This is a genomic window from Thermus igniterrae ATCC 700962 (assembly GCF_000376265.1).
GTDB classification, from domain to species: domain Bacteria; phylum Deinococcota; class Deinococci; order Deinococcales; family Thermaceae; genus Thermus; species Thermus igniterrae.
The window spans coordinates 1-53979 of sequence record NZ_AQWU01000066.1; the positions used below are offsets into that span (position 1 = coordinate 1).

Consider the following 53979-nt stretch of genomic DNA (forward strand, 5'->3'; position numbering starts at 1 on the left):
GGCGGAGGTCGGCCATGGGCTTGCCTTGGTTGTAGCGGTGGAGGGTGTCCCGGACCCAGCGGGTGGAGTAGCCCAGGGTTTGGGCGACTTTTGGGATGGGGTGGCCGGTGGCGAGGAGCCAGAGGGCGTGCCAGCGGGAGCGTTCTATGGGGTCTTGGCTTTCCCGGTACAGGGCGTGAAGGTTATCCGGGTGATGCTGCAGCTTGAGTTGCAGCCGGGGGCGGCGTTGGTGTTTGGCGAGGTCCATGGCCCCATTCTACGGGAGAGGACTAGGGGGATTTCTTATGAGTCCACCCCGGGCGATGCCCAGGAGGAGGTCAAACTCCTCCTCCCGGACCTGGTCCGCCAGCCTCCGGGTGAGGCGGAGGAGGTCCTCCCAGGAAAGCCAGAGCCTCTCCATCAGGGCCTGTCCAGCTCAAAGGCCTGGTGCACGGCCCGCAAGGCGGCCTCAGCGTACTGGGCGGGGATGATGACCGAGATGCGCACCTCGCTGGTGGCGATCATCTCAATGTTGGCCCCCACGCCGGCCACCGCCTGGAACATCCTGGCGGGGATTTCCGGGGCCGAGGCCAGGCCCACGCCCACGATGGAGACCTTGGCGATGTCCGGGCGCAGGATGGCCTCACCGCCGATTTCCGCCAGGACGGGCTCTAAGGCCTCGAGGGCCTCCTGGGCGAAGTCCTTCTTCACGGTGAAGGCCATCTGCTGCCGCGAGGGGTCGTGGCCGGGCACTCCCTGGATGATCATGTCCACGGCGATGCCCCGCTCCGCCAGGGCCTGGAAGACCTTGGCGGCAATCCCCGGCTGATCGGGAATGCCGATGAGCCCGATCTGGGCGTGGTCCAGGTCCAGGGCCGCCCCCGTCACCGTCTTGCCCATTTCCATGTTGACCTCCTTTACCAGGGTACCGGGATTGTAGGAAAAACTGGAGCGCACGTGGAGCACCACCCCGTAGCGCTTGGCGTAGTAGACCGCCCGGGGGTGGAGGACCCGCGCCCCCAGGGCCGCCATCTCCAGCATCTGGTCGTAGCCGATGACCTCTAGCTTGCGGGCCTCGGGAATCAGGTGGGGGTCGGTGGTGTAGACCCCCTCGGTATCCGTGTAGATCTCGCACTCCCTGGCCCCCAGGGCGGCGGCGATGGCCACCGCGGTGGTGTCCGAGCCGCCGCGGCCCAAGGTGGTGATCTCCCCCTCCCGGGTGGTGCCCATGAAGCCGGCAATCACCGCCACATACCCCTCTTCCAGGGCCTTGAGGATGCGCGAGGGGTCCACGGACAGGATGCGGGCATCCCCGAAGCGCCCGTCGGTGAGGATGCCGATCTGGTGCTGCACGAACCCCCGGGCAGGGATGCCCATGGCCCAAAGCTGCATGGAAAGCAGGGCCACCGAGACCTGCTCCCCCGTGGTGGTGAGGAGGTCCAGCTCCCGGAAAGGGGGTCTCGGGTTCACCCGCTTGGCCAGGGCGATGAGCTCGTCGGTGGTGTGGCCCATGGCCGAGACCACCACCGCAAGTTTATGCCCCTTCTCCCGATAGTGGGCGATCCGCTGGGCCACCTTGTGGATGCGCTCCAGGTCGCCCACAGAGGTGCCGCCGTACTTCTGAACCACCAGGGCCACGCTCGCCTCCTTCCCGCCCAGGGGGCGGTTTGAGGAGGAATACTATCACATTTGCCCTCCTCCCCCAAGCCCCGTATTCTGGGGAGACGTGAGCCTTACCTTGGAGGAATACCACCGCCTCACCCCCCTGCCTCGGCCCGGAGGGGTGCTCTACGTGAAGCCCGGGGCCCGGGGCTATCGCGACCCGGTCTACGACCTGCTGCAACGGGTGGTGGCCCCCTTCGGCCAACGGGCCCTGGACCTGAACCCGGGCGTGGGTTGGGGAAGCCTGCCCCTGGAGGGCCGGATGGCGGTGGAACGCCTGGAGACCTCGCGGGCCGCCTTCCGTTGCCTGGAGGCAAGCGGCCTAAAGGCCCGGCTGGCCCCCCCCTGGGAAGCCGAGGAGGGGGTTTTCGACCTGGTGGTCCTGGCCCTGCCCGCGGGCCGGGGCACAGCCTACGTGCAGGCCAGCCTGGTGGCGGCGGCCCGGGCCCTGCGGATGGGAGGGCGGCTTTACCTGGCGGGGGACAAGAACAAGGGGTTTGAACGCTACTTCAAGGAGGCCCGGGCCCTTCTGGGCTACGGGGAGGTGCTGGAGCGAAAGGGCCCCGTCCGCGTGGCCCTGCTGGAAAAGGAACGGGAGGCCCCACCCCTCCCTCCCCTGTGGCAGAGCTTCCGCGCCCCCCTCCTGGGCGAGGCCTACACCTTTTTCCACCTCCCCGGGGTCTTTTCCGCGGGCAAGGTGGACAGGGCCTCGGTCCTCCTCCTCGAGGCCCTACGGGGGGAGGTGGGCCTGGGGGGGCTGAGGGAAAAGGCGGTCCTGGACCTGGGGGCCGGCTACGGGGCCCTCACCCTGCCCCTGGTCCGCCTGGGGGCCCGGGTGGTGGCCGTGGAGGACGACCTGGTCTCGGTGCTCTCCCTGAAGAAGAGCCTGGAGGCCAACCACCTCAGCGCTAGGGTCCTCCATTCTGACGTGGACGAGGCCTTGACGGAGGAGGAGCGGTTTGACATCATAGTAACGAACCCCCCCTTTCACGTGGGGGGTGCGGTCATCCTGGATGTGGCCCAGGCTTTTGTGGAAGCGGCGGCGGCCCGGCTGAAGCCGGGCGGTGGGTTTTTCCTGGTGGCCAACCCTTTCCTCAAGTACGAGCCCCTTCTGGAAGAGCGCTTTGGCGCCTTCAGGACCCTTTTGGTAAGGGAGTACAAGGTGCTCTTTGCCCTCAAGGAGGGAGGTCGGCGTTGAAGAAAGCCAAGAGCAAGAAGACCAAGAGCGCGGCCGTGGAGAACAAGGAGTCCCTGACCAATCTGGGCGCGGAAAGCCCCTACAAGGAGGACCTGCCGGGGGAGGAGCCGGACTTTCCCCCGGCCAAGGCCCTGGAGGCGGACCTTTCCGACCTGCCCGAGCCCGACCCCGAGCTTCTGGAGGCCGACCCCGATCTGAGCGTTCTGGACGAGCCCCTGGACCTCGAGGCCGACGAGCTCCTCCCTGAGCCTGAGGGAGAGGAGCTCTTTGAGGAGGAGGAAGAGCTGGCCCTGCCCAAGGTCTCCACCTCCGACCCCGTGCGCCAGTACCTGCACGAGATCGGCCAGGTACCCCTCCTCACCCTGGAGGAGGAGATTGAGCTGGCCCGGAAGGTGGAGGAGGGGATGGAGGCCATCAAGCGCCTCTCCGAGGCCACGGGCCTGGACGCTGACCTCATCCGCGAGGTGGTGCGGGCCCGCATCCTGGGCACCGCCCGCATCAGCCAGATCCCCGGCCTGCGGGAAAAGCTAGACCCCAAGACGGTGGAGGAGGTGGACGCCAAGCTCAAGAGCCTGCCCAGGGAGCTCAAGCGCTACCTGCACATCGCCCGCGAGGGGGAAGCGGCGCGGCAGCACCTCATTGAGGCCAACCTGCGCCTGGTGGTCTCCATCGCCAAGAAGTACACGGGCCGCGGCCTGTCTTTCCTGGATTTAATCCAGGAAGGTAACCAGGGCCTTATCCGGGCGGTGGAGAAGTTTGAGTACAAGCGGCGCTTCAAGTTCTCCACCTACGCCACCTGGTGGATCCGCCAGGCCATCAACCGGGCCATCGCCGACCAGGCCCGCACCATCCGCATCCCGGTACACATGGTGGAGACCATCAACAAGCTCTCCCGCACCGCCCGCCAGCTCCAGCAGGAGCTGGGCCGGGAGCCCACCTACGAGGAGATCGCCGAGGCCATGGGCCCCGGCTGGGACGCCAAGCGGGTGGAGGAGACCTTGAAGATTGCCCAGGAGCCCGTCTCCCTGGAAACCCCCATCGGGGACGAGAAGGACAGCTTCTACGGGGACTTCATCCCCGACGAGAACCTCCCCTCCCCCGTGGACGCCGCCGCCCAGAGCCTGCTTTCCGAGGAGTTGGAAAAGGCCCTTTCCAAGCTCTCCGAGCGCGAGGCCATGGTGCTCAAGCTGCGCAAGGGGCTCATTGACGGGCGGGAGCACACCCTGGAGGAGGTGGGGGCCTACTTCGGGGTGACCCGGGAGCGCATCCGGCAGATTGAGAACAAGGCCCTGCGCAAGCTCAAGTACCACGAGTCCCGCACCCGCAAGCTCCGGGACTTCCTGGACTAGCCCCTTCCCCGCCCCGGGCGGGCTTTTCCCGCCCGGGGCCTTTTCGCCATGGAAACCTCCTCCCTCCTGGCCCTGGGTTTTGGCCTCCTTTCCGCCCTCACCTGGGGGGCAGGGGACTTTGGGGGTGGGATGGCCTCCAGGCGCACCCACCCCCAGGGGGTGGTCCTCTGGGTCTCCCTCCTGGGCTTTCTGCTCTTCCTCCTCCTGGCCCTTCTCCTGCGCGAGCCCCTGCGGGAAGGGGACCTTCCCTTCGCCCTCCTGGGCGGGGCCTCGGGGACCCTGGGGCTTCTTGGCCTGTACCGCGCCCTGGCCCAAGGGGCCATGAGCCTGGCCGCCCCAGTGGCGGGGGTGGTGGGGGCAGCCCTCCCCGTGGCCTTAGGGACCCTCTGGGAGGGCCCGCCCGGCCTCCTTCCCGCCCTGGGCATGGGGGCAGGCCTCCTCGGGGTGTGGCTGGCCTCGAGGCCCGAGGGAAGGGCCAAGCCCGCCGGCCTCCCCTGGGCCTTCTTGGCGGGGGTAGGCTTCGGGGGTTACTTCGCCCTCATGGACCGGGTGGAGGGCCTCCTCTGGCCCGCCGCCTTGGCCAAGCTCACCGCCTTCCTCCTGGTCCTGGCCCACGGCCTCCTGGCCTGGCCCAGGCCCTGGCCTCCCCTGCGGGGCAGGCCCTGGGTCCTCCTGGCGGGGTTAGGGGACGCCGGGGGGAACCTCTTCTTCCTCCTGGCGGCGCAAAGCGGCCGTCTGGACGTGGCTGCGGTGACCTCCTCCTTCTACCCGGCCTTCACCGTGCTCCTGGCCTGGGCCCTCTTGGGGGAGCGGCTGGGGCGAAGCCGGCTTCTGGGCCTGGGGTTCAGCCTCCTGGCCCTGGGCCTCATCGCCCTGGGCTAGGGCCCAGGGGGAAGCGGGCCACCTCCACCAGGTGAGCCTCCCCCTGGTCTCTCACCAGCACCGCCTCCTTCACCAAAAAGGAACCCCGGGGCGGGGGAGGAAGGCTTGCGGCAAGCGCCTTCGCCGCCTCCTCCGAAAGCCCCAGGGCCAGGGTGAGGTGGGGGAGGTAGCTGGGCCCCTCAATCTCCTTGAGGGGGGGGGCCAGGGGCTCCAGGGCGTGGTAGAGGCGGCGGAAGGGGGTGCCCCCGTAGGCCCGGAGGTAGACCACCCCCTGGGGAAAGTACCCCCAGCCGCCGAGGCGCAGGCGAAAGGGGGCATGGCCGCGCAGGATGCCTGCTAAGGCGATCTTCAGGGCCTCCTCCTCGTAGGGCCAGTCAAAGGGCTGGCGCAGGTTGAGGTGGGGAGGGCCGAAACCCCGCACCCCGTGGAGGGTCTGGAGGCTTTCCATAAATTGCCCCAGGTCCCCCGGCGGCCATACCAGCACCCCGTACACGGCGCCAGTATACCGGGCTAAAAAAGCTCCAGCCTGCCCCGGTAGACCCGGCCCACCGGCCTCCCCCCCTCCCACAGGGTGAGGTCCGCCCGCAGGCCCGGGGCCAGGCGGCCGTAGTCCCCCCAGCCCGCCGCCCGGGCGGCCCCTTCCGTGTGGGCCCAGAGCACCGCCTCGGGGGGAAGGCTCTCCTCGGGGCAGAGGGGATGCTGGGTGGCCGCCAGGAGGTTCTCGGCGTACTCAGGCTTAGCCACCGGGGCGTCGGAGCCGAAGGCCAGGGGAAGCCCGGTGGCCCAAAGGCTACGGAAGCGGAAGGCCTCCTCCGGGGGAAACCCGTAGGCCCGCACCAGGTGCTGGTCCAAAAGGAGGTGGAGGGGCTGGAGGGAAAGGGCCAGGGGAAGGCCCTGGAAGCGGGGAAGCTCCTCCTTTCGCACGTGTTGCACGTGCTCCAGGCGCAGGGTGAGCCCCTTGGCCCGGGCCAGGGGGGCAAGCTCCTGGAAGACCCCCAAGACCCCGGCCACCGCCCGGGTGCCGATGGCGTGCACCGCCAGGGTGAACCCGGCCTTCAGGGCCTCTTTGCCCTCCTCCTTTAGGACCTCGAGGCCGTCCAAGGGCATGCCCAGGGAGCCGTCGGGGTAGGGGGTGTGCATCCAGGCGGTGCGGCTTCCCAAAGCGCCGTCGGCGAAGAACTTGACCCCCGCCAGGTGCAGGTCCCCGTACCACCCCGGCCTCCGGCCCCGCCAGGCCCCCCTGGGCAGGGCCCACCAGAGCCGCACCGGCAACTCCAGGGCCAAGGCCCAGTCCAGGGCCTCCGGGGGCTCGTAGCCCAGGGCGTGCACCGCGGTGTACCCCCTTTGGGCAAAGTCCTGCAGTCCCCGGCGGAGGTCCTCCGGGGAGGGCGGGGGCAGGTGGGGCTCCAAGGCCTCCTGGGCCCTCTCCAAAAGGTAGTAGGGCACCCCCTCGGGGTCCCGCAGGAAGGCCCCGCCCTCAGGAGGCTCGGCCCCCGGGCCCAGCCCGGCCTGCTGGGCGGCCAGGCGGTTGATCCAGGCGGAGTGGTGGTCCCGGCTCCTCAGGCACACTGGGTGCCCCGGGGCTGCCCGGTCCAGAAGCCCAGGAGGCGGTGGCTTGGGGAAGAGAAACCCCCGTCCCTCCACCCAGCTCCCCGGGGGAAGCCCCCGGGCCGCCGCCGCCACCCGCTCGGCCGCTTCCTCCGGCGAGGCCACTCCCGTAAGGTCCAGCCCCCTTAAGGCCATGCCCCAGTAAAGGGGATGGGCGTGGGCGTCCTGGAGGCCAGGGGTGATGGCCTCGAGGCGAAGGCCCCTGGCGCCTTCCTCCACCCGGGCGATCCTCTCCCCCTCCAGCAAAAGGCTTTGTTTACCGTCCGTGAGCCACACCCTGCAGTTTACGGGACATATTACCCTTGACTCAGGCCATAATGGGGGTGTGAGCTAAACCTGGAGGAGGTGGCTATGAAAAAAGCCCTTTTTGCCCTCTTGGCCCTAGGTCTCATGGTGGCCTTTTCCAGCAAAGAGGCCATTCAGAAGGAGTGGGAGGCCAGCGCCCACAACAACGGGGTCATGGGGGCCAAAAGCCTGCCCCAGGCCACGGTGGAGGTACGGGCAGAAAACGCCGCCCACTGCGCCCGCTGCCACAGCGAGCAGGGGTTCTTGGCCTGGCTGAACCAGCTGAAGAAGGGGAACCCCGGCAACCTGGTGGGGCCTGATGGCAAGGCGGCCACGGTGGACTACCTGCGCTCCTTAGGCCTCACCCAGGCCCAGGTGAAGCCCATCACCTGCAAGACCTGCCACGACGACGACGGCGATCTCCGCCTGGTCCACGACACCCCCATGCTGCCCGCGGGCTTCCGGGCGGTGGGCGTGGGGAGCGGGGCGCTGTGCATGGCCTGCCACAACACCCGCAACGGGCGCATCACCTGGAACGCCGCCGATGCCGGCCGCTACACCTCCCCCCACTACTCCGCGGAGGCCGATGTCATCCTGGGCAAGAACGGCTACTTCGTGGACGACACCCGGGAGTGGAATAACCCCCATGCCTTCTTCACCGGGGGCTCCTGCTCCACCTGCCACATGAGCCTATCCGGTAAGGACTACACCGCCCACACCTTCAAGACCCCGGAGAACCTCTGCGCCTCCTGCCACGGGGCCAAGTACACCAAGGAGATGGTCCAGGACAACACCGAGCACCTCATGTCCCTGGTGCGCACCATGGTGAACGCCAAGGTGCTGGCGGTGCGGGACCGCATCAAGACGGTGCGGGCCTACAACCCCGACACCGGCCAGTTCACCCCCAACGTCCAGGTGAAGGCCCCCGTGTACCGGGTGGACATCGTCTCCTTCGGCGGGCAGCTGGGCTTCAAGATGGACCTCACGGACGGCACCACCCTCTGGAGCCAGCTGGGGGACATCCGCGACGAGAAGGGCCAGCCCGTCTTCTCCACCAAGGACCCTGTGGTGCGGGCCGCCTGGAACTACATCCTGGTGAAGTACGACGGCTCCAAGGGCATCCACAACCCCACCTACACCCGGGCCCTCCTCCTGGCCACGGTGGAGGCCCTGAGGTAAGGGACCCTGCCAGGACCCCCCGGGGGCTCCCCCCGGGGGTTTTGCCGTAGCATGGGAGGCGTGGACCGCACCTACCTCTACCGGGGCCGCATCCTGAACCTGGCCCTGGAGGGTCGTTACGAGATCGTGGAGCACAAGCCGGCGGTGGCGGTCATCGCCCTGAGGGAGGGGAAGATGCTCTTCGTGCGCCAGCACCGTCCGGCGGTGGGCCTAGCCCCCCTGGAGATCCCCGCAGGGCTCATGGAACCGGGAGAAGAACCCCTGGAGGCCGCCAAGCGGGAGCTGGCCGAGGAGACCGGCCTCACAGGCCGCCTCACCTACCTCTTCAGCTACTTCGTCTCCCCCGGGTTCACCGACGAGAAGACCTACGTCTTCCTGGCGGAGGACCTGCGGGAAGCCGAGGCCACCCCGGACGAGGACGAGGCCATTGAGGTGGTCTGGCTGGAGCCAGAAAAGGCCCTGGAACTTCACCAAAAAGGGGAGGTGGAGTTCTCCGCCACCGGCATCGTGGGCATCCTCTACCACCATGCTTTTCTCCGAGGTGGCTGACGTCCCCAAGGGGCCCAAGGTGGTGGCCGTGGGCTCCTTTGACGGGGTTCACCTGGGCCACCAGCACCTCCTGCGCCAGGCCCTGGCCGAGGCCAAGGCCCTCCACCAGCCCCTTTTGGTCTACACCTTTGACCCGCCCACCAAGGTCTTCACCCGGGGGGAGGGCTTCCTCATGGACCTCACGGAGAAGGTGGAGGCCCTGAGGGCCCTGGGGGTGGAGCTCATCCTGGCGGTGCCCTTCAACGAAACCTTCGCCCGGCGTCCGGCGGAGGAGTTCCTGGAGGACCTAAGGACCCTGGGGGCCAGCCGCATCTACGTGGGGGAGGACTTCCGCTTTGGCCGGGGCCGGGGCGGGGACCCCGAGGCCCTGGCCCGGGTGGCCCCCACCCGGGTGGTGCCCCTTCTGGCCTTAGGGGGGGAGCCGGTGAAGTCCAGCCGCATCCGCGCCCTTCTCCAAGAGGGCAGGGTGGAGGAGGCCCGCCACCTCCTGGGCCGCCCCTACGGGGCCTATGGGGTGGTGGTGGAGGGGGAGAAGCTGGGAAGGAGGCTCTCCTTCCCCACCGCCAACCTGGCGGTCCACCCCCTGAAGGTCCTTCCCCCCGGGGTCTATGCGGTGGAGGCCATGGGGGACTTCGGGCGGTACAAGGGGGTGGCCAACGTGGGCACGAGGCCCACGCTGGGGGGCGGGGAGAGGCGGCTTGAGGTCCACCTCCTGGGCTTCGCCGGGGAGCTTTACGGGGAGGAGGTGCGCCTCCTTTTCCTCAAGCACCTGCGCCAGGAAAGGCGTTTTGAGAGCCTCGAGGCCCTGAAGGCCCAGATCGCCCAGGACGTGGCCGCGGCCCGGGCCTACTTTGGGCTTTAGGGACACCTCTCCCCCGTCCCTTCCCCTAAGCTGGAACTGTGGACTGCGCCCGCCTGGCCGAGGCCTTGAGCGGGGCCCGGGGGAAGCAGGAGGTGTTCCGCCGGGCCCTTGCCGCCCTCGAGGCCGAGGGCATCATCCGTTGCGGGGAGGCCTACGGGGTGGGGGAAGGGCTCAAACTCTACCAGATGCAGGGGTGTCGCACCACCTGCCCCCTGGTGGCCCACTCCCGGGCCCTAGCGGAGGAGGCCCTGCAACGGGGGGAAAAGGTGGTGGATGGGCCTTTCGTGGCCCTGCCCATCCGCCAGGGGGAGAAGACCCTGGCGGTGCTGGTGCTGAGCCTGGCAGAAGGGCAGGAACTCCCCGAAGCCCTTCCCGCCCTCCTCCTCCTGGCCCTGAAGCGCCCGGGGCTGGAGCTGGCCGGGCGCCTCCTTTGGGCCCAGGAGGAGGAAAGGCGCCGGGTGGGGCGGGAGCTGCACGACGGGGTGGGAAGCCTCCTCACCGCCGCTCTCCTCACCCTCAAGGTGGCCGAACGGCGCCCGGAGAAGCTCCCCGAGGCCCGGGCCCGGGTGGCCGAGGCCCTGGAGGAGGTGCGTAGGCTCTCCCAGGAGCTCCGCATGCCCCTTCTGGACGACCTGGGCCTGGATGAGGCCCTGAGGCGCTACCTGGAGGGGTACCGCCGGCATGGCCTCGAGGTGGAGGCCCGCCTCCAGGTACCCCCTCTGCCCAAGGAGAAGGAGGTAGCCCTCTTCCGGGTGGTGCAGGAAGCCCTCACCAACGTCCTGCGCCACGCCCGGGCGGGGCGGGTCAAGGTGGAGCTCTGGCCCGAAGGGGACCGGCTTTTTGGCCTGGTGGAGGACGATGGGGTGGGCTTTGACCCGGAGTCCACCCCGCCTTCCGTGGGGCTTCTGGGCATGCAGGAACGCATCCAGGGCCTGGGGGGTAGCCTGGTGCTGCGCTCGGCCCCGGGCCAGGGAACCCGGGTGGAGTTCGGGGTGCCCCTATGAGGGTGGTGTTGGTGGAGGACCACCACCTGGTGCGCAAGGGGCTTAGCCTCCTCCTGGAGGAGGGAGGGCACCAGGTGGTGGCGGAGTTCGCCAGCGCCGAGGAGGCCCTGGCCACCCCCTGGGAGGCCGAAGTGGTCCTCCTGGACCTGAACCTGCCGGGGATGGGGGGCCTAGAGGCCCTCCCCCACCTGGCCCAAAGGGCCAAGGTGCTGGTGGTCTCCATGCACAACGAACCCGCCTACGTGGCCCGGGCCTTTGCCCTGGGGGCCCGGGGTTACCTGCCCAAAGACGCCCTGGACCAAGACCTCCTGGAGGCCCTAGCGCGCCTTTCCCAAGGCCTCCGCTACCTCCACCCGAGCCTGACCGAAGCCCTCCTGGAGGGGCAGGCAGAGCCCGGCCCCGAGGTCCTTTCCGAAAGGGAGAGGGCCGTGGTGGCCCTCCTGGCCCAGGGCTACACCCTCTCCCAGGTGGCCGAGCGCCTGGGGCTTTCCGTGAAGACCGCTTCCACCTACAAGCAACGGGCCCTGAACAAGCTGGGCCTCATGGACACCCCCGAGCTGGTGCGCTGGGCCAGGGAGCACGGCCTGGCCTGAGGGCCCTGATTGGGACATTCTTCCCAAGGACATTTGCCTTAGGAGAACTTCCGACAGGGAGAGGGAAAACCCTCTGTCTCGTGAAAGAAGGGGCAAGCCCTAGCCTGAGGCCAGGAGGTGAGGCATGGAACTCCTGGGCTGGGTCACAGCAAGCCTCTTCGCCCCACCGGGGGAGGCCTTCTTCCGGGAGCTCTCCGCGGGCACCCTGGAGGAGGCGCTGGAGGAGCTCACGGGCCACCCCGTGGCCCTGCCCCAGGTGGCTCCCTCCGAGCTCCAGGCCGCCTACACCGCCCTCTTCGTCAGCAACCCGAGCGGGCTCCCCGCCCCCCCCTACGCGGGCTATGCCCTGGACGGGGAGCTCTTCGGCCCCTCCTACCACCGGCTTCTGGAGCTCTACCGGGAGGGGGGCCTCGAGGTCCAGGAAACCTGGCGCGACCTCCCCGACCACCTCTCGGCCCTGGGGGAGGCCATCGCCCTCCTGAACCCCAGACGGCCCGACCTCTCCCGCCGCCTGGTCCAGGAGTTCCTTCACCCCTGGCTGAAACGCTTTGGCCCGGCGGTAAAAGCCCACGACCCCACCGGCTTCTATCGCGAGCTGGTGGAACTTTTAGAGGAGGCCATCCATGCAAAGACGGGAGTTTCTGAAGCTTAGCGCCCTGGGTGTGGGGGCCATGGCCTTGCGGGGAAGCGGCCCCGCCAAAGCCCTCAAGGCCCCCTGGTACGCCCAGGAAGTAAAGAGCGTCTACCAGATCTGCGAGGGATGCTTCTGGCGATGCGGCATCGTGGCCCACGCCGTGGGCAACCGGGTCTACAAGGTGGAGGGGTACGAGGCCAACCCCAAAAGCCGGGGCCGGCTCTGCCCCCGGGGCCAGGGGGCTCCCCAGACCACCTACGACCCCGACCGCCTGAAGCGCCCCCTCATCCGGGTGGAGGGGAGCCAGCGCGGGGAGGGCAAGTACCGGGTAGCCACCTGGGAGGAGGCCTTAGACCACATCGCCAAGAAGATGCTGGAGATCCGCGAAAAGTACGGCCCCGAGGCCATCGCCTTCTTCGGCCACGGCACCGGGGACTACTGGTTCGTGGACTTCCTGCCCGCCGCCTGGGGCAGCCCCAACGCCGCCAAGCCCTCCGTTTCCCTCTGCACCGCTCCCCGGGAGGTGGCCTCCCAGTGGGTCTTCGGCCGTCCCATCGGCGGCCACGAGCCCATTGACTGGGAAAACGCCCGCTACATCGTCCTCATCGGCCACCACATCGGCGAGGACACCCACAACACCCAGCTCCAGGACTTCGCCCTGGCCCTGAAAAACGGGGCCAAGGTGGTGGTGGTGGACCCCCGCTTCTCCACCGCCGCCGCCAAGGCCCACCGATGGCTCCCCATCAAGCCGGGCACCGACACCGCCCTGCTCCTGGCCTGGATCCACGTGCTCATCTACGAGGACCTCTACGACAAGGAATACGTGGCCAAGTACACGGTGGGCTTTGAGGAGCTCAAGGCCCACGTAAAGGACTTCACCCCCGAGTGGGCCGAGAAGCACACGGAAATCCCCGCCCAGGTGATCCGGGAGGTGGCCCGGGAGATGGCCGCCCACAAGCCCAGGGCGGTCCTTCCCCCCACCCGGCACAACGTCTGGTACGGGGACGACACCTACCGGGTCATGGCCCTCCTCTACGTGAACGTCCTCCTGGGCAACTACGGCCGCCCCGGGGGGTTCTACATTGCCCAAAGCCCCTACCTGGAGAAGTACCCCCTGCCCCCCCTGCCCCTGGAGCCGGCGGCAGGCGGGTGCTCGGGGCCCTCGGGGGGCGACCACGAGCCCGAGGGCTTCAAACCCCGGGCGGACAAGGGCAAGTTCTTCGCCCGCTCCACCGCCATCCAGGAGCTCATTGAGCCCATGATCACCGGGGAGCCCTACCCCATCAAGGGGCTCTTCGCCTACGGCATCAACCTCTTCCACTCCATCCCCAATGTGCCCCGCACCAAGGAGGCCCTGAAAAACCTGGACCTCTACGTGGCCATTGACGTCCTGCCCCAGGAGCACGTGATGTGGGCGGATGTCATCTTGCCCGAGGCCACCTACCTGGAGCGCTACGACGATTTTGTCCTGGTGGCCCACAAAACCCCCTTCATCCAGCTAAGGACCCCCGCCCACGAGCCCCTCTTTGACACCAAGCCCGGCTGGTGGATTGCCCGGGAGCTGGGCCTCAGGCTGGGGCTGGAGCAGTACTTCCCCTGGAAGACCATTGAGGAGTACCTGGAGACCCGGCTCCAGAGCCTGGGCCTGGACCTGGAGACCATGAAGGGCATGGGTACCCTGGTGCAACGGGGCAAGCCCTGGCTGGAGGACTGGGAGAAGGAAGGCCGCCTCCCCTTCGGCACGGCCTCGGGGAAGATAGAGCTCTATTGCCAGCGGTTCAAGGAAGCCGGCCACCAGCCCCTGCCCGTCTTCACCCCCCCGGAGGAACCCCCGGAAGGCTTCTACCGGCTCCTCTACGGCCGGAGCCCGGTGCACACCTTCGCCCGCACCCAGAACAACTGGGTCCTGATGGAGATGGACCCCGAGAACGAGGTCTGGATCCACAAGGAGGAGGCCAAGCGGCTGGGCCTGAAGGAGGGGGACTACGTGATGCTGGTGAACCAGGACGGGGTGAAGGAAGGCCCCGTGCGGGTCAAACCCACGGCCAGGATTCGCAAGGACTGCGTGTACATCGTCCACGGCTTCGGCCACAAGGCCCCCCTCATGCGCCTGGCCCACGGGCGCGGCGCCTCCGACAACTACCTGCAGACCCGGTACAAGCTGGACCCCATCTCCGGCGGGGCCGGCCTGCGGGTGAACTTCGTGAGGCTGGAGAAGGCGGAAAGGCCCAGGCTACCCTCCCTTACTGGGCTGGCCAAGCGCCCCTTTGACGAAAGGAGGATGTGATGCCCCGCTACGCCATGGCCATTGACCTAAGCCTCTGCGTGGGCTGCGCCGCCTGCGCCGTGGCCTGCAAGATGGAAAACGAGGTCCCTCCCGGGGTCTTCAACCTCTGGATCCGGGAGCGGGAGGTGGGGGAATACCCCAACCTGGTGGTGGAGTTCCGCCCCGAGCAGTGCCTGCACTGCGAAAACCCCCCTTGCGTGCCCGTCTGCCCCACGGGGGCCAGCTACCAGACCAAAGACGGCCTGGTGCTGGTAGACCCCAAAAAGTGCATCGCCTGCGGGGCCTGCATTGCCGCCTGCCCCTACGATGCCCGCTACCTGCACCCGGCAGGTTACGTGAGCAAGTGCACCTTCTGCGCCCACCGGCTGGAAAAGGGCAAGGTGCCGGCCTGCGTGGAGACCTGCCCCACCTACTGCCGCACCTTTGGCGACCTGGAGGACCCGGAAAGCCCCGTGGCCAAGGCCCTTAAGGCGGCAGAGCGGGTGGACGTGCTAAGGCCCGAGCAGGGTACAAGGCCCAAGCTCTTCTACCTGAACGCCCCTTCCAAGAAGGGGCTCACCCGGGAAAGCGAGGTGCACCATGGCTGAGTTCTACGGCCTCCCCAACGCCCAGGAGTTCTGGCACTGGACCAACGCCCTCCACTTCGTCCTGGTAGGGCTGGCAGGAGGTGTGGCCCTTCTGGCCGCCCTCCTCCACCTTAAAGGGGATGCGGAGGCCCGGCGCTACACCCTCTACGCTCTCATGCTCATCGCCCTGGACCTCTTCATCCTCTGGGCCGAGTCCCCCGCCCGCTTCCGCTTCACCCACATCTGGCTTTTCCTTTCCTTCCACCCCACAAGCCCCATCTGGTGGGGGGCCTGGGGCCTGGGGCTTGGCTTCCTCACCGGGGGGCTCCTCTACCTGGGCAAGGGGTCCCAGCGGGCCCTGGCCTGGGCCCTCCTGGTTTTCAGCCTGGTGGCCCTCTCCTACCCGGGCCTGGCCCTGGCGGTAAACCTCAACCGCCCCCTTTGGAATGGGCTCATGGCAGGGCTTTTCCCCCTCACCGCCTTGGTCTTGGCCCTGGGCCTGGCGGCCCTCCTCAAAAGCCCCTGGGCCCTTTTCCCCTTGCGGGTGCTGGCGGGGGCTTCCCTGCTCCTCGCCCTCCTCTACCCCCTCACCCTTCCGCCGGAGGCCCGGGGGCACCTTCTGGAGGAGGCAGGGTTCTGGTACGGGCTTTTCCTCCTCCTGGGCCTCGGGACTTTCTGGCAAGAACGCCTGGCCCCCTGGGCGGGGCTTTTGGCGGCGGCAGGCCTCAGGGCCCTCCTGGTCCTGGCAGGCCAGTGGCAAGGTCTTGGCCTTTAGGGGTTATGGCCCCTAGGGAATGCGAAGGAGGTACACGATGAAAGGCACGAAGAAGCTGGCTTGGTTGGGTCTTCTGCTGGTGCTTCCGGTTCTGGCGCAGGCTACCACGGTCACCTACTCCGCCCTCACGGTGCGGGAGCTGGGCAACTTCCTCATGAACCTGCCCACTGGGTTCTACGCCATCGCCCCGGCCGCGGCCAAGAACATGATGGACACCGTGGACGTCTTCATCCTGGATGTGCGCGAGCCCAATGAGTTTGCGGGTGAACGCATCCAGGGAGCGGTGAACATCCCCATCCGCGATCTGCCCAAGCGGGTGGGCGAGCTGCCCAAGGGCAAGCCCATCATCGTCTACTGCAAGGTGGGGCACCGGGGCTCCATGGCCATGATGTTCCTCCGGGGCCAGGGCTACAACGTGCAGAGCATCAGCGGTGGCCTGGACGGCTGGAAGAACGCGGGTCTGCCCGTGGTGAAGTAGGCTAGGAAGGCTGGGGGCGGGGCCAAAGCCCCGCCCCCTTTTTATTCGTCAAAGTAGGTGAGCTTGGGGCTTCGGTTGGCCCTAAGCTCGTCCAGGCGGCGGACCGGGGTGGAGTAAGGGGCACCCTCCAGCCACTCCTTGGGCTTTTGCAAAAGCTCGCCCAGGGCCTCGGCAAAGGCCTCGAGGGTCTCCTTGCCCTCGGTCTCCGTGGGCTCCACCATCAGGGCCTCCTTGACGATGAGGGGGAAGTAGACCGTGGGGGGGTGGAAGCCCAGCTCCAAAAGCCCCTTGGCCAGATCCAGGGCGCGGAAGCCCTGGGGGGGCTGGGCCACGAACTCGTGCATGCACGGGGCGTCGTAGGGCACGCGGAAACCCTTTTCCTTCAGGAGCTCCTTGAGGTAGCGGGCGTTGAGCACGGAAAGGGCCGCGGCCTTCTTAAGGCCCTCCAGGCCCAGGGTGCGGATGTAGACCCAGGCCCGCACCAGGGCCAGGAAGTTGCCGTAGAAGCTCCGCACGCGGCCGATGCTCTTGGGACGCTGGAAGTCCAGGTAGAAGCCCTCCTCCCCCCGGGCCACCGTGGGCACGGGCAGGTAGGGGGCCAGGTGGGCCTTCACCCCCACGGGGCCGGAACCGGGCCCGCCCCCGCCGTGGGGGACGGTAAAGGTCTTGTGGAGGTTGAGGTGCACCACGTCAAAGCCCATGTCCCCGGGCCGGGCCCAGCCCATGATGGCGTTCAGGTTGGCCCCGTCGTAGTAGAGCTGGACCCCGGCCTCCTTGGCCAGGCGGGAGATCTCCAGGATGCGTCGCTCAAAGAGGCCCAGGGTGTTGGGGTTGGTGAGCATGATGGCGGCCACGTGGGGGCCCAGCTCCCGCTTGAGGGCCTCGAGGTCCACCTCCCCATCAGGGCCCGAGGGCACCTCCTTCACCTCGTAGCCCGCCATGCTGGCGGTGGCGGGGTTGGAGCCGTGGGCGGAGTCGGGCACCAAGACGAGCCGCCGCTCCTTCCCCTCCCCCCGGTCCTCGTGGTAGGCGCGGATGATGAGGATGCCCGTAAGCTCCCCGTGGGCCCCGGCCGCGGGCTGCAGGGTGATCTCGTCCATCCCGGTGATGGCCTTCAGGTACTCCCCCAGCTCCCACATGAGCTGCAAGGCCCCCTGGACCGTCTGGGGATCCTGGTAGGGGTGCAGGTAGGCGAAAAGGTGCACCGCCTCCTCGTGGAGCTTGGGGTTGTACTTCATGGTGCAGGAGCCCAAGGGGTAGAAGGTGGTGTCCACCCCCACCTGGCGGCGGGAGAGGCCGGTGTAGTGGCGCACCAGGGTGAGCTCGTCCACCTCGGGGAGGCGGGGCGGGTCCTGGCGCAGGAAGGCCTGGGGGATGTAGGCCTCCGCCCGGGGCACCTCCTTGACCAGCTTTAGGCCGCGCCTACCCTTGCGGCTCCGCTCAAAGATCAGGGGAAAGCTCATGCCAGCACCTCCTTCAGGGCGTCCCGAAGGGCAAGAAGGTCCGCCTCCGTGTGAAGCTCGGTGGCGGCAAAAAGGGCTAGGTTCTCCCCGTACTCCCGGGGCACCGGGGTGGCGGCGTGGAAGCCCCTTTGGGCCAGGGCCCGGCGCACCGCCTCCGGGGGCTTGGGAAGCCGCAGGACGAACTCGTTGAAGAAGGGCTCCGGGGTGAAGGGCTCCACCCCGGGGATCTCCCGGAGAAGCCCATAGAGGCGGTGGGCCGCGGCCACCCCCGCCAGGGCCACCTCCTTAAGCCCCTCCGGGCCCAGGGCCGCCAGGTACATGGCCCCCATGAGGGCGGTGAGCTGGGCGTTGGTGGTGATGTTGCTCTTGGCCTTGGCCCTGCGGATGTACTGCTCCCGGGCCTGCAGGGTGAGGATGAAGCCCCGCTTCCCCTCCACGTCCCGGGTCTCGGAGACCAGCCGCCCGGGAAGCTGGCGCACGAAGGCCTTCTTGGTGGCCAAATACCCGAAGTGGGGCCCGCCGAAGCCCAGGGGCAGGCCCAGGACCTGCCCGTCCCCCACGGCGATGTCCGCCCCGTAGGCCCCAGGGGGCTTGAGGAGGCCCAGGGAGAGGGGATCGGCCACGGCCACAAAAAGGGCCCCCGCCCCGTGGGCCGCCTCGGCCAGGGGGGCCAGGTCCTCCAGGGCCCCCAGGAAGTTGGGGTTTTGGGCCACCACCGCCCCCACGTCCTCCGGCACCGCCACCCTTGGGGTCCTGCCCCCTTCCAGGGACAGGGTGAGGAGCTCTGCCCCCACCGCCTCCAGGTAGCTCCGAAGGACCTCCCGGTACTCGGGGTGGACCCCCTGGGAGACCAGGACCCGCATCCTCCCCGTCTCCCGCAGGGCCAGGAGGACCCCTTCCGCCAAGGCGGTGGCCCCGTCGTACATGGAGGCGTTGGCCACCTCGAGGCCCGTGAGCTCAGCCATCATGGTCTGGTACTCAAAGGTGGCCTGCAGGACCCCCTGGCTCACCTCGGGCTGGTAGGGGGTGTAGGCGGTGAGGAACTCCCCGCGGGCGCCCAGGGCCTGGACCACGGGCGGCGTGTGGTGGCTCCGCACCCCACCCCCCAGAAAGGCCTTGGGGGCGGGCTTGTTCTTCTCCGAAAGGCGCCTCAGGGCCTCCAGCACCGCCCACTCCGGCTCGGGCTCGGGCAGGGCGATGGGGGGGTTCAGGATCTCCGGGGGCAGGTGGGCGAAGAGGTCCTCCAAGCGCTCTGCCCCCACCCGCTCCAGCATGGCCCGGATCTCTTCCTCCGTGTGGGGCGTGTAGTCCATAGGTTCATCCTTAAACAAAGGGCCCGGGCCATTTGACCCGGGGCCACAGAGGGGCCTCCCACCCCGGCTAAGGGCCGGGCGCCGAGGGACCCCCGCTTCGCCATAGGCCTAGGCTTCGCTCTCCAGGGCCTCCGCGTAGCCGTCCGCGTCCAGAAGGTCGTCTAGGTGGCCCATGTCCAGGGGGCGCAGGCGGAAGATCCAGCCCTCCCCGTAGGGGTCCTGGTTGATGAGCTCGGGGGTCTTCTCCAGGGCGGCGTTTACCTCCACCACCTCCCCGGCCACGGGGGCGTAGATGTCGGAGGCGGTCTTCACGCTCTCCACCACCGCCACCGCCTCCCCCTTCTCCACCTTCCGCCCCACCTCGGGGAGCTCCACGTAGACCACATCCCCCAGGGCGTCCTGGGCGTAGTCGGTGATGCCCACGAGCACCGTGTCCCCCTCGGGTAGGGCCCACTCGTGGCTTTTGGTGTAAAAGCGGTCCTTGGGTATGTCCATAGCGCCTCCTAACCCCCGCTATTTTAGCGGCACAAAGGGCAAGGGGCTAAGGGAAGCCCGTACCGCTTTGCCCCGGATCTCCACGCTCAGGGGCTCCTGGGCGTCCTCCGCCACGTAGGCCAGGGCGATGCCCTTCTCCAGGAGGGGGGAGAACCCGCCGCTGGTGACGCGGCCCACCTCCCGTTCCCCGGAAAGGACCCGGTAGCCCTCCCGGGGAATGCCCGTCTCCAGCACCAGCCCCACCAGCCGCTCCCGGCAGGCCTGGGCCAGCATGGCCTCCTTCCCCAAGAAGTCCTTCTCCCGCTTCACCACCCAGGCCCAGGGGGTGCAGAGGGGATTGGTCTCCTCGGTGAGCTCGTGGCCGTAGAGGGGGAAACCCGCCTCCAGGCGCAGGGTGTCCCGCGCCCCCAGGCCCGCGGGGGTGGCCCCGGCCTCGAGGAGGGCCTCAAAGACCGGCTCCGCGTCCTCGGGGGCCAGGAAGAGCTCAAAGCCGTCCTCCCCCGTGTACCCCGTGCGGGCCAGGCGGGCAGGCCTCCCCGCCACCCGGGCCTCAAAGACCTCGTTCTTCCTGCGGGAGGCCAGGTCGGCCTCGGTGAGGCCCTGGAGGAGGGCCGCCGCCTTGGGCCCCTGGAGGGCCAGGAGGGCCGTGTCCTGGGAAAGGTCCGTAAGCTCCACCCGGAACCCCTGGGCCAGGTGGCGGAGGTGGGCCAGGTCCTTGGCCATGTTGGCGGCGTTCACCACCATGAGGTAGGCGTCCTCCCCCAGGCGGTAGAGGTAGATGTCGTCCACCACGCCCCCTTGGGGGTTGGGGAGCATGGAGTACTGGGCCCGGCCCACCCTGAGCTTGGCCACATCGTTCACCGTGGCCCACTGGAGGAAGGGGAGGGCCTCGGGGCCCTGCACCAGGAACTCCCCCATGTGGCTCACGTCAAAGAGCCCGGCCCCCCGGCGCACCGCCAGGTGCTCCTCGCGGATGGAGGTGTACTGGAGGGGCAGGGCAAAGCCGGCGAACTCCACCATCCGCCCCCCGTGGCGCAGGTGGGCCTCGTAAAGCGGGGTCCTCTTCATGGCAACCCCATCCTACCGGCAGAAGGGGGGTTCCCCAACCCCGCCTCAGAAGAGCTCCCGGCGCAGGGCCTCCGCGGAGTTATCCTCCAAGACCTCCTCCCGCTTGGTGGCCCAGGCGGGAAAGGGGAAGCGCACCAGAAGGGGAACGGGAATCTCCGGCTGGTGGAGGATCACCCAGCCCTGGGGCAGGATCAGGGCCCGCTGGCGGAAGGAGGCCGGGAGGTAGCGGTACTCGGGGCGCTCGGCCTCGGCGGCGTCCAGGCGGCCCACCACCCGGATGGCGGCGTTGCCCACCACCCGGCGCTCCACCTCGCTGGCGGTCTGCTGGGCCCCGATGAGGATCACCCCCAGGGAGCGCCCCCGTTCGGCGATGTCCAGGAGGACGTCCTTGATGGGGCTCTCCTCCTCCCGGGGGGCGTACTTGTTGAGCTCGTCCAGGACGATGAAGACCCGCCCCCGGTACTGCCCCCGCTCCTTGCGCTCAAAGAGGTCCTTGAGGAGGCTACCCACCACGAACATCTGCGCCTGGGGGGAGAGCTTGGCCAGGTCCACCACGTGGACCTGCTCCCCCTTGAGGGGGTCGGGGGGGTTGCCCGGGCGGTCGCCGCGGATGAGGTGGGCCACGTTCTCCACGCTGGCCCTGAGGCGGCGCACGAAGGCCTCGAGGGTCCCCCGGGCCTGCCGGGCGGTCCAGGCCCTGTCCCCCTCCCCCTCCCCGGCCTCCGGCCCCAGGAGCTTGTACTCCAGGTAGCGCACCAGGTCGGCGAAGCCCTTCAGGCGCGCCTTGCCCAGGGCGTCAAAGGTGAGGCCCTCGGGAAGGTCAGCCTCCTCCCAGTCCTCCACCAGGAGATGGGGTCCCTTCTGCCCCTCGGCCAGCCGGCGGAGCTTCTCCGTCACGTGGGCGATGAGGAAACCCAGGTTGGTCATGGCCCCGCGGTCGGCGAAGAGGAAGGGCAGAAGCCCCCGGCTGGCGAACTGGACCAGGTCCCAGTGGTAGGCCTTCACCTTGGCGTCCAGGCGGGTGTCCAGGTCGGGGAGGTAGCCTTCCTTCTTGGGGGGGGCCAGGAAGGCCACGCTGCCGAAGGGGGTGGCGGGAAGGCCCAAGCGGGCGTACTCCTCCTTGGCCTCCTCCGTGAGGCGGTTGTTGGGCTTGTCCAGGAAGAAGAGGTCCTCCCCCTTCACGTTGAAGAGGAGGACCTTGGCCTGGTGGGCGTCCTCGAGGGCCCCGCTCTCCAAGAGGCTTTTGAGGAGGAAGGTGGCGTAGCTGGTCTTGGCCGCCACCCCGCTGATGCCGGAGATGTTCACGTGCCCCCCCTTGACCCCGTTGAGGAACTCCAGGTTGAGGTAGGCCACCTCCCCGTTTTTCAGAAGCCCCGCGGGAAGCTTAGTGCTCCCCCGCTGGTTGCGCATGGCGTCGTAGTAGAGGGCCAGCTCCAGGTCCTCCGCCTCCGCCAGGTAGACGGGGGAGCCGGGGTCGGGGGGGAAGAACTCCTCGGGGAGGATGCGGGTCACGCTCACGTGGGCCACATAGGCCAGGCTCACGGGGATCTTCCCCTCCACGGCCAGGAAGGTGTCCGTGTCGTACCCCTCGCCCTCGTGGGCCTTGGCCACGTGGTCCACCATGCCGAAGTAGCGCACCTTGCCCACCTTGGGGTGGAACCCCTCCACCACCACCAGATCGTCCAGGCGGAGGAGCCCCTCCCCCTCCACCCCCACCCAGAACTCCAGGGGGGTGGCCTCGCGCCTTCCCAGCACCACGCCAATGCGCTCCACTACCCACCTCCCAGATGCCGGGCCAGGATGCGGCCCACCACCTCCCGGCTCCCCATGCGCCGGGCCAGCTCCCGCTCCAGCCCCCCCACGGGGGTAAGGTTCTGGGGGGCGCGGGGGTCTTTGACCGGGTGGGAGGCCAGGGGAGGAAAAAGGCTTAAGGAGAGGTCCGCCAGGGCCAAAAACCCCTCCCCCAAGGGGGTCTCCACCCGCAAGAGGCCCGCCTGGGGCGGCCGGAAGCCCTCCGGGGGCAGGGGCAGGCGCAGGTACCAGCTGGCCAGCTCCTGCCCCTTCCGGCGGACCCGGAAGGCAGGGGTCCGCTCCCCCGGCCTCAGGGCCCAGAGGAGGGCCTCCCGCTCCCTGGGCAGGTAGCGCACCCAGTGGGTCTTGATGTAGCCCAAAACCCCCTGCCGTTCCAGGCGCACGGGGCCGTCCAGCAAAAGAAGCCCCCCGGAAAGCCCCCGGGCCACCTCCGCCTCCAGGAGGGAGCGGGCCTGGCGTAAACCCTCCTGCAGGGCCTCGAGGGTCCCCTCGGCGGGGAAGGGCTCATAGACCAGCTCCCCTACCGCCAGGGGTTCGGAGAGGCCCACCCCCACCCGGCGCACCACCGGCTCCAGCAGGCGCATCCGCCCCCCCTCCCAGACCACCGCTCCCGCGGCCACCGCCCCCAGGAGGGCCAGCCGCCGCCCCTCGGCGATCAGGGCCTCCACCCGCTCCCTCCCGTCCAGGAAGTAAAGGGGCTCGGGCCAGGGCCTTGGGGGGGCGCTTTTGGCCTCCCAGGGGTCCTCCAGGGGCCAGAAGCCCTCCGGCTCCCCCGCCTGGGGGAAGGAAGCCTCCCCCGCCCCTGTAGGGGAAAGCTCCAGGGCGAAAAGCCGCCAGGCCATGCCCCTAGATTACCGGGGCCGGGCGGTAGGGCAGGTACCGGGGCTCCCAGAAGCGGCTTTGCACGAAGGCCAAAAGGCCCTCCAGGTCCAGCCCCTGCACCCTTTCCTCCTCCGCCACCCCTTCCTCCAGGGCCTTTTGCATCACCCGGGCGGCCACGTAAGGGGAGACCTCCCGCAGGCGGGCCACCGGGGGGTAGAGAAGCTCAGGGAAGTGGGCCCGGGTGAAGTCGTAAAGGGCGTAGGCCGCCTCCAGCACCATCCCGTCCGTGACCTCCCGCGCCCGGGCCAGGACCGCCCCCAGGCCAAGCCCCGGGAAGATGAAGGCGTTGTTCCCCTGGCCCACGGGGATGACCCGGCCCATGTAGCCCACGGGGGGGAAGGGGCTTCCCGCCGCCACCAGGGCCCGGCCCTCCGTCCAGTAGATGAGGTCGTCGGGCAGGGCCTCGCTGGCGGAGGTGGGGTTGGAAAGGGGGAAGATGACGGGCCGCTCGGTGTGGGCCAGCATGGCCCGGACCACGGGCTCGGTGAAGCTCCCCCCCTGGCCGGAAAGCCCCAGGAGGACGGTGGCCCGGGCGTTCTGGATGGTCTCCAGGAGGTTGGGGTAGGCCCCGGAGAAGCGCCAGCCCGCTACGCGCTCCGCCTTCTGCGCATAGGGCCGCTTGTAGGCCTCCATGCCCCGCCCCTCCAGGAGGAGGCCCTTGGAGTCCAGAACCAGGACCCGGGCCCGGGCCTCCTCCTCGGAAAGCCCCTCCCGCTTCATCCCCTCCACCAGGGCCCAGGCCACGCCAATCCCTCCGGCCCCTGCCCCGTAGACCACCACCACCTGGTGGGAAAGCCTCTCCCCCTTGAGGTGGCAGGCGGAGAGCACCCCGGCCAGGGCCACCGCCCCCGTGCCCTGGATGTCGTCGTTGAAGGAGGGCACCACCTTGCGGTAGCGCTCCAGTACCTCAAAGGCCTTCTCCTTGGCGAAGTCCTCCCACTGGATGAGGGCCTTGGGGTAGCGCCGCCGCACCGCTTCCACGAAGCGGTCCAGGAAGCGGTAGTAGGCCTCCCCCGTGAGGCGCCGGTGCCGCACCCCCAGGTACAGGGGGTCCTTGAGGAGGTCCTCCCGGTCGGTGCCCACGTCCAGCTCCACGGGCAGGGTCTTGTCGGGGCCCACCCCCCCCACCGCGGTGTACAGGGTGAGCTTGCCGATGCTGATGGCCATGCCGCCATATCCCTGGTCGCCGATGCCCAGGATGGCGGAGGAGTCCGTGGCCACGATGAGCCGCACCTCCTCCAGGGGCACGTTGGCCAGGGCCTCCTCCAGGTGGTCTATGTTCCTGGTGCTGGCGGTGAAGCCCCGGGGATAGCGGTAGATGTGGGAGAACTCCCGCACCGCCTCCCCCACGGTGGGGGTGTAGAGGATGGGGAGCATCTCCTCCAGGTGGTCCACCAGAAGGGCGTAGAAGAGGACCTCGTTGCGGTCCTGGAGGTGGCGGAGGTAGATGTGCTTCTCCAGGGGGGAGGTCTGGAGGCGGTAGCGGCGGTAGACCCTTTCCTTTTGCTCCTCCAGGGTGTTCACATGGGGGGGAAGGAGGCCTTCCAGGCCCAAAAGCCTTCGCTCCTCCTCGGTGAAGGCCGTGCCCTTGTTGAGGAGGGGAAGCCTGAGGAGGAGAAAGCCCGTCACGTAGGGTTCCAGGTAGCGCTCGCCCCGTTCGTCCCGCTTGACGTCGTAGTAGCGGCTGACCGGCATGGTCCTATTCTTTCACCCCTACCAGGCAGGGGCTAGGGGGCAAACCTCCCGGGCCAGGAGGGCTAGACGTTGAAGCCGAACATGCGCATCATGCGCTTGCCCTCTTCCGTCATCCGGGCCGGGGTCCAAGGGGGGGTCCAGACGAACTCCACGTTCACCCCCTGCACCCCAGGCAGGCGCATGACCGCCATCTCCGCGTCCGCCTTGACCACGTCCTGGGCGGGGCAACCGATGGCGGTGAGGGTCATGGTCACGTCCACCACGCCGTTTTCGTGAACCTCCACGTCGTAGACCAGGCCCAGGTCCACGATGTTCACCGGGATCTCCGGGTCGTAGACCACCTTGAGGGCCTCGAGGACCTGCTCCTTGGTGGGAAGGGCGGAACCTTCCTGGCGCACCTCGTCCATGCCCCTAAGGATACCCAAGACCCCCTTCCCGGCTACCCTCTTGGGCCACCATCCCGACTATAATGACCTTCGGTTGGGGAGTAGCCCCAAGGCCAGCCTCCCGTCAGGACGGGCCTAAGCCCCGGGGGCTGGGGGCAAGAAGCCTGGGCGAGACCACCGCAGAAAGCGGTGGTCTATTTCTTTGGAGGTAACGCATGGAAGCTGGAGTTTTTTCCGTAATCCTCATCCTGGTGGCCCTCGAGGTGATCCTTTCCGCCGACAACGCCCTTATCCTAGGGGTCATCGTCCAGAAACTTCCCGTCCACCTGAGGAAGAAAGCCCTTTTCTACGGCATCCTAGGGGCCTACGTGTTCAGGGGCCTGGCCCTCCTCTTCGCTGCCTTGGTCATCAAGCTCTGGTGGGTCCAAATTCTGGGGGCGGCCTACCTCCTCTTCATCGCCTTCCGCCACTTCCTCAAGCCCGAGGAGGGCCACACCGCCCCCCTGGAGGTGAGCGCCGCCCACTTCTGGAAGGTGGTGGCCCAGGTGGAGCTCATGGACCTGGCCTTCGCCGTGGACTCGGTGCTGGTGGCCGTGGCCCTTTCCGACAAGCTCTGGGTCATCTACACCGGGGTCTTCCTGGGCATCCTGGCCCTGAGGATGCTGGCCAGCCTGGTGGTGGTCCTCCTGGACCGCTACCCCCGCTTCAAACACCTGGCCTACGTGGTGGTGGGCCTGGCCGGGGTGAAGCTGGCCCTCGGGGGATGGGACAAGCTGGTGAAGGAGGCCCTCCACCACCCCGAGCTGGCGGTGGGCCTGGACAAGGAGGCCTTCAGCCTGCTCATTTTGGGCGTCCTCCTTCTGGGAAGCCTCTGGGCCCTGCGCAAGCCCGCCCCCCAGCCCTCCTGAGGTGGGCATGCTGGCCTGGCTCTCGGCCCTCCTGCTCTTCCTGGAGGTGGGCTTTCCCTTCGGCCTCCTCGTCCCCGGAGGGGATACCCTCCTCCTGGCCCTGGGGGCCCTGGCGGGGGAGGGCCGGCTTTCCCTCTTCCCCCTCCTGCCCCTCCTCTTCCTGGGAAGCTTCCTGGGGCACGGGGTAGGGTACGGCTTGGGGAAGGCTCTGGGCCCCAAGATTCGGGAGCGCCTCCCCGAGGGGACCAGGAAGCGGGCCGAAGGGGTCCTCCTGCGCTTTGGCCCCTCCGCCCTCCTTCTGGCCCCCTTCGTGCCCGGGTTGCGCACCGCCATTCCCCTCCTGATGGGGGCCCTGGGCTTTCCCCTGCCCGCCTACCTCCTCCTCTCCGCCGTGGGGAGCCTCCTCTGGACCCAGGGGCTCGTCCTGCTGGCCTACTTCCTGGGGCAGCGGGTCTCCCCCTGGCTCCTCTGGCCGGCCCTTTTCCTCCTCGCCCTCCTTCCCCTCCTTTGGCGCCGGAGGAAGTCCAAATCCCAGGCCTAGACGTACTTCTCCCCGCGCACCACCCAGACGTTTTCCACGTAGGCGATCACCGCGTAGTGGGGGAAGTAGGCCTCCTGAAGCCGGGCGAGGATCTTCAGGGCCACCTCCTCGGGGACGATGGTCTCCAGGCGGATGTTCTGCCCCTCCCAGTCCACGCTGCGCATCCCCCGGGAGCCCTCCCCCCGGGCGGCCACAATGGTGTAGCCCTTGGCCCCCAGGCGCTTGACCTCCTCCACCAACTTCTTCTCCAAAAGGCTTTCCGCCACGATGGTCACCAGCTTCAAGGGCACCAGGTCCATGCCTCACCTCCCCAGGGCCACGGCCAGGGCGTGGTAGAGGGGAATCCCCAAGACCAGGTTAAAGGGAAAGGTCACCGCCAGACTGGCCGCCAGGTACAGGCTGGGGTTGGCCTCAGGCAGGGCGATGCGCACCGCCGCGGGAGCGGCGATGTAGCTGGCGCTGGCCGACATGGCCCCCAAGACCGTGGCCCCCCCCACGGAAAGCCCCACCAGGTGGCCCAGGTAGACCCCCAGGGCCCCGTGGAAAAGGGGCAGGAGGGTGCCGAAGAGGACCAGGCGGAAGCCCACCTGCCTTAAGGCGGAAAACCTCGAGGCCGCCACCATGCCCAGGTCCATGAGGAAGAGGGTGAGGGCCCCGTAAAAGGGGTCCACGAAAAAGGGCTTGACCCGCTCCATCCCCGCTTCACCGGAAAGGGCCCCGATGCCCAGCCCTCCCAGGAGGAGGACCACGCTCTTGCCCGTGAGCACCTCCCGCAGGGCCTCGCCCAGGTCTCCCCCACCGCGCTTGGCCAAAAGGAGGGCCAGGACGATGCCCGGCACCTCCAGGAGGGCCACCAGGGTGGGCATGAACCCCTCGGGCCGGTGCCCCACCGCCTGGGCAAAGGTGAGGGCCGCCAGGAAGGTGACCGCGGAGACCGAGCCGTAGTGGGCGGCCAAGGCCCCAGCATCGGGGCGGGAAACCCCCAGGAAGCGGCGGGCCACGGCATAGCCCAAAAGGGGCCGGAAAAGGCCCAGGAAGAGGGTGGCCAGAGCGGGCAGGAGGAGCAGGAGGAGGGGGGTCTTGGAGAGCTCCACCCCTCCCTTAAAGCCGATGGCGAAGAGGAGGTAGATGGACAAGGCGGTGTACATGGCCTCGGGGAAGGCCAGATCGCTCTTCACCAGCCGGGCCAAAACCCCCAGGGCGAAGGCGAGGACCATGGGGGAAAGGAGGTTGAGCCTGAGGAGCTCTAAAGCGTCCATACCCCGGCTTCTACCACGCGGGGGCAGGCTTGGTACAATCCGGTACGATGCGGCCTTTGGTGGGCGTCATCATGGGCTCCAAGTCGGATTGGGAAACCCTGCGGCACGCGGCGGAGACCCTCGAGGCCCTGGAAATCCCCTACGAGGTGCGCGTGGTCTCCGCCCACCGCACCCCGGACCTCATGGCGGAATACGCCAAGACCGCCCAGGAGCGGGGCCTCCTGGTGATCATCGCCGGGGCCGGGGGAGCGGCCCACCTCCCGGGGATGACCGCGGCCCACACCCCCCTGCCGGTCCTGGGGGTGCCCGTGGAAAGCCGCGCCCTCAAGGGCCTGGACTCCCTGCTTTCCATCGTGCAGATGCCCGCGGGGGTTCCCGTGGGCACCCTGGCCATCGGCAAGGCGGGAGCGGTGAACGCCGCGCTTCTGGCGGCCAGCATCGTGGGGCTTTCCCATCCCGAGGTGATGGCGCGGCTGGTGGCCTACCGCCAGGCCCAGACCGAGGCCGTCCTGGCCCACCCCGACCCCCGGGAGGAAGGATGAGGGTGGGCGTCCTGGGCGGGGGCCAGCTGGGGCGGATGCTGGCCCTGGCCGGCTACCCCTTAGGCCTCACCTTCCGCTTCCTGGACCCCTCCCCCGAGGCCTGCGCCGGCCAGGTGGGGGAGCTTCGGGTGGGGAGCTTTCAAGACCCCCAGGCCCTGGAAGGCTTCGCCCAGGGGCTGGACCTGGTCACCTACGAGTTTGAAAACGTGCCCGTGGAGGCGGCCCGCTTCCTGGCCCAAAGGCTTCCCGTCTATCCCCCCCCCAAGGCCCTGGAGGTGGCCCAGGACCGGCTTGCGGAAAAAACCTTCATGCGGGGGCTGGGCGTGCCCACACCCCCCTTCCAGCCGGTGGACACCCTGGAGGAGCTGGAGGAGGCCCTGGAGGGCGTGGGCCTTCCCGCCCTCCTCAAGACCCGCCGGGGAGGCTATGACGGCAAGGGACAGGCCCTGGTGCGCACCCCTGAAGAGGCCCGGGAGGCCTTCCTGGCCCTAGGGGGGCGCGGCCTTCTCCTAGAGGGGTTCGTCCCCTTTGACCGGGAGGTCTCCCTGCTGGGGGTGCGGGGCCGGGAGGGGGAGGTGGCCTTCTACCCCCTGGTGGAAAACCGCCACCAGGGGGGCATCCTCCGCCTCTCCCTGGCCCCGGCCCCCGGGCTCAGCCCGGGCCTCCAGGCCAAGGCCGAGGGGTACCTGGGAAGGGCCCTCGAGGCCTTGGGCTACGTGGGCGTCCTGGCCGTGGAGTTCTTCCAGGTGGGAGAGGAGCTCCTCTTCAACGAGATGGCCCCCCGGGTGCACAACTCCGGCCACTGGACCATAGAGGGGGCGGAGACCAGCCAGTTTGAAAACCACCTCCGGGCCCTCCTGGGCCTGCCCCTGGGGAGCACCGCCCCCCGGGGGGTGAGCGCCATGGCCAACCTGATCGGCCTTAAACCCGACTTCGCCCGGGTCCTGGCCCTGCCCGGGGCCCACCTCCACTGGTACGGCAAGGCGGTGCGCCCAGGGCGCAAGGTGGGCCACATCACCCTGCGCCGGGAGGGGTGGGAGGCCCTGGAAGCCGACCTGCCCCGCCTCCTGGACCTGGCCGAGGGCTAGGGTATAATCCCCGGCAAAGGAGGCCGGACATGGACCGTTTGCAGAGGCTCAGGGAGGTGGTGCGCGCGGCCAAGGACCACCCCGTGTACCGGGAGAAGTTCAAAGGGGTGGACCCGGAAGGACTCACCCTGGAAAACCTCCAGGAGCTCCCCCTCACCACCCGGGAGGAGTGGGTGGCCTACCTCAAGGAAAACCCCCGGCCCCCCGAGGGGGCAAGCCTCATGCACCTCACCCCCAGCCCCCTCATGGGCTGGATGCCGGAATACCTCTCCCAGGAGGACCTCCGCTACCAAACGGAGGCCCTGGCCGCCCACTATCGGCGCCTGGGCCTGGTGGGGAAGCGGGTGCTGGTGGCCTTCAGCTACCACGTCTTCGCCGGGGGGTGGCTCTTTCACCAGGCCCTTTGGCGGGCGGGGAACCTGGTCTTCCCCCATGGGCCCGGGGAGGCCTCCCGCATCGCCGAGATCGGCCAGGCCTACGGCTTTGACGTGCTGGTGACCAACCCCTCCTTCGCCCTGAAGGTGGGGCAGGCGGGGGGCAGGTTCAGCCTCCTCCTGGCGGGCGGGGAGCCTTTCACCTCCGTGCCTGGTTTCCGGGAGAAGGTGGAGGCCCTCCTGGGGTGCACGGCCCTGGACGCCTACGGCACCAGCGAGCTGGGCATCGTGGCCGGGGAGCGCCTGGAGAAGGACGGGCTTTGGGAGATCCCCGAGATGGCCGTCCTGGAGGTGCTGGACCCCGAGACCCTGAAGCCCGTGCCCGATGGGGAAAAGGGGGAGCTGGTGGTGACGGCCCTGAGCCGCACCCTCATGCCCATGGTGCGCTTCCGCACCGGGGACCTGGCCATCGCCGAGAGGCGGGAAGGGCTCACCGTCCTGCCCCGGGGGGTCTTCGGCCGCACGGACCAGATGGTGAAGGTGAAGGGGGTGAAGCTCTACCCCACGGAGCTGGCCCCCATCCTGGGGGGGTTCGGCCTGGACCCCAGGGGGTTCCAGGTGGTGGTGGAGCGGAAGCTGGAGGGCACAGATAAGCTCGTGCTGCGCCTCAAGGCGGAGAAGGTGCCCCCGGGCCTCCTCGAGGCCCTGGCCAAGGCCACCGGCCTGCGGGTGGACGAGGTGGAGCTGGTGGGCGAGCTGGAAGGGGGCCTGGTGGTGGACCGGAGGTTCTAGGCGCCTGAGCCAACGCCCTGCCCCCGGGGGCAGGGCTTGTTACGTTTCTCTCATGATGGAGGGGTATACTCCCTGCCAAAGCAACGGGGCCCTTGCGCTATAGTGAGGGCAAACCCTGTGCCTTGGGCAGAAGGAGGCGAGATGCGGTTCTTCGTGGTGGGCGACGTTTCCGTGGACCTACTCTTTTTCGTGGAGCGAATACCAGAACCAGGGGAGGAGATCCCCTCCCGGCGGGCCCTGATGAAGCCGGGGGGGGCCGGGGGCACCCTGGCGGCCCAGCTGGCCAGCCTGGGCCACCGGGTCTACCTGGCGGGCCGGGTAGGCCAGGACCCCTTTGCCGAGCTGGCCCTAAGCCGGGTGCGGGAAGCGGGGGTGGACCTACGGCACCTGCAGGAAGACCCTGAGCACACCACGAGCTCCGTCCTCATCCTCCTGGTGCCCGGAGGGGAGCGGGCCATGGTGAGCGCCGAGGGGGCCAGCCGGCACCTGGACCCCTCCCTCTTCAAGCCCCGCTTCCTGGACCAGGCGGACGCCGTGGTCCTCTCCGCCTACAGCCTGGTGGGTGGGCCCTCCCGCAGCTACGCCGTGGAGGTGCTGGAGGCGGCCAGGAAGCGGGAGATGCCCATCTTCGCCGACCTGGGCACGGGAGCGGTGCGGGCGGCGAGGAAGGAACTCCTCAAACACCTGCGGGGGGTAAGCTGGCTCCTCATGAACCAGACGGAGCTTTTGGCCCTCACGGGTGCCCCTTCCCTCTCCGAGGGGGTGGCCCAGCTCCGCCAGGAAGGCTTTGCCCACCTGGCCATCAAGGTGGGGGCCATGGGCTCCATCGTGGTGACCCCGGAGGGGGAGGAGCTGGTGGAGCCCTTTCCGGTGGAGGACATCGTGGACTCCACGGGGGCGGGGGACGCCTACACCGCCGCCTTTGCCCATGCCATCCTCTCGGGGAAGCCCCCGGTGGCGGCGGCCCGCCTGGCCAACCTGGCCGGAGCCCTGGCCGCCACCGCCATCGGGGCCCAGGGGCGGCTCCTGCGGCTAGAGGACCTGGAAGTAGCCGCGGGCTAGGGCCAAAAACTCCAGCCCCGCCCGCCCGCTCTTCTCGGGGTGGAACTGGGGAGCCAGGAGGTTCTCCTTGGCCAGGAGGGCGGTGAAGGGGGTACCCTCGTACTCCCCCTGGCCCAGGGAAAAGGGCGTGAGGGGGCCGAAGTAGGAGTTGGCGAAGTAGAAGTGGCGCCCGGAAAGCCCGGCGAAGGCCCCAGCGAAGGCCACCTGGTTCCAGCCCATCTGGGGCACGCGCCCCCGGGGAAAGCGGCGCACGGTGCCCGGAACGAGGCCCAGGCCCCCCACCCCGGGGGCCTCCTCGCTGGCCTCGTAGAGGACCTGCATGCCCACGCAGATGCCCAGGAAGGGAAGCCCCCTTTCCAGGTGGGCCAGAACCCGCTCGGCAAAGCCGCTTCCCCGAAAGGCCGCCATCACCTGGCCGAAGTGCCCCTGGCCGGGCAGAACCAGGAGGTCGGCCTCGAGGTAAGCCCCGGGGTCGGAGGCCACCCAGACGGTGAATCCGGTGGCCTCGAGGGCCTTGGCCGCGCTGCGCAGGTTGCCCGAGCCGTAGTCAATCAGAAGCGCCCGCATATCACAAAAGCCCCTTGGTGCTGGGCACCCCCTCGCCGGTAAGCCGGGTGGCCCGGTGCAGGGCCCGGGCCACGGCCTTGAAGCTGGCCTCCACCACGTGGTGGGCCTCCCGTCCCGCAAGGAGCCTGAGGTGCAGGGTGAGGCGGCCGTGGTTCACCAGGCCGCGCAGGAACTCCCGCAGGTGGTAGTGGTTCACCCTCCCGGCCTCCCCCACCACGGGCCAGGCCTCGGGGCGGTACTCCAGGTGGGGCCTGCCCGATAGGTCCAGCACGCAGAGCACCAGGGTCTCGTCCATGGGGGCGAAGGCCTCCGCGTACCGCTCCAGGCCCGCCCCCTCCCCCAGGGCCTCCCGCAGGGCCATGCCCAGGGCGATGCCCACGTCCTCCACCAGGTGGTGGACGTCCACCTCCAGGTCCCCCCGGGCCTCCACCTCCAGGAAGAAGCGGCCGTGCCGCTGGAGTTGCAGGAGCATGTGGTCCAGGAAGGGGAGGCCCGTGGCCACCTTGCCCCCCACGGGGCCGTCTAGGCCCAGGCGGAGGCGCACCCAGGTCTCCGCCGTGGCCCGCTCCACCAGGGCCTCACGCATAGGCCACCCCGAAGGCCGCCCGCAAGAAGGCGTCCATCTCCTCCTTGGCCCCGATGGTCACCCGCAGGCACCCCGCCAGGCCGGGGTAGTGGTCCTGGCGGCGCACCAAAACCCCCTGGGCCAGGAGGTGGGCAAAGGCCTCGGCCGCATGGGGGGTCCGCACCAGGAGGAAGTTGGCGTGGCTGGGGTAGGGGCGCCAGGTGGGATGGTCCTTTAGGGCCTGGTAGACCCGCTCCCGCTCCTTCCGCACGAGGGCCGCCACCCTCTCCGCATACCCCGGGTTCTCCAGGACCACCTCCAGGATGGCCCCGGTGTGGGCGGGCAGAACGAAGGGGGGCAAGACCTCCCGCACCACCGCCGCCACCTCCGGGGCCGCCAGGAGGTAGCCCGCCCGGACGCCCCCCAGGGAGAAGGCCTTGGAAAAGGTGCGCAACAGGGCCACATGGGGGTTGTCCCGGCCCAAGCGGCTCAGGTCCGTGCCGGCGAACTCGCGGTAGGCCTCGTCCAGCACCAAAAGCCCCCCCACCTCCCTGGCCCGCTCCGCCAGGGCCTCCAGGGCCTCCTCGGGAAAGAGTGCCCCCGTGGGGGCGTGGGGGTTGGGAAGGAACAAGACCCCGCCCTGGAAGACAGCCAGGAGGGCCTCTAGGTCCAGGGAAAACCCCTCCCCCAGGGGCACGGCCCGGTAGGGGGTCCCCGCCACCCGGGCGGCGTGGGCGTAGTGGGGGAAGGAGGGAGCCAGGTCCAGCACGGACTCCGCCGCCAGGCTCAGGGCCAGGATGAGGAGGTTGGAGCCGGGGGAGAGCACCACCCCCTCCTCCGGCCAGCCCACCTGGGCCGCCAGGCGCCGCCTGAGCCCCTCCGCATGGATTTCTGGGTAGCGGTTCCAGGGAAGGCGGGCCATGCGGCGCAGGGCCTCTTCCTTGAGGGCCTGGGGCAGGTCAAAGGGGCTTTCGTTCTGGTCCAGCTTCACCGGGGCCTCCACCTTCTTATAGGGGTAAGGGGAAAGACCCCGGAGGTGCGCCTTAAAGGCCCGCATGGGAAGAGTATAGCCCTAGAAGTGGGCGTACCCCTGGCGGGGCACTGGCCTCCCCCGTAGGAAAACCCCCTCCCCCTCCCCCACCCGCCCGGCGCGGAAGAGCTCCAGGCCCACGGCTCGGGCCCGGGCCAGCACCTCCCCTTCCGCCTCGAGGGGCACCACCAGGACCGCCTCAAACTCCTCCCCCCCGTAAAGCACCAGCTCCTGGGCCCCCTCCTCATCCCCGGCGAAGGCCAGGACATCAGGGTAGAGGGGAAGGGCCTCCAGCTCCACCCGCACCCCCAGCTCGGAAAGCTGCCACAGGGTCTCCGCCAGGCCGTCCGAGGAGTCCAGGCTCCCCCGCAGGTGGCCGGCCAGGGCCAGGAGCTCCAGGCGGGGCAGGGGGTAGAAGGCGGCCTCCCGAATCCGGGGGAAAGCCTCCAGGGAGCGCCCGGCGTAGTGGGCCCGGATGGCCGCCCCCGTCCTGCCCCAGCGGTCCCCGGCCAGGTAGAGGAGGTCCCCGGGCTGGGCCCGCCGGGGCAGGGGGGCCTCGGCCTGGGCGAAGCCGGAGACGGTGAGGGCCACCTCCGCCCCGGCGTTGGTGTCCCCCCCGAGGAGGGGGGCCCCCAGCCTCCTGGCAGCCTCCGCCGCCCCCTGGACCAGGGCCAGGGCGAAGTCCTCCTCCAGGTCCGGGGGCAGGAAGAGCCCCAGGGTAAAGCCCAAGGGCCGCCCCATCTTGGCCAGGAGGTCGGAGGCCGTGGCCGCCACCCCCCGCCACCCCACCTCAAAGGGCCCCATGCCGGCAAGGGCCACTTCCCGGTAGGAGAAGCCGTCGGTCTTCAGGAGCCAGGCCACCCCCTCCCACCACACCCCCCCGGCATCGTCCCCCGGGGGCAAGGGGGCCTCCTGGGGATAGCCCAGGGGGGCCAGCTTCCGGAGGAGGGCCCGCTCACCCAGGTCCTTAAGCCGCATACGCCCAGGCTAGGGTATCATGGCGGGGTGTGCCGGGTTGACCTGTGCCTGACGCCGACCCAGGGCCCCCTGGTCCTGGTGGAGGTCCTGCCCGCAGGCAGCGTCCTGACCCTCCTTCTGGCCCAGGGGGCAGCCGAGGTCTGGGTGGCCCCCGGGCCCAAGGTGGCCCGCCTCCTGGCCGAGAGCCTGGGGAAGGAGGCCTTCCTCCTGGGCGAGGCCGAGGGCTTCCCCCCGGAAGGCTTCCACGGCCGCCTCTCCCTGGTGGACCTCGAGGGAGCCAGGGTGGAGGGGAAAAGGGCCGTCCTGGTGGCCCCCATCCTGAACGCAAGCCTCCTTCCCGGGGAAGAAGAGGTCTACCTCGCCAACCTGCGCAACGCCAAGGCCGCCCTTGAGCTCCTCCGGCCCCTACCCCAGCTCACCCTCCGCCCCGCCGGGGCCCCCAAGCCCCTCCTTTCGGCGGTGGTGGCGGCGGGTTTCCTGCAGAGGCGGCTCCAGCCCGAAGCCCCGCCCACCCTGACCACCGCCCTCCTCAAGGCCTTCCCCGACCCCCAGGAGGCCCTCTTCCAAAGCCCCGAGGGCCAGGCCCTGCACAAGGAGGGGCGCACGGAGGAGCTGGCCCGGGCCAGCCTCATCGGGGTGGACCCGGTGGTACCCAGGCTGGCGGAGGTACGCCTCTTCCCGCAACGGGAGTTCGGCCTGAGCCAGGACCGGTACGCCCAGAGGTTCGTGGCATGGAGCGCTTAGAAATCCTGGGGCTGCCCCTGGACCCGGTGGGCATGGAGGAGGCCCTTGCCCGGGTCCAGGGATTTCTGGAGGGGCCGGGCACCCACCAGGTGGTCACCCTGAATCCCGAAATCGTCGTCCGGGCCCAGGAGGACGAGGCCCTGAGGCGGGCCATCCTCGAGGCCGAGCTGGTCACCCCGGATGGGGTGGGCATCCTCTGGGCGGCCAAGCGGCTCCTGGGCCGGGAGCTTAAGGAGCGGGTCACCGGGGTGGACCTCACCCTAGCCCTTTTCCGGCGCTTCCCCGGCATCCGGGTCTACCTTCTGGGAGGGAAGCCCGGCGTAGCGGAGCGAGCAGCGGAAGAGGCCCAAAGGCTCGGGGCCCAGGTGGTGGGGGTGCACCACGGCTACTTCCAGGAGGAGGCCCCGGTGGTGGCCGACATCCGGGCCAAAGCCCCCGATCTCCTCCTGGTGGGCATGGGGGAGCGCCAGGAGACCTTCATCCACCGCCATAAGGCCCACCTGGGGGCCAGGGTGGCCATGGGCGTAGGGGGCACCCTGGACGTGCTGGCGGGGGAGGCTTGGCGTCCGCCCCTCTGGGCCCAGCGCCTGGGGGTGGAGTGGCTACTTAGGGTGGGGCTCGACCCCAAGCGCTGGAAACGGGCTCCCCGGCTTTTCCGCTTCGCCCACATGGTCCTCAGGGAAAGGCGCTAGAATGCGCCCATGAAGCGCGCTTCGGCCCTTTTCCTCCTCCTGGGGCTTGCCCTGGCCCAGGGCCTGGTCGTACCCTTTGAGGGCCCCCAGGGGTTCCGCCTGGCCCAGGCCTTCGCCGAGGGGCTGAAGGCCCCGCCCCCCCCCCTGCTGGCCCTGCTTTTGCCCGACCTGCCCTGGCGGGACAGCTACGACCTGGTGGGGGGGCTTTACACCCCGGCGGGGGCCCGCCTGGCCCTCTCGGCCACGGGGGCGGACTGGGTCCTCCTGGGACGGCAGGAGGAAGGGGGCCTGCGGCTCTTCCTGGCCCGGAAGGGGGGGGTCAAGGGAGGGCTCTTCGCCAGCCCGGCCCTGGCCTGGCTCTGGCTCCAGGGGGAGGGGCTGGCCCCCAGGTTCCGCCCCCTTCCCGAGCCCAAAGCCTCGGAGGAGGCCCTGCGGGCCCTGGCCCAGGGGGAAAGCCCCGACCCCCTGCACCAATCGGCCCTGGACCTGAAGGAAGGAAGGGGGGCAGGGCTTCTGGAGGGCATCCTTCCCAGGCGCCTCCTCCTCCTGTGGCAGGGTGAGCTTCCCCCCGCCTACCGCCTCTTCGCCCTCCTTTCCCAGGGCAGGCGGGAGGAGGCCTTGGCCCTAGCCGCCACCCTGCAGGAGGGCGACCTCCTGGAGCGCACCGCCAGCCACCTGGTCTACCGGGCCCTCGAGGACCCCCGCTGGCAGGCCTCGGCCCGCGCCCTGGCCCGGGCCTTCCCCGAGCTTCCCCTGGCCTGGGAGGAGGTGAGCTTCGCCGCCTTTGCGGAAGGAAAGGGGGAAGAGGCCAAGGAGGCCCTGCAGAAGGCCCTGGCCCTCCGGCCCGACCACTGGCTCTACTGGACCAACCTGGGCTGGGCCCTCTACCTCACCGGGGACCTTCCCCGGGCTCTTCTGGCCTCAAAAAGGGCGGTAGCCCTGCGGCCCAACGCCACCGCGTACTACAACCTGGGCCTCTTCCGGGCCATCTACGGGGACTTCCTGGGAGCCAAGGCCGCCTACGACCGGGCCCTGCGCCTGGACGAAGGGGAGGAGTTCCGGGAGGCCCTGAAGGACCTAAAGGAGCGGCAAGAGCCCCTGACCCGCTTCTTCCAGGCCTACCTGGCGGAGCGGGCCGGCCTTCCCGCCGCCGAGGGCTACCGGGCCTTCCTGGAAGCCCACCCCAAGCACCCCGCCGCCCCCATGGCCCGCCGGGCCCTAACCCGCCTGGACCAGGGGGAAGTGCGCCTGGCCCTCCTCCGGCTCAGCCTCATCCCCGGGGACCTGGACGCCAGACCCTTCCGCGCCCAGGAAGCGGTCTTCCCCGAGGTACGCCTGGAGGGGGTGCCCTACCTGCCCCAAGGGGCCCTGGAAACCCGGCTCTGGCGAGAGGGGAACCTGGTGGCCCAGGAGAAGAAACCCCTGGGCTTTCCCCCCCTTACCGCGGGCCTCGAGGCCGTGGCCCCCGCCGTGAGCCTGCCCGAGCCGGGGCGGTACACCCTGGAGGTCCGCTACGGCCAGGCCCAGGCCCTCCTTCCCCTGGAGGTGGGGCCGCCCAGCCTGGCCCGGCGCCTGTACGCCCTGGGCCTCGAGGCCAAGGACCTCTCCGACCGCCCCCTCCTCACCCCCAAGGAGGCCCTGGGGGAAAAGGGGGAGGAGCTCCTTCTGGAGAGGACGCGGCAGGCCCTCAAGGAAGCCGCCCCCCTGGCCACCGCCCCCCGCCTCACCGCCCCCCTGACCAAGGGGCTTTACCGTGGCAAAAGCGTGCGGGAGCTCCTGCAAAATCCCACCCTGGAGATGGTGCAGACATTCTTTCAGGCCGTCCTGGAGGCCCCGGAACTGCTGGCGGAAAACGACGTGGTCAACGCCCTGGTGAACTGGCTCCTTCAGGAGCCGTAACGCTGTAACGCCCGCGTAACGCCGGGGAGGGCCTATACTAACCCCGGTCTCATTAGACCGGATTGGAGGCGAATTCACATGGGTATTTCGGTGTATTGGCGTTTGGGTGTTTTGGCGTTGCTGGCCGCTTTGGGGGCGTGTTCCAGCCCCCAAGGGGTGGGCCCCAACATGGTGGTGCCGGGCCCCCGGGACGATGCCGGAGGCGACCCCGCCCAGGCCTGTGGGAGCGTGGCCAAGGCCCCCATGGGCCAAGTGGGGGAGATGACCGTGTGGAACAACGGGACCACCCTCTTCGTGCGGCTTGCCGCAACCGCCCCGTGGCAACTCACGGAAAGCCATGCCTATGCGGGCATCGCCGCCCCGGGAGGCTGGTGGAGCTTCCCTGCCCAGGCCGTCCACGACCCCTACGTGAACACCTTCACCTACGCCTTCCCCTTGGCCAACCTGGGCGTGAACCCAGGGGACACCCTAAAGGTGGCTGGCCACGCCTTCCTCCTCACCCCCAGCTACCGCTTCGCGGAAGGGAAGGCCCAGATGGAGTTCACGGTCCAGCGGTGCGAAAACGCCCCACCCCCTCCCGGCAAGGACATCGTAGTCTTCAACGACATCAACCCCTTTGACAACGAGAGCATGGCCAACCCCAACAACCAGCTCATGGTGCGCAACCTGGTGAACTACACCCACCCAGGCCCCCGCGGTACGGGGACCAAGGTCCTCTTTGACCGGGGGCGGAACTCGGTGTGCGGGGGGACCGGCGAATGCAGCGATGGCGAGCTGAGCACCATGCGCAGCGTCATCCAAGGGGAAGGGTTCACCATCCAGGAGCTGAACTCGACTCAAGGCTCTATCACCAGCTTGCCCGGCGATGTCAAGGTCATCTTCCTCTGGAACCCCACGGAAACCTTCGCCAACGGGGAGATCAACGTGCTGAAGCAGTTCGCCAGCGAAGGCGGGCGCGTGGTCTTCATCGGGGAATGGCAGGGCTACTACGACGCCATCACCCTGGAAAACGACTTCCTGGGCAAGATGGGCGCGGTGATGACCAACACCGGCCAGGCGGTGGACTGCGGCTACAACACCCTGCCCCAGGCCTCTTTGCGCCCGCACCAGATCACCCAGGGGATGACGAACGTGACCATCGCCTGCTCCTCGGTGCTGGTGCCAGGCCCCAACGACTACCCCCTTTACTACGACTCCACCAACACCAAGGTCCTCTCCGCCGTGGCCACCATAGACATCACGCCCCTGCCCCTCACGCAGGCCAGGCCGCTGCAGATGACCCCTCAGGCCATTCACCCAGGGCTTAACCCTCGGTCATCCACCGGCTACTGAGGAGGCAAAAGCCAACCTCCCGCCCTTAAGGCGGGAGGTTTTTGGTGGAGCCGACGGGACTCGAACCCGTGACCTCCTGAGTGCGATTCAGGCGCGCTCCCAGCTGCGCCACGGCCCCATGCGCCCTATATGGTAGCCGGGGGCTTGGGCCTTGTCTAGTCCCCTTCCCTAAGCCGCACCTCCACCCGGCCGCCCTTGTCCTTCACCGAAAGGGTGGCCTTGGCCTTGCCCTTGCGGTACTCCGCCTTCCACTCCGCCTTCTTTACCTCGTACTTGGTGCGCACCCAGCCCCGGCGGCGCAGGTCCTCGTCGTGGTAGCGGAAGACCGCCTCCGCCCGGGAGTAGCCGTAGACCACCAGAACCCCCTTGGGCTCCACCACCCGCTCCACCACCACCGCCTGGGGAAAGAGGTCCACCACCAGGGTGCCGGTGATGCGGACCTCGAGGGCCCAGGCCAGGCCCAAAAGGGGAAGGAACAGGATCCAGTTCCGCATGGGCCAAGCCTACCCTCCCGAGGGGGCTGGGAGGTGAGTTTTCGCTAAAGTACACTTAAAGGGTGGACGAAGTCTGGCGGAAACTTTCCGAGCCCTTTCCCCCAGGGGAGGTGCAGTGGCGCATAGAGGCCCTTTCCCGGGACAAAAAACGCGCCCTGGTGGTGCCCTACGTGGACGCCCGCACCGTCTTGGACCGGCTGGACCGGGTGGTGGGGCCCGAGGGATGGCACGATGCCTACGAGGTCCTGGCGGATGGGGAACGGGTGGTCCGGGACGAGCGGGGGGAAAGGCGGGAACGCCTGGTGGAGGTCAAGTGCCGCCTCACCCTCCTGGGCGTCACCAAGGAGGACGTAGGGGAGGGGGACTCCCTCAAGGCGGCCTTCTCCGACGCCCTGAAGCGGGCGGCGGTGAAGTTCGGCGTGGGGCGCTACCTCTACCGGTTGGAAAAGCAGTGGGTGGAGTACGACGCGGAAAAGAACCGCTTCACCCCACCCAAGCTGCCGGAGTCCGAGGAGGTCCTCGAGGAGGAGAAACCCGAGGCCCACCGCCTCATTGACCAGCTCCTGGAGCGGCTAAAGGAAAAGGGGCTAGGCCGGGAAGCGGCCAAAATCATTACCAAATACGGCGGCTACGGCAAGACCCCGGAGGAGACCCGGCGCCTCTATGGGGAACTCCGGGCCCTGTACAAGGGATGAGGGTCATCGCCATCGGGGACCTCCACGGGAACTTTGCCACCCTCTGGCGCATCCTGAAGGGCGAGGGGCTGGCCACGCCCGCCCTGGAACCCACGGAGGCCCTGGCCTCGGGTGAGACCCGGGTGGTGTTGCTCGGGGACCTGGTCCACCCCAAGACGCCCCGGGACTACGAACGCCTCACGGGGCTTTCCCCCTACGACCCCTCAGACCCCACCCACCTGCGCCTGGCGGCGGGGGCCCAGATCCGGGAGCTTTTCCGCCTGAAAGCCTTCCAGGAGAAAAGCCAGGGCCACCTCACCATCCTCCTGGGTAACCACGACGAGGCCGCCCTCAAGGGGGAACCCCTTCTGGGCAACCGCCACCTCAAGCACCTGGAGTTCCACCCCGAACACGGAGGGCGCTCCCTCCCCGAGGCCCTGCGGACCTGGATGGAGGGCTTCCCCCGGGAGCTTCTCCTCCACGGGGTGCACTTCGCCCACGTGGGGCCGGTGCCCTGGCTCCAGGAGTACGATGCCCTCTTTTACGCCCAAAGCGAGCCCAAGACCTGGTGGTTCCGCACCCCGGACTACGTGGAGCGCATGGGCTATCGCTTCGGAGTGTACGGCCACGTGCCCCTCAAGGAGGGGATTCTGCTCAAGGAACGCTTCGCCCTCATTGACGCCCTGGACCTGGGGGAGTACCTGGAGCTTTTTCCCTTGGAAGATCCCCTGGTGCCCCGGGTGAAACGCCTTTCCTATGCCTGAGCGCCTCACCTCCCCCAAGACGGTGCAAGAACTCCTGCGGCGCCACGGGCTTTGGGCCGACAGGCGCTTCGGGCAGAACTTCCTGGTCTCGGAGGCCCATCTGAGGCGGATCGTGGAGGCGGCCAAGCCCTTCCAGGGACCGGTCTACGAGGTGGGACCCGGGCTTGGCGTCCTCACCCGGGCCCTCCTCGAGGCGGGAGCCGAGGTCACGGCCATAGAAAAAGACCTGCGCCTGAGGCCGGTCCTGGAGGAGACCCTGGCCGGCCTCCCCGTGCGCCTCCTCTTCGCCGATGCCCTGGCCTTCCCCTGGGAGGAGGTACCCCCAGGAAGCCTCCTGGTGGCCAACCTTCCCTACAACATCGCCACCCCCCTGGTCACCCGGCTCCTAAAGACGGGCCGCTTCGCCCGCCTGGTCTTCCTGGTGCAGAAGGAGGTGGCCGAGCGCATGGTGGCCCCGCCCAAAACCCCCCAGTACGGGGTGCTCTCCCTGCGGGTGGCCCACCACGCGGAGGCGGAGCGGCTCTTTGACCTGCCCCCAGGGGCCTTCTTCCCACCCCCCAAGGTGTGGAGCAGCCTGGTGCGCCTGACGCCCAAGGGGGTGCCCGACGACTCCGGGCTCTTCCGCCTGGTGGAGGCGGCCTTCGGCCAGAGGCGCAAAACCCTGAAAAACGCCCTGGTGGGGGCAGGCTACCCCAGGGAAGGGGTGGAAGCCGCCCTTAAGGCCCTGGGCCTTCCCGAGCGGGTACGGGCGGAGGAGCTCAGCCTGGAGGCCTTCCGCTGCCTGCAAGGCCTCCTCCAACCCAGGCCCTAGGGGGACCCGGCAAACCTACACCGCGGTGTAGCTCTTTTTCTTACGATAAGCAGGGCACTTACACTGATTAGCCCCGGGGGTGGTGTAGCCCGCCCCTTTTGTCCCGAGGGTGGGGTGGTAAGATGGGCGGGAAATGAGGCGGGGTGGTGGGGGTGCTGGAGCCCCGCCTCGTGAAGAGATGCACGAAAGGAGGGGACCTTGGCGCCAATCGCGGAGTATGTGAACGTCCTGATCTACTTGGGGGTGGCCCTCTTCATCGGGGTGGCGGCCCTGGTGGTGGGGGCCATCCTGGGCCCCAAGAAGCCGGGCCGGGCCAAGCTCATGCCCTACGAGTCGGGCAACGACCCCGCCGGGGAGGTGCGGCGTTTTCCCGTGCACTTCTACGTGGTGGCCATGCTCTTCATTCTCTTTGACGTGGAGGTGGCCTTCCTCTGGCCCTATGCGGTGAGCGCAGGAGGGCTTGGCCTCTACGGCTTTCTGGGGGTGCTGGGCTTCACCCTCCTCCTCTTTGTGGGCTTCCTCTACGAGTGGTGGAAGGGGGTGATGCGGTGGCACTGAAGGACCTCTTTGAGCGGGACGTCCAGGAGCTGGAGCGGGAGGGCATCCTCTTCACCACCCTGGAGAAGCTGGTGGCCTGGGGGCGTTCCAACTCCCTCTGGCCCGCCACCTTCGGCCTGGCCTGCTGCGCCATTGAGATGATGGCCTCCACCGACGCCAGAAACGACCTGGCCCGCTTCGGGAGCGAGGTCTTCCGGGCAAGCCCCCGCCAGGCGGACGTGATGATCGTGGCGGGCCGGCTTTCCAAGAAGATGGCCCCTGTCATGCGGCGGGTCTGGGAGCAGATGCCCGACCCCAAGTGGGTGATCTCCATGGGGGCCTGCGCCAGCTCAGGGGGGATGTTCAACAACTACGCCATCGTGCAGAACGTGGACTCGGTGGTGCCGGTGGACGTGTACGTGCCCGGCTGCCCCCCGCGCCCCGAGGCCCTCATCTATGCGGTGATGCAGCTACAGAAAAAGGTGCGGGGCCAGGCGGTCAACGAGCGGGGCGAGAGGCTTCCCCCCGTGGCCGCCTGGAAGCGCGCCAGGGGGTGAGGTATGCGGCTCAATAGGGTGCTGGAAGAAGCCCGGGCCAAGGGCTACACCATAGAGGATAACGGCCTCGGCAACCTCTGGGTGGTGATGCCCCGGGAGGCCTTCAAGGAGGAGATGGTCCACTACAAGGCCCTGGGCTTTAACTACCTGGCGGACATCGTGGGCCTGGACTACCTGGAGTACCCGGACCCCCGGCCCGAGCGCTTCAGCGTGGTCTATGAGCTGGTCTCCCTGCCGGGGTGGCAGGACGGGGACGGAAGCCGCTTCTTCGTCCGGGTCTATGTGCCCGAGAAGGACCCCCGCCTGCCCACGGTCACCGACCTCTGGGGGAGCGCCAACTTCCTGGAGCGGGAGGTCTACGACATGTTCGGCATCGTATTTGAAGGGCACCCCGACCTGCGGAAGATCCTCACCCCGGAGGACCTCGAGGGCCACCCCCTGCGCAAGGACTTCCCCCTGGGGGAGACCCCCACCCTCTTCCGCGAGGGGCGCTTCATCGTGCCCAGCGAGTTCCGGGCCTCCCTTACCGGGAAGAACCCCGGCCTCACCCTATACCGGGGCGGTAGCCGCAAGGGGTACCGGGCCCTTTGGGCCGATCTCATGAAGGCCAAGGAGGTCAAATGAAGGACTACCTGGACCTGGACCCAAGGGTGGCGGAGGAGCCCAGGGAGCTCCGCACCGAGGTCATGACCCTGAACGTGGGGCCGCAACACCCCTCCACCCACGGGGTCTTGCGGGTGGTGGTCACCCTCTCGGGCGAGGAGGTGCTGGACCTCGTCCCCCACATCGGCTATCTCCACACGGGCTTTGAGAAGAACATGGAGTTCCGGACGTATACGCAGGTGATCACGTATACGCCCCGGATGGACTACCTCCACTCCTTCGCCCACGACCTGGCCTACGCCCTGGCGGTGGAGCGGCTGGTGGGGGCGGTGGTGCCTCCCAGGGCGGAGACCATCCGCATCCTCCTCAACGAGCTCTCCCGCCTGGCCAGCCACCTGGTCTTCCTGGGCACCGGGCTTCTGGACCTGGGGGCCCTCACCCCCTTCTTCTACGCCTTCCGGGAGCGAGAGGCCATCCTGGACCTCTTTGAGTGGGTGACGGGCCAGCGCTTCCACCACAACTACATCCGCATCGGGGGGGTGAAGGAGGACCTGCCGGAGGAGTTCGTTCCCGAGTTGAAGAAGCTCCTGGAGGTGCTCCCCCACCGCATTGACGAGTACGAGGCCCTCTTCGCGGAAAGCCCCATCTTCCACGAGCGGGCCCGGGGGGTGGGGGTCATCCCCCCGGAGGTGGCCATCCACCTGGGGCTTACCGGGGGGTCCCTGCGGGCCAGCGGGGTGAACTACGATGTGCGCAAGGCCTACCCCTACGGCGGGTACGAGACCTACCAGTTTGACGTGCCCCTGGGGGAGCACGGGGACGTGTTTGACCGGATGATCGTCCGCATCCGGGAGATGCGGGAGTCGGTGAAGATCATAAGGCAGGCCCTGGAGCGGCTGGAGCCCGGCCCGGTGCGCGACCCCAACCCCCAGATCACCCCGCCTCCCCGCCACCTCCTGGAGACCTCCATGGAGGCGGTCATCTACCACTTCAAGCACTACACCGAGGGCTTCCACCCCCCCAAGGGGGAGGTCTACGTGCCCACGGAAAGCGCCCGCGGGGAGCTGGGCTACTACATCGTCTCCGACGGGGGAAGCATGCCCTACCGGGTCAAGGTGCGGGCCCCCAGCTTCGTCAACCTGCAAAGCCTCCCCTACGCCTGCAAGGGAGAGCAGGTGCCGGACATGGTGGCCATCATCGCCAGCCTGGACCCGGTGATGGGGGACGTGGACCGCTGAGAGGCCGCTTGAGGAGGGAAGATGGGGTTTTTTGACGACAAGCAGGACTTCCTGGAAGAGACCTTCGCCAAATACCCGCCCGAGGGGCGCCGGGCCGCCATCATGCCCCTGTTGCGGCGGGTGCAGCAGGAAGAAGGCTGGATCAGGCCTGAGCGGGTGGAGGAGATCGCCAGGCTCACCGGCACCACGGCCACCGAGGTCCTGGGGGTGGCAAGTTTTTACAGCTACTACCAGTTCGTGCCCACGGGAAAGTACCACCTCCAGGTCTGCGCCACCCTGAGCTGCAAGCTGGCCGGGGCGGAGGAGCTTTGGGACTACCTCACGGAGGAGCTGGGCATCGCCCCCGGGGAGGTGACCCCGGACGGGCTTTTCAGCGTGCAGAAGGTGGAGTGCCTGGGGTCCTGCCACACCGCCCCTGTGGTGCAGGTGAACGACGAACCCTATGTGGAATGCGTGACCCGGGCGAGGCTTGAGGCGCTTCTGGAGGGCCTTAAGGCGGGCAAGCGCATCGAGGAGATCGAGCTCCCCGGCAAATGCGGGCACCACGTGCACGAGGTGGAAGTATGACGGGGCCCATCGTTTCCGGACACGACCCCCGGTTCGTCCGCACCCTCTACGCCCACGTGGGCCAGGAGGGGAGCTGGACGCTGGACTACTACCTGCGCCACGGGGGGTACGAGACGGCCAAACGGGTGCTGAAGGAGAAGACCCCTGAGGAGGTCATAGAGGAGGTCAAGCGCTCGGGGCTCCGGGGTCGGGGCGGGGCGGGCTTCCCCACCGGGCTCAAGTGGAGCTTCATGCCCAAGGACGGGCAGCAGCACTACCTCATCTGCAACGCGGACGAGTCCGAGCCCGGAAGCTTCAAGGACCGCTACATCCTGGAGGACGTCCCCCACCTCCTCATTGAGGGGATGATCCTGGCCGGGTACGCCATCCGGGCCACCATCGGCTACATCTACGTGCGGGGCGAGTACCGGCGGGCGGCGGACCGCCTCGAGGCCGCCATCCGCGAGGCCCGCGCCCGGGGCTACCTGGGGAAGAACCTCTTCGGCACGGACTTCTCCTTTGACCTCCACGTGCACCGGGGGGCCGGGGCCTACATCTGCGGGGAGGAGACCGCCCTCATGAACTCCCTGGAGGGCCTCCGGGCCAACCCCCGGCTCAAGCCCCCCTTCCCCGCCCAGTCCGGGCTCTGGGGCAAGCCCACCACCATCAACAACGTGGAGACCCTGGCCGCGGTGGTGCCCATCCTGGAACGGGGGGCGGACTGGTTCGCCCAGATGGGCACCGACCAGTCCAAGGGGATGAAGCTTTACCAGGTCTCGGGCCCCGTGCGGCGCCCCGGGGTCTACGAGCTCCCCATGGGCACCACCTTCCGCGAGCTCCTCTACGACTGGGCGGGAGGCCCCCTGGAGCCCATCCAGGCCATCATTCCCGGGGGTTCCTCCACCCCTCCCCTGCCCTTCACCGAGGAGGTCCTGGACACCCCCATGAGCTACGAGCACCTGCAGGCCCAGGGCTCCATGCTGGGCACCGGAGGCGTGATCCTCATCCCGGAGAGGGTAAGCATGGTGGACGCCATGTGGAACGTGACCCGCTTCTACGCCCACGAGTCCTGCGGCAAGTGCACCCCCTGCCGGGAGGGGGTGGCGGGGTTCATGGTGAACCTCTTCGCCAAGATCGGCTCGGGCCAGGGGGAGGAAGGGGACGTGGAGACCCTGGAGGCCCTCCTGCCCCTCATTGAGGGCCGTAGCTTCTGCCCCCTGGCAGACGCCGCGGTCTGGCCGGTGAAGGGTTCTCTGAAGCACTTCAAGGCGCAGTACCTGAGCCTGGCGCGGGAAAAGCAGCCCGTACCCAGGCCGAGCCTATGGAGGTGAAGGTGGTCAGGGTCAAGGTAAACGACCGCGTGGTGGAAGTGCCCCCGGGGACTAGCGTCATGGATGCGGTGTTCCACGCGGGGTATGACGTGCCCCTCTTCTGCTCGGAAAAGCACCTCTCCCCCATCGGGGCCTGCCGCATGTGCCTGGTGCGCGTCGGCCTGCCCAAGAAGGGACCCGACGGCAAGCCGGTGCTGGACGCCAAGGGGGAGCCGGAGATCGCCTGGCAGCCCAAGCTGGCGGCGAGCTGCGTGACCCCGGTGGCGGAGGGGATGGTGGTGGACACCCTCTCCGACCTGGTGAAGGAGGCCCAGGCGGGGATGGTGGAGTTCACCCTCCTCAACCACCCCCTGGACTGCCCCACCTGCGACAAGGGCGGGGCCTGCGAGCTCCAGGACCGCACGGTGGAGTACGGGCTCTACGAGAAGTACTACCAGAAAGCCCCCCTGGAGCTTCCCGTGTACACCCGCTTTGCGTTCACCCGCCGCCACGTGGACAAGCACCACCCCCTCTCCCCCTTCGTGGTCCTGGACCGGGAGCGGTGCATCCACTGCAAGCGGTGCGTGCGCTACTTTGAGGAGGTCCCCGGGGACGAGGTGCTGGACTTCATTGAGCGGGGCGTGCACACCTTCATCGGCACCATGGACTTCGGCCTGCCCTCGGGCTTCTCCGGGAACATCACGGACATCTGCCCGGTAGGAGCCCTCCTGGACCTCACCGCCCGCTTCCGGGCCCGCAACTGGGAGATGGAGGAAACCCCCACCAGCTGCGCCCTGTGCCCCGTGGGGTGCGGCATCACCGTGGATACCCGCAGCGGGGAGCTCTTGCGCATCCGTGCCCGGGAGGTGCCTGAGGTCAACGAAATCTGGCTTTGCGACGCGGGCCGCTTCGGCCACGAGTGGGCCGACCAAAACCGCCTCAAGCGGCCCCTGGTGCGCAAGAACGGCCGCCTGGAGGAGGCCTCCTGGGAGGAGGCCTTCGCCGCCCTGCGGGAGGGGCTCAAGGAGGCCCGCCGGGAAGAGGTGGGTCTCTACCTGCCCCAGGACGCCACCCTCGAGGAGGGCCTGATGGCCGCGGAGCTGGCCAAGGCCCTCAAGACCCCCCACCTGGACTTCCAGGGCCGCACCGCCGCCCCAGCCAGCCTCTTCCCCCCGGCCACCCTGGAGGAGCTCCTCCTGGCCGACTTCGCCCTCGTCCTGGGCGACCCCACGGAGGAGGCCCCCATCCTTCACCTCCGCCTCTCCGAGTTCGTCCGCGACCTCAAGCCCCCCTTCCGCTTCCAGCACGGGACCCCCTTCGCCGACCTGCAGATCCGGGAGAGGATGTTCCGGCGCCTGGACAAGATGGCCGTCTTCGCCCCCTACCGCACCCCCCTCATGCGCTGGGCCGCCGTACACGGGGTCCACGCCCCCGGGGAGGAGCGGGAGGTCCTCCTAGCCCTCCTTGGGGAGAAGGAGGCCAGCGGCCCGGTCCAGCAGGCCAAGGAGGCCTGGGAGAAGGCGGAACGCCCCGTGCTCCTCCTGGGGGCCGGGGTGTTGCAGGACAGCGTGGCCGCGGAGAGGGCCAGGCTCCTGGCCGAGCGCAAGGGGGCCAAGGTCCTGGCCATGACCCCAGCGGCTAACGCCCGGGGCCTCGAGGCCATGGGGGTCTGGCCCGGGGAGAAGGGCGCCGCCTGGGACGAAGCCGGGGCCCCCTACGCTTACTACGGTTTCGTGCCCCCCGAGGCCGCCCTTCGGGAAAAGCGCTTCGTGGTCATGCACCTAAGCCACCTCCACCCCCTGGCCGAGCGGTACGCCCACGTGGTCTTCCCCGCCCCCACCTTCTACGAGAAGCGGGGGCACCTGGTGAACCTGGAGGGCCGGGTCCTCCCCCTCACCCCCGCCCCCATTGAGAACGGGGAGGCGGAAGGCGCCCTCCAGGTCCTGGCCCTGCTGGCCGAGGCCCTGGGGGTGAGACCTCCCTTCCGGCTCCACCTCGAGGCGGAAAAGGAACTCCGGGCCCGGAAGGTCCCATCCCCCATGGGCCTTCTGGCCTACCGCACCAAGGTCCTGCGGCCCAAGCCCCAGGAAGGACGCCTATTCCTCAGACCCACCATGTGGCGGGAGGCCCAGGGGGTGGGGAAGGCGGCCCAGGCCACGGTGAGGGAGCTTTGGGTCCACCCGGAAACCGCCCGGGCCGAGGCCCTGGTGGAAGGGGCCAAGGTGGCGGTGGAGACCCCCTACGGCCCCGTAGAGGCCCGGGTGGCCCTGCGGGAGGACCTGCCCAAGGGCTTTCTCTACCTCTCCGCCCTCGGTCCCCTGGCCGGGCGCCGGGCCGAGGCCAGGATCCTGGTCCCCACGGGAGGTGAGGCATGAACTACCCCCTGGACCCCTACTGGGTGGTGGCCCTGAAGGCCCTCTTGGTGGTGATCGGCCTCCTCACCGCCTTCGCCTTCATGACCCTCATTGAGCGCCGGCTCCTCGCCCGCTTTCAGATCCGCCTGGGACCCAACCGGGTGGGGCCCTCCGGCCTGCTCCAGCCCGTGGCCGACGCCATCAAGAGCATCTTCAAGGAAGACCTAGTGGTGGAAAAGGCTGACCGGGTGCTCTTCGTCCTGGCCCCCCTCATCGGGGTGGTCTTCGCCCTCCTGGCCTTTGGGGCCATCCCCTTCGGCCCCCCGGGAAGCTTCTTCGGCTACCAGCCCTGGGTCCTCAACCTGGACCTGGGCCTCCTCTACCTCTTCGCCGTGAGCGAGATGGCCATCTACGGCATCTTCCTGGCGGGATGGGCCTCGGGGAGCAAATACAGCCTCCTGGGCTCCTTGCGCTCCTCGGCCAGCCTCATCAGCTACGAGCTCGGCCTGGGCATCGCCCTCCTGGCCCCGGTGCTCCTGGTGGGAAGCCTGAACCTCCAGGACATCGTGAACTGGCAGAAGGAAAACGGCTGGCTCTTCCTCTACGCCTTCCCCGCCTTCTTGGTCTACGCCATCGCCGCCCTGGCCGAGGCCGCCAGAACGCCCTTTGACCTCCCGGAGGCGGAGCAGGAGCTGGTGGGGGGATACCACACGGAGTACAGCTCCATCAAGTGGGCCCTCTTCCAGATGACGGAGTACATCCACTTCATCACCGCCAGCGCCCTCATCCCCACCCTCTTCCTGGGCGGCTGGACCATGCCCTTCCTGGAGGTGCCCTACCTCTGGATGTTCCTCAAAATCGCCTTCTTCCTCTTCCTCTTCATCTGGATCCGGGCTACCTGGTTCCGCCTGCGCTACGACCAGCTCCTGCGCTTCGGCTGGGGCTTCCTCTTCCCGGTAGCCCTGGTGTGGTTCCTCATCACCGCCTTGGTGGTGGCCCTGGGCCTGCCCAGGAGCTACCTCCTCTACCTCTCTGCCCTGAGCTTCCTGGTGCTCCTGGCCGGGCTTTTCTACAGCCCCAAGCCCGTACGTAAAGGAGGTGGCGCATGACCCTGAAAGCCCTGGCGCAAAGCCTGGGGATCACCCTCAAGTACCTCTTCTCCAAACCCGTCACCGTCCCCTATCCCGATGCCCCCGTGGCCCTCAAGCCCCGCTTCCATGGCCGCCACGTGCTCACCCGGCACCCCAACGGCCTGGAGAAGTGCATTGGCTGCAGCCTCTGCGCCGCCGCCTGCCCCGCCTACGCCATCTACGTGGAACCGGCGGAGAACGACCCGGAAAACCCGGTTTCCGCCGGGGAGCGGTACGCCAAGGTGTACGAGATCAACATGCTCCGGTGCATCTTCTGCGGGCTTTGCGAAGAGGCCTGCCCCACCGGGGCCATCGTGCTGGGCTACGACTTTGAGATGGCGGACTACCAGTACTCCGACCTCATCTACGGCAAGGAGGACATGCTGGTGGACGTGATGGGCACCAAGCCCCAGCGCCGGGAGGCCAAGATGACCGGCAAGGCGGTGAAACCCGGCTATGTGGTCCCCTACGTGCGCCCGGAGCTGGAGGGCTTCCGCGCCCCCACGGAAGGAGGGAAGAAGTGAGCCCCTTGGAAGCCTTGGCCCTCCTCTTCCTCCTGGGAACCGGGGTCCTGGTGGTCACCCTGCGGAACGCCATCCACGCCGCCCTGGCCCTCATCGCCAACTTCCTGGTCCTAGCCGGGCTTTACGTGGCCCTGGACGCCAGGTTCCTGGGCTTCATCCAGATCATCGTGTATGCCGGGGCCATCGTAGTCCTCTTCCTCTTCGTCATCATGCTCCTCTTCGCCGCCCAAGGGGAGGTGGGCTTTGACCCCCTGGTGCGCAGCAAGCCCCTAGCCCTCCTGCTGGCCCTGGGGGTGGCGGGGGTACTCCTCTCGGGGCTTTGGGGGCTCAGGCTCGCCTTCACCCAGAACCTAGAGGGGGGCCTGCCCCAGGCCCTGGGGCCCCTCCTCTACGGGGACTGGCTCCTGGTGCTCCTGGCCGTGGGATTTTTGCTCATGGCGGCCACGGTGGTGGCGGTGGCCCTGGTCCAGCCCACCCGTCCCCTGGACGCCCTAAGGCCCGAGGAGCGTAAGGAGGAGAAGGAGGTGGTGCGGTGAGCTACCTCCTGGCCTCTGCCCTCCTCTTCGCCCTGGGGGTCTACGGGGTCCTGACCCGCAGGACCGCCATTCTGGTCTTCCTCTCCATAGAGCTCATGCTGAACGCCGCCAACCTCTCCCTGGTGGGCTTTGCCCGGGCCTACGGCCTGGAAGGGCAGGTGGCGGCCCTCATGGTGATCGCCATCGCCGCCGCGGAGGTGGCCGTGGGCCTGGGCCTCATCGTGGCCATCTTCCGCCACCGGGAGAGCACCGCGGTGGACGACCTCTCCGAGCTTAGGGGGTGATGATGCTTCTCCTCACGATTCTGCTTCCCCTCTTGGGCTTTGCCCTCCTGGGGCTCTTCGGCAAGCGCATGAAAGAACCCTTTCCCGGGGTCATCGCCTCCGGGCTGGTCCTGGCCTCCTTCCTCATCGGGGTGGGGCTTCTTTTGCGGGGGGAAAGCCATTTCCACGCGGAGTGGCTTCCCGGCATTCCCTTCAGCCTCCTCCTGGACCCCCTTTCGGGCTTCATGCTCATCATCGTGACCGGGGTGGGCTTCCTCATTCACGTCTACGCCATCGGCTACATGCACGGGGACCCGGGCTTTAGCCGCTTCTTCGCCTACTTCAACTTCTTCATCGCCATGATGCTCACCCTGGTCCTGGCCGACAGCTACCCGGTGATGTTCATCGGCTGGGAGGGGGTGGGCCTGGCCAGCTTCCTCCTCATCGGCTTCTGGTACAAAAACGCCCAGTACGCCGACTCCGCCCGCAAGGCCTTCATCGTGAACCGCATCGGCGACCTGGGCTTCATGCTGGGCATGGCCATCCTCTGGGCCCTTTACGGCACGCTTTCCATCAGCGAGCTCAGGGAGGCCCTGGAGGGCCCCCTCAAGAACCCCTCCCTCCTGGCCCTGGCGGGGCTTCTCCTCTTCCTGGGGGCGGTGGGCAAGAGCGCCCAGGTGCCCCTCATGGTCTGGCTCCCCGACGCCATGGCCGGCCCCACCCCCGTCTCCGCCCTCATCCACGCGGCCACCATGGTGACCGCGGGGGTCTACCTCATCGCCCGGAGCTCCTTCCTCTACAGCGCCCTTCCCGATGTCTCCTACACCATCGCCGTCATCGGCCTCCTGACCGCCTTCTACGGGGCCCTTTCCGCCTTCGGGCAGACGGATATCAAGAAGATCGTGGCCTACTCCACCATCAGCCAGCTGGGGTACATGTTCCTGGCCGCGGGGGTGGGGGCCTACTGGGTGGCCCTCTTCCACGTCTTCACCCATGCCTTCTTCAAGGCCCTCCTCTTCCTGGCCTCCGGCTCGGTAATCCACGCCCTGGGCGGGGAGCAGGACGTGCGCAAGATGGGCGGGCTCTGGAAGCACCTGCCCGCCACCCGATGGCACGGCCTGATCGGGGCCCTGGCCTTAGGGGGGCTTCCCCTCCTCTCGGGGTTCTGGTCCAAGGACGCCATCCTCACCGCCACCCTCACCCACCCCTTCGGGGGGGTGGGGTTCTACGTGGGGGCGCTCCTGGTGGCGGTGCTCACGGCCATGTACGCCATGCGCTGGTTCGTCCTGGTCTTCCTGGGGGAGGAGCGGGGCCACCACCACCCCCACGAGGCCCCTCCGGTCATGCTCTGGCCCAACCACCTCCTGGCCCTGGGCTCCCTCCTGGCGGGGTACTTGGCCCTGCCCCACCCCCTGCCCAACCTCCTGGAGCCCTTCCTCAAGCCCACCCTGGCGGAGCTTGAGTACCACCACCTCTCCCTGGGGGTGGAGTGGGGCCTGATCGCCCTCTCGGGAGCGGTGGCCCTCCTGGGGCTCTGGCTGGGCTACACCTTCTTCCAGAGGAAAGTCCTGCCCGGGTGGTACCTGCGCTTTGAAGCCTGGAGCCGGGAAAGCTTCTATGTGGACCAGGTGTACAACGCCCTCCTGGTGAACCCCTTAAAGGCCTTGGCCGAGGCCCTCTTCTATGGGGATGGCGGCCTCCTTCGGGGCTACTTTGGCCTAGGGAGCGGGGTGCGCCAAGTAGGGCAGGGCCTTGCCCGCCTGCAGGCCGGCTACCTTAGGGTCTACGCCCTTCTTTTCGTGCTGGGCGTGCTGCTCCTTCTGGGGGTGATGCGGTGGTAGTCTTGGCGATCCTCCTACCCATCCTGTTGGGCCTCCTGCTCCTCCTGGGCCTGCCCCGGTGGCTTGGGGTCCTGGGGGCAGGGGCCAGCTTCCTCCTCAACCTCTACCTCTTCCTGGCCCACCCCGGAGGGGTGGCCTACGGGGTCAAGGCCCCGCTCCTGCCCGGAGCCGGGGTGTACTGGGCCTTTGGCCTGGACGGGCTTTCCGCCCTCTTCTTCCTCACGGTGGGCCTCACCGTCTTTCTGGGAGCGCTGGTGGCCAAGGTGGAGGGGCGGTTTTTAGGTCTGGCCCTCCTCATGGAGGGCCTCCTCCTGGGGCTTTTCGCCGCCCGGGACCTTCTGGTCTTCTACGTCTTCTTTGAGGCGGCCCTGATCCCCGCCCTCCTCATGCTCTACTTCTATGGGGGTGAGGGACGGCTTA

Annotated in this window: 59 protein-coding genes and 1 tRNA gene (1 of these 60 only partly in view); 39 read left to right on the top strand and 21 right to left on the bottom strand. The window is 68.7% G+C overall.

All coding sequences use genetic code 11. The features are described 5' to 3' along the window. The 3 genes from B128_RS0107795 to B128_RS0107805 all read right to left on the bottom strand — a co-directional run. A partial coding sequence (locus tag B128_RS0107795; RefSeq protein WP_018111722.1) for a helix-turn-helix domain-containing protein occupies positions 1-247 on the bottom strand: 247 nt, incomplete at its 3' end. Between the two features lie 9 nt (positions 248-256). Continuing rightward, positions 257-400, bottom strand: coding sequence for a hypothetical protein (locus B128_RS12880; RefSeq protein ID WP_018111723.1), 144 nt, complete (start codon positions 398-400; stop codon positions 257-259). After that, positions 400-1617 (bottom strand): aspartate kinase, encoded by a 1218-nt coding sequence (locus tag B128_RS0107805; protein ID WP_018111724.1) that lies wholly within the window; start codon positions 1615-1617, stop codon positions 400-402. The genes B128_RS12880 and B128_RS0107805 overlap by 1 nt, the downstream gene beginning before the upstream one ends. 88 nt (positions 1618-1705) lie before the next feature. Between B128_RS0107805 and B128_RS0107810 the strand changes: the two genes are divergently transcribed. The 3 genes from B128_RS0107810 to B128_RS0107820 are packed head-to-tail and all read left to right on the top strand — an operon-like array spanning position 1706 to position 5070. Then, the gene (locus tag B128_RS0107810; RefSeq protein ID WP_018111725.1) at positions 1706-2839 is read left to right on the top strand and encodes a methyltransferase; all 1134 of its coding nucleotides are present in this window, start codon (positions 1706-1708) and stop codon (positions 2837-2839) included. Beyond that, positions 2836-4188, top strand: coding sequence for an RNA polymerase sigma factor RpoD (rpoD, locus tag B128_RS0107815; RefSeq protein ID WP_018111726.1), 1353 nt, complete (start codon positions 2836-2838; stop codon positions 4186-4188). Before B128_RS0107810 ends, rpoD begins: the two co-directional genes overlap by 4 nt. Before the next feature lie 48 nt (positions 4189-4236). Next, the gene (locus B128_RS0107820; protein WP_018111727.1) at positions 4237-5070 is read left to right on the top strand and encodes a DMT family transporter; all 834 of its coding nucleotides are present in this window, start codon (positions 4237-4239) and stop codon (positions 5068-5070) included. Here the strand turns inward: B128_RS0107820 and B128_RS0107825 are convergent. Together B128_RS0107825 and B128_RS0107830 are read right to left on the bottom strand one after the other, a co-directional pair. Next, on the bottom strand, positions 5054-5563 hold the full coding sequence (locus tag B128_RS0107825) for a 2'-5' RNA ligase family protein (RefSeq protein WP_026175122.1): 510 nt from the start codon (positions 5561-5563) through the stop codon (positions 5054-5056). The two genes, B128_RS0107820 and B128_RS0107825, sit on opposite strands and share 17 nt — an antisense overlap. A gap of 17 nt (positions 5564-5580) precedes the next feature. Next, positions 5581-6954, bottom strand: coding sequence for an amidohydrolase (locus B128_RS0107830; RefSeq protein WP_018111729.1), 1374 nt, complete (start codon positions 6952-6954; stop codon positions 5581-5583). A 75-nt stretch (positions 6955-7029) separates the two neighbouring features. Between B128_RS0107830 and B128_RS0107835 the strand changes: the two genes are divergently transcribed. From B128_RS0107835 to B128_RS0107880, 10 genes are all read left to right on the top strand, one after another. Continuing rightward, positions 7030-8142 carry a cytochrome c3 family protein gene (locus B128_RS0107835; RefSeq protein WP_018111730.1) on the top strand — a complete coding sequence of 371 codons (1113 nt, stop codon included), beginning with the start codon at positions 7030-7032 and terminating at the stop codon, positions 8140-8142. 51 nt (positions 8143-8193) lie between these two features. Next, positions 8194-8691 carry an NUDIX domain-containing protein gene (locus B128_RS0107840; protein WP_156822406.1) on the top strand — a complete coding sequence of 166 codons (498 nt, stop codon included), beginning with the start codon at positions 8194-8196 and terminating at the stop codon, positions 8689-8691. Beyond that, positions 8669-9553, top strand: coding sequence for a riboflavin biosynthesis protein RibF (gene ribF, locus B128_RS0107845; protein WP_018111732.1), 885 nt, complete (start codon positions 8669-8671; stop codon positions 9551-9553). The genes B128_RS0107840 and ribF overlap by 23 nt, the downstream gene beginning before the upstream one ends. A 38-nt stretch (positions 9554-9591) precedes the next feature. Continuing rightward, positions 9592-10557, top strand: coding sequence for a sensor histidine kinase (locus B128_RS0107850; RefSeq protein ID WP_011172613.1), 966 nt, complete (start codon positions 9592-9594; stop codon positions 10555-10557). Further along, positions 10554-11150, top strand: coding sequence for a response regulator (locus B128_RS0107855; RefSeq protein ID WP_011172612.1), 597 nt, complete (start codon positions 10554-10556; stop codon positions 11148-11150). Before B128_RS0107850 ends, B128_RS0107855 begins: the two co-directional genes overlap by 4 nt. 124 nt (positions 11151-11274) lie before the next feature. After that, positions 11275-11802, top strand: a complete 528-nt coding sequence (locus B128_RS0107860; RefSeq protein ID WP_011172611.1) for a TorD/DmsD family molecular chaperone — start codon at positions 11275-11277, stop codon at positions 11800-11802. Beyond that, positions 11774-14071 (top strand): molybdopterin-dependent oxidoreductase, encoded by a 2298-nt coding sequence (locus tag B128_RS0107865; protein ID WP_011172610.1) that lies wholly within the window; start codon positions 11774-11776, stop codon positions 14069-14071. Before B128_RS0107860 ends, B128_RS0107865 begins: the two co-directional genes overlap by 29 nt. Beyond that, positions 14071-14658: a 4Fe-4S dicluster domain-containing protein gene (locus tag B128_RS0107870; RefSeq protein WP_011172609.1), complete on the top strand. Its 588-nt coding sequence runs from the start codon at positions 14071-14073 to the stop codon at positions 14656-14658. The genes B128_RS0107865 and B128_RS0107870 overlap by 1 nt, the downstream gene beginning before the upstream one ends. Next, positions 14651-15412 (top strand): polysulfide reductase NrfD family protein, encoded by a 762-nt coding sequence (locus B128_RS0107875; protein ID WP_011172608.1) that lies wholly within the window; start codon positions 14651-14653, stop codon positions 15410-15412. The genes B128_RS0107870 and B128_RS0107875 overlap by 8 nt, the downstream gene beginning before the upstream one ends. 37 nt (positions 15413-15449) lie before the next feature. Continuing rightward, positions 15450-15890 carry a rhodanese-like domain-containing protein gene (locus B128_RS0107880; protein ID WP_011172607.1) on the top strand — a complete coding sequence of 147 codons (441 nt, stop codon included), beginning with the start codon at positions 15450-15452 and terminating at the stop codon, positions 15888-15890. A gap of 41 nt (positions 15891-15931) precedes the next feature. Here B128_RS0107880 and gcvPB read toward each other — a convergent pair whose 3' ends face one another. The 8 genes from gcvPB to B128_RS0107920 form a co-directional block, all read right to left on the bottom strand. Further along, positions 15932-17353: an aminomethyl-transferring glycine dehydrogenase subunit GcvPB gene (gene gcvPB, locus B128_RS0107885; RefSeq protein ID WP_018111735.1), complete on the bottom strand. Its 1422-nt coding sequence runs from the start codon at positions 17351-17353 to the stop codon at positions 15932-15934. After that, positions 17350-18666: an aminomethyl-transferring glycine dehydrogenase subunit GcvPA gene (gene gcvPA / locus B128_RS0107890; RefSeq protein ID WP_018111736.1), complete on the bottom strand. Its 1317-nt coding sequence runs from the start codon at positions 18664-18666 to the stop codon at positions 17350-17352. Before gcvPA ends, gcvPB begins: the two co-directional genes overlap by 4 nt. A gap of 108 nt (positions 18667-18774) precedes the next feature. Continuing rightward, entirely contained in the window at positions 18775-19161 is a 387-nt protein-coding gene (gene gcvH, locus B128_RS0107895; RefSeq protein ID WP_018111737.1) for a glycine cleavage system protein GcvH, read from the bottom strand. A gap of 18 nt (positions 19162-19179) precedes the next feature. Then, the gene (gcvT, locus tag B128_RS0107900) at positions 19180-20229 is read right to left on the bottom strand and encodes a glycine cleavage system aminomethyltransferase GcvT (RefSeq protein ID WP_018111738.1); all 1050 of its coding nucleotides are present in this window, start codon (positions 20227-20229) and stop codon (positions 19180-19182) included. Between the two features lie 45 nt (positions 20230-20274). Continuing rightward, positions 20275-22002 (bottom strand): ATP-binding protein, encoded by a 1728-nt coding sequence (locus tag B128_RS0107905; RefSeq protein ID WP_018111739.1) that lies wholly within the window; start codon positions 22000-22002, stop codon positions 20275-20277. Then, positions 22002-22883 carry a nuclease gene (locus B128_RS0107910; protein WP_018111740.1) on the bottom strand — a complete coding sequence of 294 codons (882 nt, stop codon included), beginning with the start codon at positions 22881-22883 and terminating at the stop codon, positions 22002-22004. The genes B128_RS0107905 and B128_RS0107910 overlap by 1 nt, the downstream gene beginning before the upstream one ends. Before the next feature lie 4 nt (positions 22884-22887). After that, positions 22888-24618 (bottom strand): NAD-dependent malic enzyme, encoded by a 1731-nt coding sequence (locus tag B128_RS0107915; RefSeq protein WP_018111741.1) that lies wholly within the window; start codon positions 24616-24618, stop codon positions 22888-22890. A gap of 62 nt (positions 24619-24680) precedes the next feature. Beyond that, a complete protein-coding gene (locus B128_RS0107920) occupies positions 24681-25025 on the bottom strand; it encodes a metal-sulfur cluster assembly factor (RefSeq protein ID WP_018111742.1) in 345 nt (114 codons plus the stop codon). Positions 25026-25219: 194 nt separating this feature from the next. On the opposite strand from B128_RS0107920, the gene B128_RS0107925 reads away from it, so the two are divergent. Together B128_RS0107925 and B128_RS0107930 are read left to right on the top strand one after the other, a co-directional pair. Further along, the gene (locus B128_RS0107925) at positions 25220-25912 is read left to right on the top strand and encodes a TerC family protein (RefSeq protein WP_018111743.1); all 693 of its coding nucleotides are present in this window, start codon (positions 25220-25222) and stop codon (positions 25910-25912) included. A 7-nt stretch (positions 25913-25919) separates the two neighbouring features. Further along, a complete protein-coding gene (locus B128_RS0107930; protein WP_018111744.1) occupies positions 25920-26453 on the top strand; it encodes a DedA family protein in 534 nt (177 codons plus the stop codon). Here B128_RS0107930 and B128_RS0107935 read toward each other — a convergent pair. Then, positions 26450-26752, bottom strand: coding sequence for a P-II family nitrogen regulator (locus B128_RS0107935; RefSeq protein WP_018111745.1), 303 nt, complete (start codon positions 26750-26752; stop codon positions 26450-26452). The genes B128_RS0107930 and B128_RS0107935 overlap by 4 nt on opposite strands. Positions 26753-26755: 3 nt before the next feature. Beyond that, positions 26756-27712: a sodium-dependent bicarbonate transport family permease gene (locus B128_RS0107940; protein ID WP_018111746.1), complete on the bottom strand. Its 957-nt coding sequence runs from the start codon at positions 27710-27712 to the stop codon at positions 26756-26758. Between the two features lie 47 nt (positions 27713-27759). On the opposite strand from B128_RS0107940, the gene purE reads away from it, so the two are divergent. The 4 genes from purE to B128_RS0107960 all read left to right on the top strand — a co-directional run bounded on the left by purE (position 27760) and on the right by B128_RS0107960 (position 31570). Next, positions 27760-28254 carry a 5-(carboxyamino)imidazole ribonucleotide mutase gene (gene purE, locus B128_RS0107945; RefSeq protein ID WP_018111747.1) on the top strand — a complete coding sequence of 165 codons (495 nt, stop codon included), beginning with the start codon at positions 27760-27762 and terminating at the stop codon, positions 28252-28254. Then, positions 28251-29342 (top strand): 5-(carboxyamino)imidazole ribonucleotide synthase, encoded by a 1092-nt coding sequence (locus B128_RS0107950; protein ID WP_018111748.1) that lies wholly within the window; start codon positions 28251-28253, stop codon positions 29340-29342. The genes purE and B128_RS0107950 overlap by 4 nt, the downstream gene beginning before the upstream one ends. A gap of 29 nt (positions 29343-29371) precedes the next feature. Continuing rightward, positions 29372-30508, top strand: a complete 1137-nt coding sequence (locus B128_RS0107955) for a phenylacetate--CoA ligase family protein (RefSeq protein WP_018111749.1) — start codon at positions 29372-29374, stop codon at positions 30506-30508. 141 nt (positions 30509-30649) lie between these two features. Beyond that, positions 30650-31570: a carbohydrate kinase family protein gene (locus B128_RS0107960; protein ID WP_018111750.1), complete on the top strand. Its 921-nt coding sequence runs from the start codon at positions 30650-30652 to the stop codon at positions 31568-31570. On the opposite strand, the gene hisH is transcribed toward B128_RS0107960, so the two are convergent. The 4 genes from hisH to B128_RS0107980 are packed head-to-tail and all read right to left on the bottom strand — an operon-like array spanning position 31541 to position 34710. Further along, complete coding sequence (hisH, locus tag B128_RS0107965) at positions 31541-32137, bottom strand: imidazole glycerol phosphate synthase subunit HisH (RefSeq protein WP_018111751.1); 597 nt, start codon at positions 32135-32137, stop codon at positions 31541-31543. The genes B128_RS0107960 and hisH overlap by 30 nt on opposite strands. Position 32138: 1 nt before the next feature. After that, positions 32139-32723: an imidazoleglycerol-phosphate dehydratase HisB gene (gene hisB / locus B128_RS0107970; protein WP_018111752.1), complete on the bottom strand. Its 585-nt coding sequence runs from the start codon at positions 32721-32723 to the stop codon at positions 32139-32141. Then, complete coding sequence (locus tag B128_RS0107975; RefSeq protein ID WP_018111753.1) at positions 32716-33759, bottom strand: pyridoxal phosphate-dependent aminotransferase; 1044 nt, start codon at positions 33757-33759, stop codon at positions 32716-32718. The genes hisB and B128_RS0107975 overlap by 8 nt, the downstream gene beginning before the upstream one ends. A 15-nt stretch (positions 33760-33774) precedes the next feature. Then, entirely contained in the window at positions 33775-34710 is a 936-nt protein-coding gene (locus B128_RS0107980) for a thiamine-phosphate kinase (protein ID WP_018111754.1), read from the bottom strand. A gap of 27 nt (positions 34711-34737) precedes the next feature. Here B128_RS0107980 and B128_RS0107985 point away from each other — a divergent pair, with 27 nt between their 5' ends. From B128_RS0107985 to B128_RS12310, 4 genes are all read left to right on the top strand, one after another. Further along, entirely contained in the window at positions 34738-35454 is a 717-nt protein-coding gene (locus B128_RS0107985; protein ID WP_018111755.1) for a 2-phosphosulfolactate phosphatase, read from the top strand. After that, positions 35442-36146, top strand: coding sequence for a WecB/TagA/CpsF family glycosyltransferase (locus tag B128_RS0107990; RefSeq protein WP_018111756.1), 705 nt, complete (start codon positions 35442-35444; stop codon positions 36144-36146). The genes B128_RS0107985 and B128_RS0107990 overlap by 13 nt, the downstream gene beginning before the upstream one ends. Positions 36147-36155: 9 nt before the next feature. Then, positions 36156-38045: a tetratricopeptide repeat protein gene (locus B128_RS0107995; RefSeq protein WP_018111757.1), complete on the top strand. Its 1890-nt coding sequence runs from the start codon at positions 36156-36158 to the stop codon at positions 38043-38045. 111 nt (positions 38046-38156) lie between these two features. Next, entirely contained in the window at positions 38157-39377 is a 1221-nt protein-coding gene (locus tag B128_RS12310) for a motility-associated ABC transporter substrate-binding family protein (RefSeq protein WP_156822407.1), read from the top strand. A gap of 42 nt (positions 39378-39419) precedes the next feature. On the opposite strand, the gene B128_RS0108005 is transcribed toward B128_RS12310, so the two are convergent. Next, a tRNA-Ala gene (locus B128_RS0108005) sits at positions 39420-39495 on the bottom strand. Between the two features lie 37 nt (positions 39496-39532). Continuing rightward, positions 39533-39871 carry a hypothetical protein gene (locus B128_RS0108010; RefSeq protein ID WP_018111759.1) on the bottom strand — a complete coding sequence of 113 codons (339 nt, stop codon included), beginning with the start codon at positions 39869-39871 and terminating at the stop codon, positions 39533-39535. A 62-nt stretch (positions 39872-39933) separates the two neighbouring features. Between B128_RS0108010 and B128_RS0108015 the strand changes: the two genes are divergently transcribed. The 16 genes from B128_RS0108015 to B128_RS0108090 form a co-directional block, all read left to right on the top strand. Beyond that, positions 39934-40566, top strand: a complete 633-nt coding sequence (locus B128_RS0108015) for a Rad52/Rad22 family DNA repair protein (protein ID WP_018111760.1) — start codon at positions 39934-39936, stop codon at positions 40564-40566. Next, positions 40563-41309, top strand: a complete 747-nt coding sequence (locus tag B128_RS0108020) for a metallophosphoesterase (RefSeq protein WP_018111761.1) — start codon at positions 40563-40565, stop codon at positions 41307-41309. Before B128_RS0108015 ends, B128_RS0108020 begins: the two co-directional genes overlap by 4 nt. Further along, positions 41302-42120 carry a 16S rRNA (adenine(1518)-N(6)/adenine(1519)-N(6))-dimethyltransferase RsmA gene (gene rsmA, locus B128_RS0108025; RefSeq protein ID WP_018111762.1) on the top strand — a complete coding sequence of 273 codons (819 nt, stop codon included), beginning with the start codon at positions 41302-41304 and terminating at the stop codon, positions 42118-42120. Before B128_RS0108020 ends, rsmA begins: the two co-directional genes overlap by 8 nt. 198 nt (positions 42121-42318) lie before the next feature. Beyond that, a complete protein-coding gene (locus B128_RS0108030) occupies positions 42319-42678 on the top strand; it encodes an NADH-quinone oxidoreductase subunit A (protein WP_026175126.1) in 360 nt (119 codons plus the stop codon). Then, positions 42669-43214, top strand: coding sequence for a NuoB/complex I 20 kDa subunit family protein (locus B128_RS0108035; RefSeq protein WP_015716518.1), 546 nt, complete (start codon positions 42669-42671; stop codon positions 43212-43214). Before B128_RS0108030 ends, B128_RS0108035 begins: the two co-directional genes overlap by 10 nt. Before the next feature lie 3 nt (positions 43215-43217). Continuing rightward, positions 43218-43838, top strand: a complete 621-nt coding sequence (locus B128_RS0108040; RefSeq protein ID WP_018111764.1) for an NADH-quinone oxidoreductase subunit C — start codon at positions 43218-43220, stop codon at positions 43836-43838. Then, positions 43835-45055: an NADH dehydrogenase (quinone) subunit D gene (gene nuoD / locus B128_RS0108045; RefSeq protein WP_018111765.1), complete on the top strand. Its 1221-nt coding sequence runs from the start codon at positions 43835-43837 to the stop codon at positions 45053-45055. The genes B128_RS0108040 and nuoD overlap by 4 nt, the downstream gene beginning before the upstream one ends. A gap of 21 nt (positions 45056-45076) precedes the next feature. Continuing rightward, positions 45077-45622: an NADH-quinone oxidoreductase subunit NuoE gene (gene nuoE / locus B128_RS0108050; RefSeq protein ID WP_018111766.1), complete on the top strand. Its 546-nt coding sequence runs from the start codon at positions 45077-45079 to the stop codon at positions 45620-45622. Then, a complete protein-coding gene (gene nuoF / locus B128_RS0108055; RefSeq protein ID WP_018111767.1) occupies positions 45619-46932 on the top strand; it encodes an NADH-quinone oxidoreductase subunit NuoF in 1314 nt (437 codons plus the stop codon). The genes nuoE and nuoF overlap by 4 nt, the downstream gene beginning before the upstream one ends. A gap of 2 nt (positions 46933-46934) precedes the next feature. Then, complete coding sequence (gene nuoG / locus B128_RS0108060; protein ID WP_026175127.1) at positions 46935-49286, top strand: NADH-quinone oxidoreductase subunit NuoG; 2352 nt, start codon at positions 46935-46937, stop codon at positions 49284-49286. Further along, positions 49283-50374 carry an NADH-quinone oxidoreductase subunit NuoH gene (nuoH, locus tag B128_RS0108065; protein ID WP_018111769.1) on the top strand — a complete coding sequence of 364 codons (1092 nt, stop codon included), beginning with the start codon at positions 49283-49285 and terminating at the stop codon, positions 50372-50374. Before nuoG ends, nuoH begins: the two co-directional genes overlap by 4 nt. Continuing rightward, the gene (nuoI, locus tag B128_RS0108070; RefSeq protein WP_018111770.1) at positions 50371-50919 is read left to right on the top strand and encodes an NADH-quinone oxidoreductase subunit NuoI; all 549 of its coding nucleotides are present in this window, start codon (positions 50371-50373) and stop codon (positions 50917-50919) included. Before nuoH ends, nuoI begins: the two co-directional genes overlap by 4 nt. Next, the gene (locus tag B128_RS0108075; protein WP_018111771.1) at positions 50916-51455 is read left to right on the top strand and encodes an NADH-quinone oxidoreductase subunit J family protein; all 540 of its coding nucleotides are present in this window, start codon (positions 50916-50918) and stop codon (positions 51453-51455) included. The genes nuoI and B128_RS0108075 overlap by 4 nt, the downstream gene beginning before the upstream one ends. Further along, the gene (nuoK, locus tag B128_RS0108080; protein ID WP_018111772.1) at positions 51452-51739 is read left to right on the top strand and encodes an NADH-quinone oxidoreductase subunit NuoK; all 288 of its coding nucleotides are present in this window, start codon (positions 51452-51454) and stop codon (positions 51737-51739) included. Before B128_RS0108075 ends, nuoK begins: the two co-directional genes overlap by 4 nt. Continuing rightward, complete coding sequence (nuoL, locus tag B128_RS0108085) at positions 51739-53559, top strand: NADH-quinone oxidoreductase subunit L (RefSeq protein ID WP_018111773.1); 1821 nt, start codon at positions 51739-51741, stop codon at positions 53557-53559. The genes nuoK and nuoL overlap by 1 nt, the downstream gene beginning before the upstream one ends. Beyond that, positions 53553-53979 carry the beginning of a complex I subunit 4 family protein gene (locus tag B128_RS0108090; protein ID WP_018111774.1) on the top strand. Its footprint extends 983 nt past the window's final position, so 427 of the gene's 1410 nt are visible here — the first part of the coding sequence; its start codon is at positions 53553-53555; the stop codon falls past the right edge of the window. The genes nuoL and B128_RS0108090 overlap by 7 nt, the downstream gene beginning before the upstream one ends.

Excerpts from the sequence above, each read along its gene's own strand:
- B128_RS12880 (WP_018111723.1), bottom strand. The coding sequence starts at position 400 with ATGGAGAGGCTCTGGCTTTCCTGGGAGGACCTCCTCCGCCTCACCCGG.
- B128_RS0107820 (WP_018111727.1), top strand. The coding sequence starts at position 4,237 with ATGGAAACCTCCTCCCTCCTGGCCCTGGGTTTTGGCCTCCTTTCCGCC.
- B128_RS0107835 (WP_018111730.1), top strand. The coding sequence starts at position 7,030 with ATGAAAAAAGCCCTTTTTGCCCTCTTGGCCCTAGGTCTCATGGTGGCC.
- B128_RS0107840 (WP_156822406.1), top strand. The coding sequence starts at position 8,194 with ATGGGAGGCGTGGACCGCACCTACCTCTACCGGGGCCGCATCCTGAAC.
- ribF (WP_018111732.1), top strand. The coding sequence starts at position 8,669 with ATGCTTTTCTCCGAGGTGGCTGACGTCCCCAAGGGGCCCAAGGTGGTG.
- B128_RS0107855 (WP_011172612.1), top strand. The coding sequence starts at position 10,554 with ATGAGGGTGGTGTTGGTGGAGGACCACCACCTGGTGCGCAAGGGGCTT.
- B128_RS0107860 (WP_011172611.1), top strand. The coding sequence starts at position 11,275 with ATGGAACTCCTGGGCTGGGTCACAGCAAGCCTCTTCGCCCCACCGGGG.
- B128_RS0107865 (WP_011172610.1), top strand. The coding sequence starts at position 11,774 with ATGCAAAGACGGGAGTTTCTGAAGCTTAGCGCCCTGGGTGTGGGGGCC.
- B128_RS0107870 (WP_011172609.1), top strand. The coding sequence starts at position 14,071 with ATGCCCCGCTACGCCATGGCCATTGACCTAAGCCTCTGCGTGGGCTGC.
- B128_RS0107875 (WP_011172608.1), top strand. The coding sequence starts at position 14,651 with ATGGCTGAGTTCTACGGCCTCCCCAACGCCCAGGAGTTCTGGCACTGG.
- B128_RS0107880 (WP_011172607.1), top strand. The coding sequence starts at position 15,450 with ATGAAAGGCACGAAGAAGCTGGCTTGGTTGGGTCTTCTGCTGGTGCTT.
- gcvPB (WP_018111735.1), bottom strand. The coding sequence starts at position 17,353 with ATGAGCTTTCCCCTGATCTTTGAGCGGAGCCGCAAGGGTAGGCGCGGC.
- gcvPA (WP_018111736.1), bottom strand. The coding sequence starts at position 18,666 with ATGGACTACACGCCCCACACGGAGGAAGAGATCCGGGCCATGCTGGAG.
- gcvH (WP_018111737.1), bottom strand. The coding sequence starts at position 19,161 with ATGGACATACCCAAGGACCGCTTTTACACCAAAAGCCACGAGTGGGCC.
- gcvT (WP_018111738.1), bottom strand. The coding sequence starts at position 20,229 with ATGAAGAGGACCCCGCTTTACGAGGCCCACCTGCGCCACGGGGGGCGG.
- B128_RS0107910 (WP_018111740.1), bottom strand. The coding sequence starts at position 22,883 with ATGGCCTGGCGGCTTTTCGCCCTGGAGCTTTCCCCTACAGGGGCGGGG.
- B128_RS0107915 (WP_018111741.1), bottom strand. The coding sequence starts at position 24,618 with ATGCCGGTCAGCCGCTACTACGACGTCAAGCGGGACGAACGGGGCGAG.
- B128_RS0107920 (WP_018111742.1), bottom strand. The coding sequence starts at position 25,025 with ATGGACGAGGTGCGCCAGGAAGGTTCCGCCCTTCCCACCAAGGAGCAG.
- B128_RS0107925 (WP_018111743.1), top strand. The coding sequence starts at position 25,220 with ATGGAAGCTGGAGTTTTTTCCGTAATCCTCATCCTGGTGGCCCTCGAG.
- B128_RS0107930 (WP_018111744.1), top strand. The coding sequence starts at position 25,920 with ATGCTGGCCTGGCTCTCGGCCCTCCTGCTCTTCCTGGAGGTGGGCTTT.
- B128_RS0107935 (WP_018111745.1), bottom strand. The coding sequence starts at position 26,752 with ATGGACCTGGTGCCCTTGAAGCTGGTGACCATCGTGGCGGAAAGCCTT.
- B128_RS0107940 (WP_018111746.1), bottom strand. The coding sequence starts at position 27,712 with ATGGACGCTTTAGAGCTCCTCAGGCTCAACCTCCTTTCCCCCATGGTC.
- purE (WP_018111747.1), top strand. The coding sequence starts at position 27,760 with ATGCGGCCTTTGGTGGGCGTCATCATGGGCTCCAAGTCGGATTGGGAA.
- B128_RS0107950 (WP_018111748.1), top strand. The coding sequence starts at position 28,251 with ATGAGGGTGGGCGTCCTGGGCGGGGGCCAGCTGGGGCGGATGCTGGCC.
- B128_RS0107955 (WP_018111749.1), top strand. The coding sequence starts at position 29,372 with ATGGACCGTTTGCAGAGGCTCAGGGAGGTGGTGCGCGCGGCCAAGGAC.
- B128_RS0107960 (WP_018111750.1), top strand. The coding sequence starts at position 30,650 with ATGCGGTTCTTCGTGGTGGGCGACGTTTCCGTGGACCTACTCTTTTTC.
- hisH (WP_018111751.1), bottom strand. The coding sequence starts at position 32,137 with ATGCGGGCGCTTCTGATTGACTACGGCTCGGGCAACCTGCGCAGCGCG.
- hisB (WP_018111752.1), bottom strand. The coding sequence starts at position 32,723 with ATGCGTGAGGCCCTGGTGGAGCGGGCCACGGCGGAGACCTGGGTGCGC.
- B128_RS0107975 (WP_018111753.1), bottom strand. The coding sequence starts at position 33,759 with ATGCGGGCCTTTAAGGCGCACCTCCGGGGTCTTTCCCCTTACCCCTAT.
- B128_RS0107980 (WP_018111754.1), bottom strand. The coding sequence starts at position 34,710 with ATGCGGCTTAAGGACCTGGGTGAGCGGGCCCTCCTCCGGAAGCTGGCC.
- B128_RS0107990 (WP_018111756.1), top strand. The coding sequence starts at position 35,442 with ATGGAGCGCTTAGAAATCCTGGGGCTGCCCCTGGACCCGGTGGGCATG.
- B128_RS0107995 (WP_018111757.1), top strand. The coding sequence starts at position 36,156 with ATGAAGCGCGCTTCGGCCCTTTTCCTCCTCCTGGGGCTTGCCCTGGCC.
- B128_RS0108010 (WP_018111759.1), bottom strand. The coding sequence starts at position 39,871 with ATGCGGAACTGGATCCTGTTCCTTCCCCTTTTGGGCCTGGCCTGGGCC.
- B128_RS0108020 (WP_018111761.1), top strand. The coding sequence starts at position 40,563 with ATGAGGGTCATCGCCATCGGGGACCTCCACGGGAACTTTGCCACCCTC.
- rsmA (WP_018111762.1), top strand. The coding sequence starts at position 41,302 with ATGCCTGAGCGCCTCACCTCCCCCAAGACGGTGCAAGAACTCCTGCGG.
- B128_RS0108040 (WP_018111764.1), top strand. The coding sequence starts at position 43,218 with ATGCGGCTCAATAGGGTGCTGGAAGAAGCCCGGGCCAAGGGCTACACC.
- nuoD (WP_018111765.1), top strand. The coding sequence starts at position 43,835 with ATGAAGGACTACCTGGACCTGGACCCAAGGGTGGCGGAGGAGCCCAGG.
- nuoE (WP_018111766.1), top strand. The coding sequence starts at position 45,077 with ATGGGGTTTTTTGACGACAAGCAGGACTTCCTGGAAGAGACCTTCGCC.
- nuoF (WP_018111767.1), top strand. The coding sequence starts at position 45,619 with ATGACGGGGCCCATCGTTTCCGGACACGACCCCCGGTTCGTCCGCACC.
- nuoH (WP_018111769.1), top strand. The coding sequence starts at position 49,283 with ATGAACTACCCCCTGGACCCCTACTGGGTGGTGGCCCTGAAGGCCCTC.
- nuoI (WP_018111770.1), top strand. The coding sequence starts at position 50,371 with ATGACCCTGAAAGCCCTGGCGCAAAGCCTGGGGATCACCCTCAAGTAC.
- nuoL (WP_018111773.1), top strand. The coding sequence starts at position 51,739 with ATGATGCTTCTCCTCACGATTCTGCTTCCCCTCTTGGGCTTTGCCCTC.